This is a genomic window from Streptomyces sp. NPDC049040, assembly GCF_043197715.1.
Lineage (GTDB): Bacteria > Actinomycetota > Actinomycetes > Streptomycetales > Streptomycetaceae > Actinacidiphila.
The window spans coordinates 512,610-570,280 of sequence record NZ_JBICTO010000004.1 but is presented as its reverse complement, the minus strand read 5'-3'; the positions used below and the strand labels follow the sequence as shown (position 1 = coordinate 570,280).

39 protein-coding genes and 1 pseudogene (1 of these 40 only partly in view) are annotated in these 57,671 nt (G+C 69.7%); 14 read left to right on the top strand and 26 right to left on the bottom strand.

The features are described from left to right. Positions 1-277 precede the first annotated feature (277 nt). The 3 genes from ACGFMP_RS14895 to ACGFMP_RS14885 all read left to right on the top strand — a co-directional run bounded on the left by ACGFMP_RS14895 (position 278) and on the right by ACGFMP_RS14885 (position 4,620). Positions 278-1,126, top strand: a complete 849-nt coding sequence (locus ACGFMP_RS14895; RefSeq protein WP_393672668.1) for a universal stress protein — start codon at positions 278-280, stop codon at positions 1,124-1,126. A 309-nt stretch (positions 1,127-1,435) separates the two neighbouring features. After that, on the top strand, positions 1,436-3,826 hold the full coding sequence (locus tag ACGFMP_RS14890) for a glycoside hydrolase family 65 protein (RefSeq protein WP_393672667.1): 2,391 nt from the start codon (positions 1,436-1,438) through the stop codon (positions 3,824-3,826). Positions 3,827-4,086: 260 nt separating this feature from the next. Next, positions 4,087-4,620 carry a DUF2231 domain-containing protein gene (locus ACGFMP_RS14885; RefSeq protein ID WP_393672665.1) on the top strand — a complete coding sequence of 178 codons (534 nt, stop codon included), beginning with the start codon at positions 4,087-4,089 and terminating at the stop codon, positions 4,618-4,620. A 37-nt stretch (positions 4,621-4,657) separates the two neighbouring features. Here the strand turns inward: ACGFMP_RS14885 and ACGFMP_RS14880 are convergent, their stop codons facing one another. Beyond that, positions 4,658-6,112: a sensor histidine kinase gene (locus tag ACGFMP_RS14880; protein WP_393672664.1), complete on the bottom strand. Its 1,455-nt coding sequence runs from the start codon at positions 6,110-6,112 to the stop codon at positions 4,658-4,660. Further along, positions 6,109-6,852 (bottom strand): response regulator transcription factor, encoded by a 744-nt coding sequence (locus ACGFMP_RS14875; protein ID WP_393672663.1) that lies wholly within the window; start codon positions 6,850-6,852, stop codon positions 6,109-6,111. Before ACGFMP_RS14875 ends, ACGFMP_RS14880 begins: the two co-directional genes overlap by 4 nt. Positions 6,853-7,019: 167 nt before the next feature. Here ACGFMP_RS14875 and ACGFMP_RS14870 point away from each other — a divergent pair, with 167 nt between their 5' ends. Genes ACGFMP_RS14870 through ACGFMP_RS14860 form a run of 3 tightly spaced genes read left to right on the top strand, consistent with a single transcriptional unit; the run spans position 7,020 to position 9,638 of the window. After that, positions 7,020-8,387, top strand: coding sequence for a ferric reductase-like transmembrane domain-containing protein (locus tag ACGFMP_RS14870; RefSeq protein WP_393672662.1), 1,368 nt, complete (start codon positions 7,020-7,022; stop codon positions 8,385-8,387). Next, a complete protein-coding gene (locus tag ACGFMP_RS14865; protein WP_393672661.1) occupies positions 8,368-8,871 on the top strand; it encodes an FMN-binding protein in 504 nt (167 codons plus the stop codon). The genes ACGFMP_RS14870 and ACGFMP_RS14865 overlap by 20 nt, the downstream gene beginning before the upstream one ends. Before the next feature lie 44 nt (positions 8,872-8,915). After that, positions 8,916-9,638: an FAD:protein FMN transferase gene (locus ACGFMP_RS14860; RefSeq protein WP_393672831.1), complete on the top strand. Its 723-nt coding sequence runs from the start codon at positions 8,916-8,918 to the stop codon at positions 9,636-9,638. A 460-nt stretch (positions 9,639-10,098) separates the two neighbouring features. Here ACGFMP_RS14860 and ACGFMP_RS14855 read toward each other — a convergent pair whose 3' ends face one another. The 5 genes from ACGFMP_RS14855 to ACGFMP_RS14835 all read right to left on the bottom strand — a co-directional run bounded on the left by ACGFMP_RS14855 (position 10,099) and on the right by ACGFMP_RS14835 (position 17,838). Then, entirely contained in the window at positions 10,099-10,566 is a 468-nt protein-coding gene (locus ACGFMP_RS14855; protein ID WP_393672660.1) for a cyclic nucleotide-binding domain-containing protein, read from the bottom strand. A gap of 184 nt (positions 10,567-10,750) precedes the next feature. Beyond that, on the bottom strand, positions 10,751-11,485 hold the full coding sequence (gene pflA / locus ACGFMP_RS14850; RefSeq protein WP_393672659.1) for a pyruvate formate-lyase-activating protein: 735 nt from the start codon (positions 11,483-11,485) through the stop codon (positions 10,751-10,753). A gap of 32 nt (positions 11,486-11,517) precedes the next feature. Then, positions 11,518-13,782 carry a formate C-acetyltransferase gene (gene pflB, locus ACGFMP_RS14845; RefSeq protein WP_393672658.1) on the bottom strand — a complete coding sequence of 755 codons (2,265 nt, stop codon included), beginning with the start codon at positions 13,780-13,782 and terminating at the stop codon, positions 11,518-11,520. Positions 13,783-13,952: 170 nt separating this feature from the next. Then, positions 13,953-16,679: a bifunctional acetaldehyde-CoA/alcohol dehydrogenase gene (gene adhE, locus ACGFMP_RS14840; protein WP_393672657.1), complete on the bottom strand. Its 2,727-nt coding sequence runs from the start codon at positions 16,677-16,679 to the stop codon at positions 13,953-13,955. 298 nt (positions 16,680-16,977) lie between these two features. Continuing rightward, complete coding sequence (locus ACGFMP_RS14835) at positions 16,978-17,838, bottom strand: universal stress protein (protein ID WP_393672656.1); 861 nt, start codon at positions 17,836-17,838, stop codon at positions 16,978-16,980. 215 nt (positions 17,839-18,053) lie between these two features. Between ACGFMP_RS14835 and ACGFMP_RS14830 the strand changes: the two genes are divergently transcribed. After that, positions 18,054-19,766, top strand: a complete 1,713-nt coding sequence (locus ACGFMP_RS14830) for a GAF domain-containing protein (RefSeq protein ID WP_393672655.1) — start codon at positions 18,054-18,056, stop codon at positions 19,764-19,766. Positions 19,767-19,776: 10 nt separating this feature from the next. On the opposite strand, the gene ACGFMP_RS14825 is transcribed toward ACGFMP_RS14830, so the two are convergent. The 5 genes from ACGFMP_RS14825 to ACGFMP_RS14805 form a co-directional block, all read right to left on the bottom strand. Further along, positions 19,777-20,763 carry an Acg family FMN-binding oxidoreductase gene (locus ACGFMP_RS14825; RefSeq protein ID WP_393672653.1) on the bottom strand — a complete coding sequence of 329 codons (987 nt, stop codon included), beginning with the start codon at positions 20,761-20,763 and terminating at the stop codon, positions 19,777-19,779. Between the two features lie 93 nt (positions 20,764-20,856). Further along, positions 20,857-21,561 (bottom strand): response regulator, encoded by a 705-nt coding sequence (locus ACGFMP_RS14820; RefSeq protein WP_393672651.1) that lies wholly within the window; start codon positions 21,559-21,561, stop codon positions 20,857-20,859. Between the two features lie 221 nt (positions 21,562-21,782). Then, on the bottom strand, positions 21,783-22,502 hold the full coding sequence (locus tag ACGFMP_RS14815; protein WP_393672650.1) for a CBS domain-containing protein: 720 nt from the start codon (positions 22,500-22,502) through the stop codon (positions 21,783-21,785). A 203-nt stretch (positions 22,503-22,705) separates the two neighbouring features. Continuing rightward, entirely contained in the window at positions 22,706-23,257 is a 552-nt protein-coding gene (locus ACGFMP_RS14810) for an FAD-dependent oxidoreductase (RefSeq protein WP_393672649.1), read from the bottom strand. Positions 23,258-23,390: 133 nt separating this feature from the next. Continuing rightward, positions 23,391-23,948 carry a hypothetical protein gene (locus tag ACGFMP_RS14805; protein WP_393672648.1) on the bottom strand — a complete coding sequence of 186 codons (558 nt, stop codon included), beginning with the start codon at positions 23,946-23,948 and terminating at the stop codon, positions 23,391-23,393. Positions 23,949-24,151: 203 nt separating this feature from the next. On the opposite strand from ACGFMP_RS14805, the gene ACGFMP_RS14800 reads away from it, so the two are divergent. From ACGFMP_RS14800 to gap, 4 genes are all read left to right on the top strand, one after another. Further along, positions 24,152-25,009, top strand: a complete 858-nt coding sequence (locus ACGFMP_RS14800; RefSeq protein ID WP_393672647.1) for a universal stress protein — start codon at positions 24,152-24,154, stop codon at positions 25,007-25,009. A 116-nt stretch (positions 25,010-25,125) separates the two neighbouring features. Next, positions 25,126-27,504, top strand: a complete 2,379-nt coding sequence (locus tag ACGFMP_RS14795) for a phosphoketolase (RefSeq protein WP_393672645.1) — start codon at positions 25,126-25,128, stop codon at positions 27,502-27,504. 220 nt (positions 27,505-27,724) lie between these two features. Then, positions 27,725-28,351 (top strand): hypothetical protein, encoded by a 627-nt coding sequence (locus ACGFMP_RS14790; protein WP_393672644.1) that lies wholly within the window; start codon positions 27,725-27,727, stop codon positions 28,349-28,351. Positions 28,352-28,446: 95 nt separating this feature from the next. Then, positions 28,447-29,454 carry a type I glyceraldehyde-3-phosphate dehydrogenase gene (gap, locus tag ACGFMP_RS14785; RefSeq protein WP_393672642.1) on the top strand — a complete coding sequence of 336 codons (1,008 nt, stop codon included), beginning with the start codon at positions 28,447-28,449 and terminating at the stop codon, positions 29,452-29,454. Between the two features lie 193 nt (positions 29,455-29,647). On the opposite strand, the gene ACGFMP_RS14780 is transcribed toward gap, so the two are convergent. The 4 genes and pseudogenes from ACGFMP_RS14780 to ACGFMP_RS14765 all read right to left on the bottom strand — a co-directional run bounded on the left by ACGFMP_RS14780 (position 29,648) and on the right by ACGFMP_RS14765 (position 34,734). Continuing rightward, entirely contained in the window at positions 29,648-29,893 is a 246-nt protein-coding gene (locus ACGFMP_RS14780) for a DUF6480 family protein (RefSeq protein ID WP_393672641.1), read from the bottom strand. Between the two features lie 831 nt (positions 29,894-30,724). After that, positions 30,725-30,955: pseudogene (locus ACGFMP_RS14775) on the bottom strand (fibronectin type III domain-containing protein); the annotation flags it as partial. A 346-nt stretch (positions 30,956-31,301) separates the two neighbouring features. Then, a complete protein-coding gene (locus ACGFMP_RS14770; protein ID WP_393672639.1) occupies positions 31,302-32,795 on the bottom strand; it encodes an arabinofuranosidase catalytic domain-containing protein in 1,494 nt (497 codons plus the stop codon). 145 nt (positions 32,796-32,940) lie between these two features. Then, complete coding sequence (locus tag ACGFMP_RS14765) at positions 32,941-34,734, bottom strand: cellulose binding domain-containing protein (protein ID WP_393672638.1); 1,794 nt, start codon at positions 34,732-34,734, stop codon at positions 32,941-32,943. A gap of 1,101 nt (positions 34,735-35,835) precedes the next feature. On the opposite strand from ACGFMP_RS14765, the gene ACGFMP_RS14760 reads away from it, so the two are divergent. Continuing rightward, a complete protein-coding gene (locus ACGFMP_RS14760) occupies positions 35,836-38,124 on the top strand; it encodes a xyloglucanase (protein ID WP_393672830.1) in 2,289 nt (762 codons plus the stop codon). Between the two features lie 116 nt (positions 38,125-38,240). Here the strand turns inward: ACGFMP_RS14760 and ACGFMP_RS14755 are convergent, their stop codons facing one another. The 9 genes from ACGFMP_RS14755 to ACGFMP_RS14715 form a co-directional block, all read right to left on the bottom strand. After that, entirely contained in the window at positions 38,241-39,671 is a 1,431-nt protein-coding gene (locus tag ACGFMP_RS14755; RefSeq protein ID WP_393672637.1) for a non-reducing end alpha-L-arabinofuranosidase family hydrolase, read from the bottom strand. A 120-nt stretch (positions 39,672-39,791) separates the two neighbouring features. Beyond that, complete coding sequence (locus tag ACGFMP_RS14750; RefSeq protein WP_393672636.1) at positions 39,792-41,714, bottom strand: ricin-type beta-trefoil lectin domain protein; 1,923 nt, start codon at positions 41,712-41,714, stop codon at positions 39,792-39,794. A gap of 908 nt (positions 41,715-42,622) precedes the next feature. Beyond that, positions 42,623-44,077: an arabinofuranosidase catalytic domain-containing protein gene (locus ACGFMP_RS14745; protein ID WP_393672634.1), complete on the bottom strand. Its 1,455-nt coding sequence runs from the start codon at positions 44,075-44,077 to the stop codon at positions 42,623-42,625. Between the two features lie 433 nt (positions 44,078-44,510). Then, positions 44,511-47,195: an RICIN domain-containing protein gene (locus ACGFMP_RS14740; RefSeq protein WP_393672632.1), complete on the bottom strand. Its 2,685-nt coding sequence runs from the start codon at positions 47,193-47,195 to the stop codon at positions 44,511-44,513. Positions 47,196-47,938: 743 nt separating this feature from the next. Next, a complete protein-coding gene (locus ACGFMP_RS14735; RefSeq protein WP_393672631.1) occupies positions 47,939-48,658 on the bottom strand; it encodes a hypothetical protein in 720 nt (239 codons plus the stop codon). A gap of 7 nt (positions 48,659-48,665) precedes the next feature. Beyond that, complete coding sequence (locus ACGFMP_RS14730) at positions 48,666-49,586, bottom strand: carbohydrate ABC transporter permease (protein WP_393672630.1); 921 nt, start codon at positions 49,584-49,586, stop codon at positions 48,666-48,668. Continuing rightward, positions 49,583-50,512 carry a carbohydrate ABC transporter permease gene (locus ACGFMP_RS14725; RefSeq protein WP_393672629.1) on the bottom strand — a complete coding sequence of 310 codons (930 nt, stop codon included), beginning with the start codon at positions 50,510-50,512 and terminating at the stop codon, positions 49,583-49,585. Before ACGFMP_RS14725 ends, ACGFMP_RS14730 begins: the two co-directional genes overlap by 4 nt. Beyond that, positions 50,509-51,768 (bottom strand): extracellular solute-binding protein, encoded by a 1,260-nt coding sequence (locus tag ACGFMP_RS14720; RefSeq protein ID WP_393672628.1) that lies wholly within the window; start codon positions 51,766-51,768, stop codon positions 50,509-50,511. The genes ACGFMP_RS14725 and ACGFMP_RS14720 overlap by 4 nt, the downstream gene beginning before the upstream one ends. Positions 51,769-51,816: 48 nt before the next feature. After that, positions 51,817-52,836, bottom strand: coding sequence for a hydroxyacid dehydrogenase (locus tag ACGFMP_RS14715; RefSeq protein ID WP_393672627.1), 1,020 nt, complete (start codon positions 52,834-52,836; stop codon positions 51,817-51,819). A 173-nt stretch (positions 52,837-53,009) separates the two neighbouring features. Here ACGFMP_RS14715 and ACGFMP_RS14710 point away from each other — a divergent pair, with 173 nt between their 5' ends. Both ACGFMP_RS14710 and ACGFMP_RS14705 read left to right on the top strand, forming a co-directional pair. Further along, positions 53,010-54,167, top strand: coding sequence for a substrate-binding domain-containing protein (locus tag ACGFMP_RS14710; RefSeq protein ID WP_393672626.1), 1,158 nt, complete (start codon positions 53,010-53,012; stop codon positions 54,165-54,167). A gap of 164 nt (positions 54,168-54,331) precedes the next feature. Continuing rightward, the gene (locus ACGFMP_RS14705) at positions 54,332-56,332 is read left to right on the top strand and encodes a DUF2264 domain-containing protein (RefSeq protein WP_393672625.1); all 2,001 of its coding nucleotides are present in this window, start codon (positions 54,332-54,334) and stop codon (positions 56,330-56,332) included. A gap of 428 nt (positions 56,333-56,760) precedes the next feature. Here the strand turns inward: ACGFMP_RS14705 and ACGFMP_RS14700 are convergent, their stop codons facing one another. Further along, a protein-coding gene (locus ACGFMP_RS14700) for an RICIN domain-containing protein (protein WP_393672624.1) crosses the window boundary here: on the bottom strand, positions 56,761-57,671 show its 3' portion. Its footprint extends 550 nt past the window's final position; the window shows 911 of its 1,461 coding nt (coding positions 551-1,461); the start codon falls outside the window, past its right edge; the stop codon is at positions 56,761-56,763.

The window sequence follows — 57,671 nt, the reverse complement described above, 5'->3', positions numbered from 1 at the left end:
CGCAGCCCTCCTGACAGCCTGGGGCTGCGGTACTGCAGTCGCAATCCGGGGCGGGCGACAGGGGGCGCCGCTCCTGGCAGAGCCAGCGGGGCGGCGCCCCCTGAAGCCCGTTCCGTGCCCACGGGCCTGGCCCCGGCGGTGGATCAACAGATCTCTGATTGCCCTGTCGGGCCTCGACGTGGGCCGGTCGGCCGGTGGCCGGGCAGCGCCGGAATGAGGAATGTAGTGAGGGACCCGTGACGGAAGGTGTCGCGGACCGGTGCCGGAGGTGGGCGAGATGACGCGTTACGTGGTTGTGGGGATGGACGGCTCCGATGGGAGCCGGGTGGCGGTGCGCTGGGCGGCGAAAGAAGCTGCGGCGCGGGGGCTGGCGCTGCGGTTGGTCACGGTGGCGCCCTCTGGGCCCTGGCGGGGGCCTTCCGGCCCTGGGCACACTGCGCGGGGGGAGCGGGATGCGAGTCCGGCGAAGACCGGTGCGGCTGCGGTGAAGCAGGCCTATCCGGACCTGGATCTTGGCGCCAGGGAGTTCTCCGGGAAGCCTGCGGAGATTCTGGCCGAGGTCGGGCAGGGCGCCGAGGTACTGGTGGTCGGAACACGGGGGACGGGCGGGTTCGACGGGCTCCGGCTGGGTTCTGTCGCACTCGAGGTGGCGGGCAGGGCGCTTTGCTCCGTGGTCCTCGTGCCGCCGGAGATCTCTGACCGGGAACAGGGTCACGAGCTCGTGGTGGGCGTCGATGCGCGGCACCCCGACGACAATGCCCTGGGCACCGCATTCAGAGAGGCCGGGCTTCGTGGCGCCCGGCTGCGAGCGGTGCACGCCTGGGACCTGCCGTCTCGGGGCCGGACCTTCGGCCGCGCGCTGGAAGAGGACCGGGCGGAGTGGGAGGACCACGAGGTGCAGCTGCTGGACGACGCGCTGCACGGCTGGCGGCAGAAGCATCCGGAGGTGTCCGTGCTGCCCGATGTGCGGTCGTTCGGCGCGGCGGACGCGTTGGTGCGGGCGTCCGCCGGCGCAGAGCTCCTTGTGGTCGGGCGGGGGCCGCGCCACGCGGTCTATCTGGGCGGTGTCACGCACGCCGTGGCGCACCACACCCACTGCCCTTTGATGCTGGCCCATCGCCACTGAACTGCCGCGCCTGCCGGCACAGGACCCTCGCTCCGGCGCCCATCACGAGTGAGGCGCCCGTGGGTGCAGTACACGTGCCTCTGCTGAGCAGCGCCGGCGGGATCGTCACCCGGCGCGGTGCTCCCGGGCAGTCCCCGGGCCTGCCGTCCCGGTCGGGTGTGGCGCCTTTGACGTGGCGGATGCCGAGTGGACCTTGATCGAGCCCTCGGCCGGCGGGGCGGTGGCCCACGACTGAACGGTCCCACGACGTCAGGTTGTGGAAATCCGCCGACGTGGTGCCATGGAAGCAGGGCGCGAAAAGGACGGTCGATGGAGTCGCACTGGACATGGTGCCATGAGGGGTACGACCCGTCGCAGGAGCGGCTGCGCGAGGCGTTGTGCACCCTCGGCAACGGCTGCTTCGCCACCCGTGGGGCGGCATCCGAGGGTCGGAAGGGATCCGTGCACTACCCGGGCACGTACGCCGCCGGCTGCTACAACCGGCTGTCCTCGCCCGTGGCCGGTCGCGACGTCGACAACGAGGACATGGTCAACCTGCCGAACTGGCTGCCACTGCGGGTACGGGCGGCAGGCGGCGGCTGGTTCACCCCGGACGACACCTCCGTGCTCGCGTATGCGCAGGTCCTCGACATGCACCGGGGCACACTGACCCGCCGGATGCGGCTGCGGGACGCAGACGGGCGCGAGATGGAACTGGAGGAGACCAGGCTGGTCCACATGGCCGACCCGCACCTCGCCGCACAGCTGCTGCGCCTGACCCCGCACGGCTGGGACGGGGAAGTGGAGATCGAGGGCGGGCTCGACGGGAACGTGGCAAACGACGGCGTCGAACGCTACCGGGATCTCGACAGCCGCCACCTCGTGGACCTGCGCACCGGGACCGCGGGCGCCGACACCGTCTTCCTGACGTGCCGGACGTCCGCCTCCGGCATCCGTATCGCCATGGCTGCCCGTATCCGCCTGGGCGACGGGCTGCAGTGCGGCCCGGCGAACCTGGCGACGGACGAGGGCACGGCGGTGCGCCGGATGACGCTGGCCGTGGCCAGGGACCGACCGGTGGCGGTGGAGAAGACGGTCGCCCTGCACACCTCCCGCGACCCGGCGATCGCCGACCCCCTGCACGCCGCCCTAGGCCGGGTGGCGCAGGCGTCGGACTTCGCCGGGCTGCTCGCCTCGCACACCGCCGCCTGGGACCGCCTGTGGCGCCGCGCCGAACTCACGGTGCCCGGGGAGGCAGGACACATCCTGCGCCTGCACCTCTTCCACCTGCTGCAGACGCTCTCGCCGCACACGGCGGACCTCGACGTGGGTGTTCCGGCCCGTGGCCTGCACGGGGAGGCGTACAGGGGCCATGTCTTCTGGGACGAGCTGTTCGTGCTGCCGTTCTTGAACCTGCACCTGCCCGAGGTCTCCCGCGCGCTGCTGATGTACCGCCACCGCAGGCTCGAAGCCGCCTGCCGGGCCGCGGCTGCCGAGGGGCGGGCCGGCGCGATGTACCCGTGGCAGAGCGCCAGCGACGGCCGCGAGGAGACGCAGCGGTTTCATCTCAACCCGCGCTCCGGCCGATGGCTGCCCGACCACTCCCACCTTCAGCACCACGTCGGCTCTGCTGTGGCGTACAACATCTGGCAGTACTGGCTGGCCAGCGGGGACACCGCTTTCCTGCACACCGAGGGCGCCGAGATGCTGCTGCAGATCGCCCGCTTCTGGGCGCACAGCGCGGTGTGGGACACCGGGCGCGAGCGGTACCGGATCCTGGGGATCATGGGCCCGGACGAATACCACGACGCGTATCCGGACGCGGCCGAACCCGGCGTCGACGACAACACGTACACCAACGTCACGGCGGCCTGGGTGCTCGCCCGCGCCTTGGAACTTTCCCGGACCATGCCGGCTCCCCGCCGCGACGAACTCTTCGAGCGCCTCGGGCTCGACGACGCGGAGCCGGCACTGTGGGAGGACGTCTCCCGCCGCCTGCGGGTGCCCTTCCACCGCGGGTTCATCAGCCAGTTCGACGGCTACGGGGATCTCACCGAGCTGGACTGGGAGGGCTACCGCGCCCGCTACGGGGACATCCGCCGCCTCGATCGCATCCTGGAGGCCGAGGGCGACAGCGTCAACCGCTACCAGGCCTCGAAGCAGGCCGACGTGCTGATGCTCGGCTACCTCTTCCCGCCCGCCGAACTGGCGTCGCTCTTCCGGCGGTTGGGTTACCGGCTCGACGACGACAGGTGGCTCGCGACCGTGGACCACTACCTCGCCCGCACCAGCCACGGCTCGACCCTCAGTGGACTGGTGCACGGCTGGGTCCTGGCCCGCTCGCGCCGAGCAGACGCCTGGACGTACGTCCGCGAAGCACTGCTCGGCGACGTCGCCGACATCCAAGGCGGCACCACCGGCGAGGGCATCCACCTCGGCGCCATGGGCGGCACCCTCGATCTCGTCCAGCGCGGCCTGACCGGGCTCGAACCCCGCCCGGACACCCTGCGTCTTGACCCGGTCCCGCTGCCGGAGCTCTCCCGCTTCCACCTGTCCGTGCGCTACCGCACCCACTGGGGCGTCGGACTCACCCTGCAGGCCGGCCAGTTGCGCATCACCGTCCCCCACTCCGGCCAGGCACCGATGCCGGTGACCCTGCGCGACCGCAACTTCGCGATCACCCCCGGCAGCGAACTGACCGTCGACCTGCCGCCCGCCTGACGGGCGGCCGTGGTCGTCCTCGCCTGTGTCGGAGTGATAGGCCGCCGGCTGGAGGACGCCCGCCCCCGTCTGCTCGACCTGGACGGACCGCACGGAAGCGGCCGGTCCTGCTGAGACGACGCGTGAGCGGATGGCCCATCCATCTCGCTCAGAAGAAGCTGAGAAGTTGGCGTGGAAGGCTGCGATCCCCCCTTCGGGCGGCACCTCATGTGTCGCCCGAAGGGCTTGCTGAGCACGTCCTCTTCAGTGGAGAAACGCCCATGAGCCTGACGTACATAGACGGTTTGCCAGCGCATGTTCTCTTCGTGCATGCCGTGGTGGTGCTGGTGCCGATGACGGCCCTGGCGGCCGTGGTCTGTGCGGTCCAGCCCCGGTACGCCCGGCGAATGGGCCTGGTGCTGCCGTTGCTGGGTCTGCTGACGTTGGGGCTGGTGCCCGTCACCACGCACGCGGGCGAGTGGTTGGAGTCCCGGGTCGGCAGTGACCCCCTGGTGCGCAGGCACACGGAGTTGGGCGACGGTCTGCTGCCCTGGGCGATCGGTCTGTTCGCGGTGTCGCTCGCGGTGTGGTGGTTGGGACGGCGTCCGGCGGAGCGTGCGGAGCCGGCCACAAGCGGGTCCTGGGCCGGCGCCGCCCGGTGGAAGTCGCCGGCCGTGTTGCGTGTGACGGCCACGGTACTGGCCGTCGTGGTGTCCGTCGGGGCAGTGGTGGACGTCTACAGGATCGGCGAGTCCGGCGCGAAGGCGGCCTGGCACGACAACTACGACAAGTCCGCCACATCTCGTCACGGGTGACGTGCCGCCGGCCCGGCGCCGCCGAACCAATACTGGATCACCCGGAACCCGGACGGTGCCCGGGCAAGGTGATGGTGAACGTCGTCGCACCCGGGCGGCTTCGTACCTCGGCGGTGCCGCCGTGGGCGGCTGCCACCGCGGTGACGATTGCCAGGCCGAGGCCGGCGCCGTGGCCGTGGGGCCCGGGCCGGGTGTGGTCGGCCCGGGCGAAGCGCTCGAAGACGGTGTCACGGATGTCCGCGGGGATGCCGGGGCCGTCGTCCTCGACCACGAGCCGGGTGGTCGCTTCGTCCTGACGGAGCCGGACGGTGACCCGGGTTCCGGGAGGGGTGTGGAGGCGGGCGTTGGCCAGCAGGTTTCCGGTGATCTGCTGGAGCCGCAGGGGGTCTCCGGTCGTCGTGATCGGAGCCTCCGGCAGATCGAGGACCCAGCGATGGCCGGGACCCGCGGCGCGCGCGTCGTCGACGGCGTCCAGAACGAGCCGGGTGAGGTCGACCGGTTCCCGGCCCAGCGGCCGGCCGGCGTCGAGGCGCGCGAGCAGCAGCAGGTCGTCGACCATGCCGCCCATACGCGACGACTCGGCGGTGATCCGTTCCAGGGCGCGCGACACACCGGTCGGCACGGGGCCGGGGTTGAGCTTCGCCAGCTCTGCGTGGCCGCGGATGGAGGCGATGGGGGTGCGCAGCTCATGGCTGGCGTCGGCGGCAAAGCGGCGCAGCCGCTCCTCGCTGGCGTGCCGCTTGCCCAGTGCGCTCTCGACGTGTCCCAGCATCCGGTTGAGGGCGATGCCGACCTGGCCGACCTCGGTGCGCGGATCGACGTCGGGGACCCGGTCGGGAAGCGCCACCTCGCCGCTCGCCAGTGGGAGCGCTGTGACCGAGGCGGCGGTGGCCGCGACCCGGCGCAGCGGCCGCAGCGACCACCGTACCCAGAACGCACCCGCCGCGCCTGCGACCAACAGCGCGCCGCCGAAGACGGCGGCCTCGACTGCGACCAGGCGGGCGACGGCGTCCTCCACGCCGTTCAGCGGCAACCCGGTCACCAGGACGTCACCGTCGTCCCCGGTGACCGCCTTCACCCGGTAGTCGTCCAGGGCCGACAGGTCCAGCCTGTGGCTGTGCCCGTCGACGGGGACTGCGGCGATGGCCGCCTTGTCACCGGTCGTCAGGGCCACGGAGGTGTCGGACCCCGACCGCACGACGCCGGCCGCGGTGACCCTCCCGTGCAGCAGTCGTGCGCCGAAGGTACCGGGCGCCTGCCGGCGGGTGTCCACGTGAGCGTTGTCCGCGTCCGGTTCCCCCGGGCTGCGGTGTTCGAGGCTGGCCGGGAACGTACCGCCGGCCTGGGTGAGCTGCTGGTCCAGACGGTCTGTGAGGAAGGAGCGCAGCGTGACGACGGCCGCGATCCCCACCGCGGCACAACTCAGCGCGAGCAGCACGACCAGGCCGCAGGTCAGCCTGGCCCGCAGGGTGTGCGGCAGCCACCGCCTCACCGCGGCGCGGCCTTCAGCACGTAGCCGGCCCCCCGTACGGTGTGGATCATCGGCTCACGGTCGGCGTCGATCTTGCGGCGCAGGTAGCTGATGTAGAGCTCCACCACGTGGGCCTGGCCGCCGAAGTCGTAGGACCACACATGGTCGAGGATCTGCGGTTTGCTCAGCACCCGGCGCGGGTTGCGCATGAGGTACCGGAGGAGCTCGAACTCCGTCGGTGACAGGTCGATCGCCTCTCCGCCCCGGGTGACCTCCCGGGCGTCCTCGTCGAGAGTGAGATCACCGACCACCAGCAGCGTCGCGTCGTCGCGCGCCCGCGTCATCCCGGCGCGACGCAGCAGGCCGCGCAGCCGGGCCAGCACCTCCTCGAGGCTGAAGGGTTTGGTGACGTAGTCGTCGCCGCCGGCAGAGATGCCGGCGATCCGGTCCTCCACGGAGTCCCGTGCGGTGAGAAAGAGCACGCACACGTCGGGCCGGACCGCCCGCAGGCCCCGCAGCGCCGCCAGCCCGTTGCCGTCGGGCAACATGATGTCGAGGACCACCGCGTCCGGCTGGAAGTCGTCGGCGCGGGCAAGCGCGGTGGCGACGTCACCCGCGGTGCGCACCTGCCAGCCCTCGTAGCTCAGTATCCCGGCGAGCACCTCCGTGAGATCAGGTTCGTCATCGACCACCAGAACCCGCACGGGGGAGCCGTCGGGCCGGGTGAGGGGTGGGGGCTGGGTGCGCGGTGCGGGGTTCATGGTCCTTCCAGCATCCCTCAGCGCCGAAGTCCCCAGCGTTCCGCTTCCTCTGAATCGGCTCTGAGTCTTCTGAACGCGCCGTGGCTTTCCGCCGGGCCCCGGGCTCAGAGCTGATTGAGAGGTTTCCCCCGCACAGTGGCGGTGCAGGGCGAAACGAAAGGACCCCCATGACCACCACATACGGCCGACGCCCGGCGCGGCACGCGGTGGCGCCCCCCAGGCGACGGCTTTCTCCGGCCGCTCCGATCCTCCTGCTCGGATGGATGGGCGCGGCCGCGGTTCTGGCGCTGTGGTGGCAGGACACGGGCGCGGTTGTCGGCACGGCGGACTGGTTGATCGGTGCGGGCCGGATCGCCGGTCTGCTCAGCGGTTACTGCTGCGCGCTGCTGGTCGGCCTGATGGCCCGGGTCCCGGTCCTCGAGCATGGAGTGGGCAGCGACCGGGTGGCGCGCTGGCACGCCTTGCTGGGCCGATACACCGTCTGCCTGCTGACCGTGCACGTCACCTTGATCCTTTGGGGCTACGCGGTCCAGGCCCACACCGGCGTGGTCGGCGAGACGGCGACGGTGGTCCTGACCTACCCCGAGATGCTCAAGGGCACGATCGGTGGGGTGCTGCTGCTCGCTGTCGGAATCGTGTCCGCGCGAGCGGTACGCCGCAAGATTCGCTACGAGATCTGGTACTACCTGCACCTGCTGACCTACCTGGCGGTCTTCCTCGCCTTCTGGCACCAGCTCGCCCTCGGCGCGGACTTCTCGGCCCACCCGCTCGCTCGCGGATTCTGGTACGCGCTCTACGCGTCGGCCGCCGCGGCCGTGCTCTGGTACCGGGTCACGGCGCCTCTGCGACTGAACGTACGGCACCGCCTTCGGGTGGCGCAGGTAGTCCAGGAGGCGCCGGACGTGGTGTCGGTGATCGTGCGCGGACAGCTGCTGCCGGAGCTGGCGGCCCGGCCAGGGCAATTCCTGCGCTGGCGCTTCCTGGCCCCCGGACTGTGGTGGACGGCGAGCCCGTACTCGCTGTCCACAGCCCCCAGGCCCGACCTGCTCCGCCTCACCGTCAAGGCGGTCGGTGGCCACAGCGCGGCGCTGGCCCGGCTGCAACCGGGCACCCGGATCTGGGCCGAGGGGCCGTACGGTGCTCTGACCGCCGACCGAAGGACCCGGCAGAAGGTGCTGCTGCTCGCCGGCGGGATCGGTGTGACACCCCTGCGCGCCCTCTTCGAGTCCCTGCCCGCGCAGCCGGGCGACCTGACGCTGATCTACCGGGCCCGCACCACGGGCGACCTGGCGCTGCGCGGCGAACTGGAGTCGATAGCCCGCTCCCGCGGTGCCCACCTGCATTACCTGCTCAATCGGGCCGACGGCAGCAGACCACTCCTCACCGCCGACCTCCTGCGCGCTGTGCTGCCGGATGTCGCACACCACGACGTCTATCTGTGCGGACCGCCCGGTTGGGCACGTGCCTCCTATGAGGCCCTGCGCTCGGCAGGAGTACCGACCCGCCACATCCACCATGAGTTGTTCGAACTGTGAGACGCCTGTGAACAGTCTTTCCGGCCGTCCTCTGCGGCGTGTCCTGCTCAGCACGCTGGGAACCGTCAGCGGCGTGGTTCTCCTGCTCAGCCTCAAGCCGCACACCCCGGCCGGGGCGGCGGGCGCGGCGGCCGAGCCCACAGCGCCCGTCCCCACCCCGTCCGCCTCCACCACGTCCCCCTCCGCAGGCGCAGGGGGTACGGCGGCGACCCGGACCGTGCAGGGCGACACCGTGCAGACCCGTTACGGCCCTGTGCAGCTCCGGATCACCCTGCACGCAGGCGTGATCACCGCCGTGTCCGTCGTCCAGGTGCCGGACGGCAACCCCCGCGACCGGGAGATCGCCGGCTTCGCGGTCCCCCAGCTCACGCACGAGGCGCTGGCCGCGCAGAGCGCGCAGATCGACACCGTCTCGGGAGCGACCTACACCAGCCAGGGCTACATCCAGTCCTTGCAGAGTGCTCTGGACAAGGCCGGTGTCTGACCGTGGCTGACGCGGGCACCCGGCTGCGCCGGGTCGAGCACACCATGGGCACCGTCTTCTCCTTCGACGTACGCGGCGCCGGCCCCCGCGCGGCCGCGGCCTTCGAAGCCGCAGTGGCGTGGCTGCACCACGTCGACGAGGTCTTCTCCACCTATCGGCCCGAAAGCCAGATCAGCCGACTGGCTGCCGGAAAGCTGGCGCTGTCCGGCTGCTCGCCCGAGGTGTGGGAGGTCCTGCGCCTCTGCGAGGCCGCCGAGCGGCGTAGCGGCGGCTGGTTCAGCGCTGGGTACGCGGGCGGTTTCGACCCCACCGGGCTGGTCAAGGGGTGGGCAGTGGAGCGGGCGGCGGCAATGATCTCCTCGGCCGGCGCCGAGGCGGTGTGCGTCAATGGTGGCGGCGACGTACAGGTGCACGGTGGGCCGTGGCGGATCGGCGTGAGCGACCCGGTGCGCAGGGGCGGACTGGCGACTGTCGTGCACGCCGACGGCGAACTGGCCGTCGCCACCTCCGGCCCCGCCGAACGCGGCTGCCACATCGTCGACCCCGGCACCGGCCGACCCCCGGCCGCCGGGCTGGCCTCCCTCACCGTGCTCTGCCGCGGCCTGACCGACGCCGACGCGTACGCCACCGCCGGGTACGCCATGGGCGACCGCGCCCGTGCCTGGCTGGAGTCCCTACCCGGCACCCGGTCCCTCGCGATCGACACGGACGGCAATTCGTGGACCACGGGCGGAACCGGACCGGACAGCGGACCGGCATGCCGGTGACCCTGTGGGGCTCAGATGTAGGATTTCGCCTCTGAGCTGCGGGTTCATTGTGGTGGCGGCATCCGCACCTGCGATGAACCCGGCCATGCTCCGTGGCGGTACGCATGGTGATCGCCTCCCGGAACGAACGGGACACGATGCACTTCCAGCATCCGCCGTCGCGGCATGCCAGCGGCGACCAAACGCGACCACACCCGGCAGCGCACGGCCTCTGGCCTGCACCGATCCCTTGGCGTGGCGACAAGTGCAGCCCCCGAGTCATGGTCGAGGCGTCGTGCAAGGGTCCAGGCCGCGGCGAGTGGGAGGACGAACAGGAGCCCGAACACCCGCAGGAACGGCCCCCGGTGGATGATGCCGGACGGCCCCGAAACCGAGCCCACCTTGGACGGAGTCATGTGTGCTGTCGATGTGTCTTTTGGATCAGGTATCCCACCCCGGGTGAGATACCTGAGGTGGCTCTTCACCGGGGCAGGCCGCTGCCGTAGGGCCCGTAGAGGTCGAGCAGCCGGGTGCGGGCGTCCTCCAGCCGGTGACCGATGACCTCGGCGCAGGCGAGGACGAAGGCGTAGCCGAACTCGGGGTGTTCCTGGCACAGTCGCCGCACCCCGGCCGCGTCGAACTCGAAGGCGCGTACGTCGGTCACCGCCTGGGCCGACATGTGCCAATGGCGCGGGGGGAACAGCCAGGACCATCCCAGCAGGGATCCTTGGCCGAGCTTTTCGATGGCGGCGGGCGGTTGGCCGGGGACGTGCAGTTCCAGGGAGACGTCGCCGTCGCGGATGATCCAGAACCTGTCGGCCTTGCCTTTCTCCTCGAAGATCCGACGGCCTGCGGGGAACGTCACTTCGCGGGCCAGGGCCATCAGCCGGGCGAGGTGCTCGTCGGGAAGGGCGGCCAACCGCCCGGTCATCGTCATCAGTTTCGTCATGACGGTCTTCTCCTTCATCGGATACGGCGCCCGCCGGCGACCATTCGCCTCGGCTGCGCCGGCCATGTCCCTATCGTCGGGTGGTTCGCACCGGTCCGTCGTGGGCCGAAAGGCCCCTGTGCGGGGCCGGTTGGTTCCCTGTCGGGGGATCGGTCGAAGCGTGCGTGCCGGCTTCCGGCGGCTGTCACAGCGCGCGAAGGCCGTGGCTGCGGAACTGCGCGCTCACCCGGTCCACGAGAGCGGCGTCGGGCACGGGAGTGTCTCGCAGGGGGAAGGGCAGACCGAGGGCGTCGTACTTGGCGGCGCCGAGCTTGTGGAAGGGGAGTACATCGATCTGTTCGACGTTGCCGAGGCCGGCGGTGAAGGCGGCCAGGCCGTCCACTGCGGCCTCGTCGTCCGTCCAGCCGGGCACGAGCACGTAGCGGATGCGGACCGGCACGCCGAGACGGTCGAGGCGGGTGGCGAAGTTCAGGGTCGGGGTGAGAGAGGCGCCGGTGAGTTGCCGGTGGGTCGGTACGTCGAAGGACTTGATGTCGAGCAGGACCAGGCTGGTGTCGGTGAGCAGCTCGTCGGTGGCGCGGGCGCCGAGGAAGCCGGACGTGTCCAGGGCCGTGTGCAGGCCCAGTTGGCGGCAGCGGCGCAGGATCCGGCCGGCGAAGGCGGGCTGCAGCAGCGGTTCACCGCCGGTCAGCGTGACCCCGCCGGCGGCGATGAAGGGGGTGCACCTGCCGATCTCGGTCATGATCTCGTCGACGGTCGTCTGCTGTCCGTCGCGCATGTGCCAGGTGTCGGGGTTGGCGCAGTACAGGCAGCGCAGCGGGCAGCCGCTGAGGAAGAGGACGAACCGGGTCCCAGGGCCGTCAACGCCGGTGGACAGGTCCCAGGAGTGGATGCGGCCCGAGAGCGGCGGGCCGGGCATCGCCCGATCCGCCGTGCGACCGATTTCCGGCTTCACCGGGCACCGTGGAAGGTGCGGCTGATCACGTCGAGTTGCTGCTCCCGGGTCAGGCGGACGAAGTTGACGGCGTAGCCGGAGACGCGGATGGTCAGCTCCGGGTACCTCTCCGGATGGACCATGGCGTCTTCGAGGGTGGTGCGGTCCAGGACGTTGACGTTGAGGTGGAAGCCTCCGGTTGCGGTGTAGGCGTCGAGGATGCCCGCCAGGTCCGCGGCGCGTTCGTCCGGGTCATGGCCGAGCCCTTCGGGGGTGATGGTCGAGGTCAGCGAGATGCCGTCCCTGGCCCGGGCGTAGGGGATCTTGGCGACGGACATGGCGGAGGTGATCATGCCGTGCCGGTCGCGGCCGTTCATCGGGTTGGCGCCTGGGGCGAACGGGGCTCCGGCGGGGCGTCCGTCGGGTGTGGCGCCGGTGTGGTGGCCGTAGACGACGTTGGAGGTGATGGTGAGCACCGACTGGGTGTGCTCGGCCTCCCGGTAGGCCGGGTGGCGGGCAATCTTGTCCATGAACGACTCGACCAGGGCTGTCGCGATGGTGTCGGCGCGGTCGTCGTTGTTGCCGAAGGCCGGCCAGTCACCGTTCGTCTTGTAGTCGACGGCGAGGCCGGTGGCGTCTCTGATGACCTGCACACGGCCATACCTGACGGCCGAGAGGCTGTCCGCGGCCACCGAGAGCCCTGCGATACCGCAGGCCAGAAAGCGGTGCACGGGGTGGTCGTGCAGCGCCATTTCCAGGCGTTCGTAGGCGTACTTGTCGTGCATGTAGTGGATGACGTTGAGGGTGTTGACGTAGGTGGCGGCCAGCCAGTCCAGGGTGCGGTCGTAGGCAACGGACAGCTCGTCGAAGTCGAGGATATCGCCGGTCAGCGGCGGGGCGGCCGGGGCGACCTGCTCGCCCGTCATCTCGTCGCGGCCGCCGTTGATCGCGTAGAGCAGGGCCTTGGCGATGTTGACGCGGGCTCCGAAGAACTGCATCTGCCGGCCTACTGCCATGGCGGAGACGCAGCAGGCGATGGCGGTGTCGTCGCCGGTGCGCGGGCGCATCAGGTCGTCGGACTCGTACTGGATGGCGCTGGTGTCGATGGAGACCTGGGCGCAGAACCGCTTGAAGGGGTCGGGGAGCCGGGAGGACCACAGCACGGTCAGGTTCGGCTCCGGGGCGGGGCCGAGGTTGTACAGGGTCTGCAGGAAGCGGAAGGAGGTGCGGGTGACCAGGGTGCGGCCGTCGGCGCCCATCCCGCCGATGGACTCCGTCACCCAGGTGGGGTCGCCGGAGAACAGTGCGTCGTACTCCGGGGTGCGCAGGAAGCGCACGATCCGTAGCTTGATCACGAAGTCGTCGATCAGCTCCTGGGCGCGGGTCTCGTCGATGACGCCTGCGTCCAGGTCGCGTTGGAGGTAGACGTCCAGGAACGTCGAGGTGCGGCCCAGGGACATCGCGGCGCCGTTCTGCTCCTTCACCGCGGCCAGGTAGCCGAGGTAGAGCCACTGGATCGCCTCGTGCGCCGTGGCGGCCGGGCGGGTCACGTCGCAGCCGTAGGAGGCGGCCATCCTGGCGAGTTCGCCGAGCGCGCGGATCTGCTCGGCCAGTTCCTCCCGGTCGCGGATCACCTCGGCCGTGGACGGTTCCAGGTCGAGCCGGGCGCGCTCGGCGCCCTTGGCCTCGACCAGGAGGGTGGTGCCGTAAAGGGCGACGCGGCGGTAGTCGCCGATGATCCGGCCGCGGCCGTAGGCGTCGGGCAGGCCGGTGATGATGCCCGCTTTGCGAGCGCGGCGCATCTCGGGTGTGTAGGCGTCGAAGACTCCCGCGTTGTGGGTCTTGCGGTAGGTGCCGAAGACCTTGGTGACGGACGGGTCGGGCTCGTAGCCGTAGGCGCGCAGGCCGTTCTCGACCATCCGCAGCCCGCCGCTGGGCATGATGGCTCGTTTCAGCGGTGCGTCCGTCTGCAGCCCGACGATCAATTCGCGCTCGCGGTCGATGTAGCCGGGGGCATGGGAGGTGATGGTGGAGGGGGTGGCGGCGTCGACGTCGAGGATCCCGCGGCGGCGTTCCTCGGGCAGTAGCACGGTGATCTGCGACCATACTGCGAGCGTGCGGTCGGTGGGGCCGGCCAGGAAACCGGGCCCGCCCTCGTAGGGGGTGTAGTTGGCCTGGATGAATTCGCGCACCGCGATGCGCTCGCGCCACCGCTCGCCCCTGAAGCCGGCCCAGGGATCGGCTTGCGCCGTCTGGGGGGTGAGCTCGTTGATTGCTGTCATTGCGGCAGCCCCCTTGTCGTGTCGTCGTCCGGTGTCTTCATGTCGATCGTCGCCGGGTCGGCGGGCGGCTGGCAGGGCCGACCGGTCCCGACACTCCGCCGGTCGGCCCTCGGCGGCTTCTTTGCGCGCCGCAGGACGCTGCGTTCCCGCTCACGCGCAGCCCGGTGTCGTCACTGCTCTCCGTGCGGTTGGGGGACTTTGCGAGTCGTACCCTGCACGACGGCGTGTTCCTCCGGCGGCGACGCGCTGCCGTAGTAGGCGGCGAGCATCAGCTCCCGCATGTCGTCGAGCATCGGCATGCGCGGGTTGGCGGGGGCGCACTGGTCGTCGAACGCGTTGAGCGCCTGCTGCGGCAGCGCGGCCACGAAGTCACTCTCCTTGACGCCCATCACGGCGAACGACGCCTCTATGCGCACGGCGTCCCGCAGCCGCTCGACGGCGGCGGCATACGAAGCGACGGCCTCAGCGGGTGTGGAGGCCGGGAGGTCGAGCATGCGGGCGATGTCCTGGAAGCGCTCCGGGGCACGGTACGTCTCGTACTTGGGCCAGCTGGTGAGCTTGGCCGGCACGGTGCCGTTGTAGCGGATGACGTGCGGCAGCAGTACGGCGTTGGTACGGCCGTGGGTGATGTGGAAGGTCGCGCCCAGGGTGTGGGACATGGCGTGGACGATGCCGAGGAAGGCGTTGCCGAAGGCCATGCCCGCGATGGTGGCGGCGTTGTGCAGCTTCTCCCGGGCCAGCGGGCTGCCGGCACGGTCGTCGACAGCCGCTTCGAGGTGCTCGAAGACGAGTTTGATGGCCTGCAGTGCCAGACCGTCGGTGAAATCGTTGGCATAGACCGAGACGTACGCCTCGGTGGCGTGGGTGAGGGTGTCGAAGCCACTGTCGGCGGCGATGGCTGCCGGCAGTGCGGTGGTCAGGAGCGGGTCGATGATGGCGACGCTGGGGGTCAGTGCGTAGTCGGCGAGCGGGTACTTCTTGCCGCTGGCGGGGTCGGAGATGACGGCGAAGGGGGTGACCTCTGCGCCGGTGCCGGAAGTGGTCGGGATGCAGACCAGCCGTGCCAGCCGGCCGGGAGCGGGGAAGCGGAAGGCGCGTTTGCGGATGTCGGTGAACTTCTGCCGTATGTCGGCGAAGTCGATGTCCGGGTGCTCGTACAGCAGCCACATGACCTTGGCCGCGTCCATCGGGGAGCCACCGCCGAGGGCGATGATCGTGTCGGGCCGGAAGGCGCGCATCGTGGCGGCGCCTTGCTGGACGGAGTCGATGCTCGGCTCGGGTTCGACGTCGTCGATCACCTGGATCGTCACCGGCTGGTCGCGCCGTTGCAGGACCTGGCTGATGCGGTGGACGTAGCCCAGGCGGGTCATGGTCGCGTCGGTGACGACGGTGACGCGGTGGACGTCGGGCATCGAGCCCAGGTAGCGGATGGACTGCGGCTCGAAGTAGATCTTCGGCGGGACCTTGAACCACTGCAGGTTGTTCTGCCGTGTGGTGACGCGCTTGATGTTGAGCAGCTGCGCGGTCGAGACGTTCGCGGACACCGACGTGCCGCCCCATGAACCGCAGCCCAGGGTCAGCGAGGGCAGCAGCCCGTTGTAGATACCGCCGATGGCCCCCTGCGAGGACGGCGCGTTGACGATGATCCGTACGGCCTGCATCCGCTGCCCGTACTCCTCGGCCATGGCCGGATCGCCGGTGTGGATGACCGAACTGTGGCCCTGGCCGTGGAAGGCGATCATGTCGGCGGCGCGCTCGAAGCCCTGCTGCGTGGTCTCGGCCCGCAGTACCGCCAGGACGGGGCACAGCTTCTCGCGGGTGAGCGGTTCGTCGGGTCCGACGTGGCCGGTTTCGACCAGGATGACCGAGGTGTTCGCGGGGACGGAGAAACCGGCCTGGCGGGCGATCCACTGCGGGCTCCGCCCGACGGCGTCGGGGTTGACACGTTGCTCGTGGCCGGCCGGGGCGGGCAGGAAGAGGTAGCTCTCCAGTTGCCGCTTCTCCTCGGCTGTCGCCAAGTGGGTGTGCAGATCGGCGAAGGCGGCCATGGCCTTGTCGTAGATGTCGGTGTCCAGGATGACGGCCTGTTCCGAGGCGCAGATCATGCCGTTGTCGAAGGACTTGGACAGGACGATGTCGTTGACCGCCCGTCGCAGGTCTGCGCTGCGGTGCACATAGGCCGGCACGTTTCCTGCGCCGACGCCGACCGCGGGCTTGCCCGCCGAGTAGGCCGCCTTCACCATCGCGTTGCCCCCGGTGGCGAGGATCAGGGCGATGCCGGGGTGCCGCATCAGCAGACCGGTCGCCCTGAGCGAGGGGCGCTCGATCCACTGGATGCAGTGCTCGGGCGCCCCGGCTGCGACGGCGGCATCACGGACGATCCTGGCCGCTTCGGCGCTGCACCGCTGGGCCGCCGGGTGGAAGGCGAACACCACCGGGTTGCGGGTCTTGAGTGCCAGGAGGGCCTTGAAGATGGTGGTGGAGGTCGGATTGGTCACCGGTGTGACGGCGCACACGACGCCGACGGGTTCGGCGATCTGCACCACCGCGTCGATGTCGTCGCGCGCGACCACGCCCACCGTCTTGAGGTGCGCGAGGCTGTGCACGACGTGTTCGCTGGCGAACATGTTCTTCGCCGCCTTGTCCTCCACGATTCCGCGGCCGGTCTCCTCGACAGCGTGCCGGGCCAGTTCGGTGTGGTGGTCCAGGGCGGCGACGGAGGCCTTGGCGACGATGTGGTCGACGGCGTCCTGGCCGAGGTCGGAGAAGGCGGCCAGGGCCGTGGCGCCCCGCGCCGCAAGGAGGTTGACGGCGCGGACATCCGAATCGTCGTCGGCCTCCGCGTCGGGGCCCGCACCGGCCGGGCTGGTCGCGGATGACTTCGTCAGGTGCGTCATGGGGACCTCGTCTTCGATTCGGAAGGCGCCGGGAGCGTCCGGGGCGTTCTCGGCCCCGCGCGTCCGGGCGCCGCAGTGGCTGCGGGCGCGGCCGGTCATACGATCAGGCTGTCTTGGTGCAGTCGCCCTCGCAGAGTGCCGAACGGCCCCGATGCGGGGGCGACTCGGCTCACGAACGGGCGGCGAACGGACCGGCCGTCCGTCCGTCCGCGGCAAACGGCCACTGCTGTGGCAGAGGCCGACGCGGCTGGGCCGAGGCTGCCGGCGGCGCGGTGCCCTTGATGCGGGCGGAGGCGGCTCAGTGCCGGCGGGCCAGCAGCAGCGGGCAGCGGGTGTGGTGCGCCACGGCATGCACGACACCGCCAAGGTGCCCGGCATTCCGCGCCCCCCGGCCGACGATCAGAAGCTCCGCGTCGGCCGATGCCCGTACCAGCGCGTCCGCCGCACCGAAGAGCCGCACGTCGGGCAGCACGGCCACTTCCGGGCGTTTTCGGCGCCAGTTGCGCAGCGCGTCGTCGAGCAGTTGCACCTCCTGGTCCTCCCACTCCGCCCGGTCCTCCTCCAGCACGCCGAACACCACACCCCGGCAGATCGTCGGAAGGCCCCAGGCGTGTACGGCCCGGAGCCTGGCACCTCGCACGGCAGCCTCCTCGAACGCGACCTCCAGCGCCCCCTCGTCCGGGTGCCGCGCGTCGACGCCCACCACCACCTCGTGCCTTCGCTTGCCGGTGGCAGCCGGCGGCGGCACGAGCACCACCGGGCACGGCGCCCGGTCGGCCACCGCGAGCGCCACGGAACCGAGCCGCAGCCCGTCGAATCCGCCCGCCCCCCGCATTCCGACCACCACCACTTCGGCACCCCGCGCGATGCCGGGGAGCACATCAGCGGGGTCTCCGGCGATCTGCCGGCCGGACAGATCCAGGTCCAGGTCCGGGCCCGGGAAGGCCGCGGCGATGTCACCGAAGACCTCGGCCGGACCGGGCACCGGCTTCCGCCAGCCGGCGGACTCCCACCCGGAAGGCATCCGCGCCGGCTCGGCAGGCACCACCGTGACCATCCGCAGTCCCAGTCCCCGCGTCGCGGCCTCCTCGGCGGCCCACCGCGCCGCCTCCCGACCGTTTTTTGAACCGTCGACTCCCACCACCGCGTATCGCGTCATCACGCCTGCCTCCGGATGTCGGCCCGCGGTGCCGACACCGCGGGCTCCCCTCACACGTTCCTGGGGCCACCGCCTCCCCGCCACGGGCCGGGCGGCCCCCTGTCGGGGTCCGACGGGGTGCCATCCGTCCGGCTACCGCCGCCCTACCGGCCCCTACTACGGTGACCATGGCCACGACTGTTCCGGGCACTGGCCCTTTCCGAACGGAGGACCTGGTGAGCGATCAAGCAGGAGGACTGCCGCGGCTGCAGCTCGATGAGCTGCTGGCAGAACTGCAGGTCCGTATCGACGCGGTGCGCGGTACCCGGGACCGCGTGCACGACCTGCTGGAAGCGGTCCTGTCCGTGGGCGGGGAACTGGACTTGGCCCAGGTGCTGCGGCGGATCGTGGAGTCCGCGGTGTTGCTGGTGGACGCGGAGTACGGCGCTCTCGGCGTCATCGAGGGCACTGGGCTCTCGCAGTTCCTCACCAGTGGGATATCCGCCGAGCAGGCGCAGGCGATCGGTCCGCTGCCCTCCGGCCACGGCATCCTCGGCGAGCTGATCCGCCATCCGGAGCCGCTGCGCCTGACGGAGATCTCCGACCATCCCGCCTCCTACGGCTTCCCGCCCCACCACCCGCCGATGCACTCCTTCCTCGGGGTGCCGATCCGGGTGCGCGACGAGGTGTTCGGGAACATCTACCTCACCGAGAAGCGCGGTGGCGCCGAGTTCGACGGTGAGGACGAGACAGTCCTGCGGACCCTTGCGGTGGCCGCAGGTGTGGCCATCGAGAACGCCCGCCTCTACAAAGCCGCCCGTGCCCGGCAGGAATGGCTGGAGGCCAATGCGCAGATCGTGAGCGACCTGCTGTCAGGGGCGGAGGAGGGCTCGGTACTGCGCGGCCTCGTCGCGCACGCCAGCCGGATCCTGCAAGCCGACCTGGGCGTGATCGCCCTACCAGTCGGGGACAGCACGGATCTGCAGGTGATCATCGCCGTCGGCGTGGACGCCGAGGACCACAGCGGTCTGGTGCTGCCGTCGCAGGGGTCCTTCATGGGTGCCGCGCTGGCGGCCGGGGGCTCCATCTCCACCAGCGAGATCCGCAAGGACCCGCGGGTCACGGTGGGGCCGCCGCGGTGGAAGGGGCTCGGGCCGGTCGTGGCCGTTCCCATGCTGGGTGAGGACAGGGCGCGCGGTGTGCTGCTGCTGGGCCGCGCCGAGCAGGCCCTTCCTTTCACCGAGGACGAGATCGCGCCACTGGCCGCCTTCGCCGGGCAGGCCGCCCTCGCGATGGAGCTGGCCGAGCGCCGCCGGGCCGCCGAGCAGGTGGCGCTGCTGGAGGACCGCGACCGCATCGCCCGCGACCTGCACGACCTGGCCATCCAGCGCCTCTTCGCCACCGGGATGACGTTGCAGAGTTCGCTGCGGTTCATCGAGCACCCCGAGGCGAACGAACGCGTTCTGCGGGCCGTGGACGACCTCGACGAGACGATCAAGATCATCCGCTCGACGATCTTCGGCCTGCGGGCCAAGGAGGCGGATCGCAAACGCCTGAGCCTGCGCGCACGAACCGTCGCCGCCGCGGAGTCGGCGGCCCGCACCCTCGGCTTCACACCCTCCCTGCGGATGGAGGGTCTGATCGACACCGATGTCCCGCAGGCCGTGGCGGAAGACGTGGTCGCCGTGCTGGAGGAAGCGCTGTCCAATGCCGCCCGCCACGCGCAGGCCTCCGCAGTCGAGGTATCGCTGACCGTCTCCGCGGGCCGGCTGGTGCTGACCGTGACGGACAACGGCGTCGGCCTGCCCGAGCAGGGCCGGCGCAGTGGTCTTCGCAACCTCGCCGAGCGGGCTGAGCAGCGGGGCGGTGGCATGACGGCGACGGCCAGGGAGGAGGGCGGTACACGTCTGATGTGGCGGGTGCCCCTCCCGCCCGCGCAGCTCCCGTAGCCGCAGCGCGTCAGCGCTGCGGCCCGCTGTCCAGAACATCGGAAAGGGGGCGGCGGGGGCTCGCGGGACCGTCAGGGCCGTAGCCGAGGCGGATGAGCATCTGGACGTGCCCCGTGCCGCTGCGGGGGTCGCGCAGCGCCCAGCGGATGTCGGGCCATTCCAGGGCCTGGTGGAGCATCGAGGCCCGCACCCGGTGGATCGTGGCGGTCAGCAGGACGTTCTCCAGTGCCTGCCCCGCGCGCAGCCAGTCCGCGCGGCGGTCGTGCCGGGTGGACAGCACCGCGATCACCGGGCGCGCTTCGAACGCCGCGGCCGGCCGGGCGTAAGCAGGCCGCAGCGCTGAGAAGTCGCGCACCGGCAAGTGCCCGCTCGCGTCCCGCGGGCCCAGCACCGCCCCCGGCATGCCGTCCGAGGCCCCGTCCCGCACCCACCGGCGGTTCTCCGCCCGCCGGGCTGGGTCGGTCGCCGTGAACCACTCGGCCTCCGACGTCAGTTGCAGGATCCGCCGGGTCTCGTTCACACCCGGGACGACCAGGTCGGCCCCTTCGGCCACTGCGGCTTCGATGAGTTCGGCCAGCACTTCTGCCGGAAGTGCGCGGCCGGAGAAGGGCACGCGGCTGCTGTGCCGGCGCCACACGGCGTCGTAGAGCTCCTGCCCGTGCCGCGAGCCCCCGGGCAGGGGGCCCGCGAGCCGTACCGACGCCAACAGGTCCGGCTCGGCGGGTCGGGGCAGCAGCCGCACGACCGGCTCCCAGCCGAAGTGCGCCACCGCGATGCGCAGGTTGAGCACCGCCGCACCGACCGACACGTGCAAGGCCCGGCCCAGCGGGTCGGTGTGCCGCAGGGACCGTTCCGTCGCAGCGCGAACTTCGATGGTGGCGGTGTCGGGATCGAGCCGGTAGCGCCAAGGCTGCATGTTGTGGAGCGACGGGGCCGCCACTGCCGCCGCAATGAGCTTTTCCAGAGTCGCCGCGTCCAGTGTGCTGGTGGTGTGCATATCGCTCTCCTCGGGCCGTCCTGGTTCAAGGCTCGCGGCGGCCGGAGGGCGACGGCAGGGGCGGGAGGGCCCGGCGGGTGGGCCGATCGGCCCTCAGCGTCGCCCGTGGCCGGTGTCCGGCGACGGTGCCGCGCTGTTCGAGGCGATCACCGCGGCTTGGACTCTGCGTTCCACGCCGAGTTTCGCGAGCAGGCGCGAGACGTTGTTCTTGACGGTCTTCTCCGACAGGTACAGCTGCTTGCCGATCTGCCGGTTGGTCAGGCCCTCGCCGATCAGGAGGAGGATCTCGCGCTCCCGCGGAGACAGCCCGGCCAGCGCCTCCTGCTCGGGATCCGTGCCGGAGTGGTCGTCGCGCAGGGTGCTCATCAGACGCGCGGTGGTGGCCGGGTCGAGCAGCGACTGGCCCGAGGCGACCGTCCGAACCGCCGAGACCAGGTCGGAGCCCTTGATCTGCTTGAGCACGTAGCCCGCGGCGCCGGCCATGATCGCGTCGAGCAGGGCGTCGTCGTCGTCGAATGACGTCAGCATCAGGCAGGCCAGCGAGGGCATGGCCGAGCGCAGCTCCCGGCACACCGAGATGCCGTCCCCGTCGGGAAGGCGGATGTCCAGCACGGCGACGTCCGGGCGCAATGCCGGGCCGCGGGCCAGCGCGTGACTCGCCGACTCCGCCTCGCCGACCACCTCGATGTCAGGTTCGGCATCCAGCAGATCGTGGACGCCGCGGCGCACCACCTCGTGGTCGTCGACCAGGAAGACCCGAATCGGGGACGTTGCCGAGAACCGCGGCACCTCACTCATGAGCGAACCTTCACCTGTCGTGCGCCGGCCTGGTGCCGTGCTGGGCCTTCGATCATCGCGCGCAGGTCCGCCCGGCGCCAGGGCCGAACGGACCTGTGCACCGGCCGGTCGGCCCACCGGCCCGGAACCCGCCGGTTGCGGTCACGGCCGGTGCTCGGCGGGGACGCGCCGGCGATCGGCCGGGTCCGCCGGCCACCGGCGCCGCACTCAAGGGTGCCGCTTCACAGCTTGTGCAGCCAGGTGTCGGCCACGCCGTGCGTGTTCGAGGAGACCGCCCGCAGATCGGAGTCGTCGAGCCGGCCGGTGAGGCGGTTGTCGACGGCGACGACGCCGTCGATCCTGGCGGTGGCGTTACCGGCGATGGATACCTCACTCGCACGCTCCAGCGTCCCCTCCAGCGTCACCACACCGTCCTGGACCCTCACATCCACCGCCGACGGTGTCAGCCACAAGGTGCCGACCACGACCTCCTGGACGACCTCATCGCGGATGTCGGCGTCAGGACGCAGGAAGACCTGAAGAACGTCGCGCCTGGTGACGATCCCCACGAGCCGGCCCTCTTCGTCGAGGACCGGGAGGCGTTCGACGCGGTGCTCGGCCATGGCGCGGGCGGAGAAGGCGATCGAGTCGTCCGCGTGGACAGTCACCGGCGGGGTGGACATCAGCTGGCCGGCCGTCAGTGCTTCCGCTTTCACGGCCGTGCGCCGGGACGCCGGGCTCAGCAGCAGTCGGCGCCGCGGAGCTGTTGCGGCGTCCCGGGCCTGGCGGGCCATCAGGTCCGACTCCGAGATGACTCCGACCACCTTCTCGTCGTCATCGACGACGGGCACTCCACTGATCCGGTGCTGCGCCAGGAGGGAGGCGACCTGCTTGAACGAGGTCGCCTCCTCGACCCTGATGACGTCGCTCGTCATGACGTTTCCGACCTTGCGGTGCTTCATGGTGTGCCTCCTGTGCGTGTGGGACGGGTGCTCGGCGCGGACGGCGCGAGCCGGGTGGTGGAGCGGGACTCCAGGTGAGCGGTGGGCCGCGTCGGCCCCGTGCCCCCGGTTTGCCGGCTCCACCGTCCCCTGGTTCACGCCGTCACGGCAGGGCTGTGCGGGCCCTCGTCGGCGGGCCGATCGGCCCCGCAGCGGGTCCGCCGTCACCCGGCTGCCGTATTCGCGATGTCGCCGCCCACAGGGCCGCGACCCTCCAGATACCGGATGACCCCACTGACCAGGTGCTCCACCTGGGCCTGGACCGGACGCTCGACCGCCGGCCACCGCCTGGCCCTGCCGGGGACGACGGCGTAGATGTCGGCGCGGCTCGTCGACGGCAGACCATCCGGGGCGATCGTCAGAGGTCGCCCGGCCATGGTGGGCGGCAGCCGGTGCCGCCCGGTGGCCAGCACCAGCACACGGTAGGGAACCGTGGTGCCGTCCGTGAGGCAGACCTCCTTGCGGTCGGTGTCGATCGTGGCGACTTCCGCGAGGCGCCGGCCGATCCCGTCGCGCAGCCGGAGGTTCTCGGGCGGCTGCAGGGACCCGGGGCCGTAGATGCCGAGGGATACGAGCAGGTCGAGTTCCCGGTCGCGGGGATCGGTCCGGTCGATGACAAGGATCCGGTGGCCGGCGGCGCCCGGGGCGTGCCGCAGCCGGTTGGCTGCCAGCGTGCCTGCGGGGCCTCCACCGATGATCACTATCTGATCGTTCATGGGGCTTCCTCTCGTCGGACGGCACGAGCCCGATCCGGCCGGGAGTGCCGCGCAGTGGTCAGGGCGGTTGCAGCAGGGGACCGGATGGCGCAGGGGCTCGTGCCGCCGCCTGCGCCCTGGGCGGGGCGGCCGTTCAGGCGCTGCGGTGGTCCCACCTGGGGCCGACCTGGACCCACTCGGCTTCCCAGCGATCGAGGCGGCGGCGCTCCGAGAAGGCGGCTGCGATCCCGCCGCCGATCAGGGCGCCCGACCAGAGCCCCAGCCCCACGACTGATCCCGTGACGGTCGCCTGGACCAAGCCGGTCGAAGGGGACAGCGGCTTCGCAGTGAGCCTGCCGCGGTCGTCCAGCCAGATCGTGGTCCGCTCGCCGCGCCTGAGCCCGGAACTCACCCGCGCCCTACCCGTACGGGGCTCTCCTGGGGGCACAACCCAGCGCACCGGGGTCCATGACGGGGCCCCGTAGGTGGCGGGGATATCGGCGTCCTCGGTCAGCACCGCTGTCGCGGGGTGGCGGTCGTGCCGCTGTTGCGCGTATCGCGCGTCGATATCCCTGGTGACGGCCAGACCCGTCAGGACGGCGCCCACGGTGGCGGCCGCGCCCAGCGTGAGGAGGGCCCAACCCTCCACCACGTAGGAACTGCGGCGCAGCGGATTGCGCCGAAACCGCCATAGCACCGTGCTGCGCTTCATGGCCGGGTCCCTCCCTGTCGGCTCACAGGCGGACAGCCGCCCGCCGCTTTCAGCATCTCGGGTGAGATCCGCCGCCGCGCAGGGCCGAACGGCCCTGGCCCAGGGGCGAATCGGTCCGTGGACGCGACACGAACGGCCCTGCCGTCGCCCGGGAGCAGGCCCCCAGGATCAGGTCGGATATCCACCGCATGAAAGGAGTGGCCATGAGTCCGCCACGTGTGATCGTCGGGATCGACGGGTCGATGGCGTCCTTCGGCGCCCTGGACGCGGCAGCCACCGAGGCCCGGCTGCGTACCGCGGAGCTTGAAGTGATCACCTGTGTCGACGATCCGGACGAGGCCGGCCCGGTGCTGCGGGCCGCGGCGGCACGGGTCGCCCGGCGCCATCCCGGCCTTTCCGTGACCACGGCCCCGGTCGTCGGCGACCCGGCCGACGTCCTTGCCGAACGGGGCGGCCGCGCGGCCCTCACCGTTGTCGGCAGCCGCGACCTCAGCGGTATCGCCGGACTGCTTCTGCACTCGGTGAGCCGGCGGTTGGCGGCACGGACCGTTACACCGCTGCTCGTCGTGCGGGGCACGCCGCTGCCCTCGCGCCGGCCCAGCGCCGGTGGTGTGCTGCTCGGGCTGGAGAGCGACGGCGACGCGGACGCAGCACTGTTCGCGTTCGAGGAGGCGGAACTGCGCCGGGCGCGACTGGACGTCCTGCACGCCTGGACCTACCGGCAGGCGCCGCCGGATCACCGGGACGACCGCCCCGAACCTGTGCTCGACTCGATCGAGCGCCAGGCCAGGGACAGGGCCGCCCTGACCGGGGGACTCCTCATGCCGCTGCGTCAGACCAGCCCGCACCTCGCGGTGAACAGCCGGACGATACGGTCCACGCCGTGCCGCGCACTGATCGAGGCAACGGCGAAGGCGGACATGGTGGTGATCGGCACCCACCCGCGGCCAGGCAGGTCCGGGACTGAACTGGGCACGGTCACGCTGGCGTTGCTGCGCCATGCGCACTGCCCGGTGGCGATCGTCCCGGTTCTCGCCGCAGGGATCCCGCTGCGCGGGTAGGAGCGGCGAAGCGAGGGACCAGTGGCCCTGGCGAGTACCCGGACGGCCCTGGTCCCAGATGGTGAAGACGGCAGAACGTAGTGCAGGCGCCACCACCGAATCCCCAGGAGATCCTCATGCCCCCCGTCACGGTGACCACCGAGCTCAGCGACCATGAACTGCAGGCCCTCGACGCCCACTGGCGTGCCGCGAACTATCTGGCGGTGGGCCAGATATACCTGATGGCCAACCCGCTGCTGACCGAGCCGCTGCGCCCGGAACACGTCAAGCCGCGGCTGCTGGGCCACTGGGGCACCTCACCCGGGCTGAACCTGGTGCACACCCACCTCAACCGTGTCGTCAAGGCCCGTGACCTGGATGCGATCTGCATATGGGGCCCTGGCCACGGGGGGCCGGCGGTGCTGGCGAACTCCTGGCTGGAGGGCAGCTACTCCGAGACCTATCCGGACGTCAGCCGGGACGCGGAAGGTATGGGCCGGCTGTTCAAGCAGTTCTCCTTCCCCGGCGGCGTCCCCTCGCATGTCGCGCCGGAGACGCCCGGCTCGATCCACGAGGGCGGCGAACTGGGCTACTCCCTCTCGCACGCGTACGGTGCCGCGCTCGACAACCCGGACCTGCTGGTGACCTGCGTGATCGGTGACGGCGAGGCTGAGACCGGGCCGCTGGCCGCGTCCTGGCACTCCAACAAGTTCCTCGACCCGGTCCACGACGGCGCCGTCCTGCCGATCCTGCACCTGAACGGCTACAAGATCGCCAACCCCACCGTCCTGTCACGGCTCCCCGAAGCCGAGCTCGACGAGCTGCTGCGCGGCTACGGCCACGACCCGATCCACGTCACCGGCAACGATCCACTGGCCGTGCACCGCGACATGGCCGCCGCGATGGACACCGCCCTGGACCGCATCGCCGCCTTCCAGGGAGCGGCCCGAGAGCAGGGCGCAACCGAACGGCCGCGCTGGCCGGTGATCGTGCTGCGCACCCCGAAGGGCTGGACCGGTCCCGCCGAGGTCGACGGGCTGCCTGTGGAGGGGACGTGGCGTGCCCACCAGGTGCCACTGTCAGAGGTCCGCAGCAACCCGGCACACCTGCGCCAACTGGAGGAGTGGCTGCGCTCCTACCGCCCCGACGAGCTCTTCGACCAGGCCGGGCACCCCCGTCCGCAGGTGCTGGCGTGCGTCCCCACCGGGGAACACCGACTCGGCGCCAACCCCCACGCCAACGGCGGACTGCTGCTGCGCGACCTGCCGGTCCCCGATCTGGACCGCCTTGCCGTACCCGTCGACAAACCCGGCGTCACTCAGCACGAGCCCACCCGCGTCCTGGGCGAGCTCCTCGAAAAGGTCATGGCCGACACCGCCGGGCGCCGCGACTTCAGGATCGTCGGACCCGACGAGACCGCCTCCAACCGCCTCCAGGCCGTTTACGCCGCGTCGGGCAAGGCCTGGCAGGCACAAACCCTGGAAGTCGACGAGAACCTGGACCCGCACGGCCGCGTGATGGAGATCCTGTCGGAGCACACCTGCCAGGGCTGGCTCGAGGGCTACCTCCTGACCGGCAGGCACGGCCTGTTCTCCTGCTACGAGGCCTTCGTCCACATCATCGACTCCATGGTCAACCAGCACATCAAATGGCTGCGCACCACCCGCACACTGCCGTGGCGCCGCCCCATCGCGTCGCTGAACTACCTGCTGACCTCGCACGTGTGGCGACAGGACCACAACGGCTTCTCCCACCAGGACCCCGGCTTCATCGACCATGTCCTCAACAAAGCCCCCGAAGTCGTCCGCGTCTACCTCCCGCCGGACACCAACACCCTGCTGTCCGTCGCCGACCACGTCCTGAAGTCCAAGGACTACGTCAACGTCGTCGTCGCCGGCAAGCAGCCCACCTTCGACTGGCTGAACCTGGAGCAGGCACGTGCGCACTGCGCCCGCGGCGCCGGCATCTGGGAATGGGCGGGCAACGAGGACGGCCGCACCGCGCCCGACGCGGTCCTCGCCTGCGCCGGCGACGTCCCCACTCAGGAGGTCCTGGCCGCGGCCCAGTTGCTTCGCCGCCACCTGCCGCAACTGGCTGTACGCGTCGTCAATGTCGTCGACCTCGCCCGGCTCATGCCGCACGAGGAGCACCCGCACGGGATGACCGACCCCGAGTACGACGCCCTGTTCACCTCCGACAAGCCGGTGATCCTCGCCTACCACGGCTACCCCTGGCTCATCCACCGCCTCGCCTACCGCCGTACCAACCACGCGCACCTGCACGTCCGCGGATACAAGGAGATCGGCACCACCACGACCCCCTTCGACATGGTCGTCCGCAACGATCTCGACCGCTACCGCCTCGTCATGGACGTCATCGACCGCGTCCCCGGCCTCGCCGTGACCGCTGCCCCCGTACGCCAGCTCATGGAGGACACCCGACTGCGCCACCACGCCTGGATCCGCGAACACGGCACCGACCTGCCCGAGGTCGCCGACTGGACCTGGGAAGGCTGACACAGCACGCTCCCAACACGTCCCGTGGGGCCCGCCAGGCTTGCCTGGCGGGCCCCACGGTGTGCGTCCACCATCGAGCCGCAACAGTCCAAGCCCAACCAGCCTCGCCGGCAGGGCCGTTCGGCCCCGCAGCCCGGGCCCTGTGCCCCCAGCGCCGACACCCCCGCACGCAGGACAGTAATGGCGTACCGAACAGCAACCCACCGATCAGGGAGCCACCATGGCCGTCCACGACCACACCCCCCACCGCACCGGTTTCCACCTGCCCAGCTGGAACAGGGCGTTCGCCGCCGACAGCGTGAGCGACACGGCGACCACCGCCGCAGGCTCCACTGTGGCCGCCAGGTCGCTTGCCGCCGTGCGGATCACGACCGGCTTCATCTTCCTGTGGGCGTTCCTCGACAAGACCTTCGGCTGGCACTACGCCACCGGCTCCGGCAAGGGCTGGATCGACGGCGGCTCGCCCACCAAGGGATTCCTGTCGGGTGTCTCCGCCGGCCCGCTGCAGTCCTTCTTCCACGACATCGCAGGGAAGGGCTGGACCGACACCCTGTTCATGCTCGCCCTGCTCGGCATCGGCGCCGCCCTCATGAGCGGCATCGCCCTGCGCATCACCGCCGTGGCAGGCACCATCTTGATGGCGATGATGTGGGCCGCCGAATGGCCGCCCGCCCAGCACCTGACAGGCGGTGCCCCGAGCATGTCGTCCAACCCGATCGTCGACTACCACCTCATCTACGCCCTCGCGATGATCCTCTTCGCCCTCACCGCCGCCGGCACCACCTGGGGCCTGGGCCGCCTGTGGGCCCGCCTGCCCGTCGTCCGCGACAACCGCTGGCTGCGGTAGCGGCACCCCGCCCGCGCCACGGGGCACCGCCCACCGGGCGGTGCCCCGTCTGTTCCCCCTCCACCAGTACCCACCGCAAAGAGGAAGCGACCACCATGACCGTCCGCATCGGCATCAACGGATTCGGCCGCATCGGCCGCAGTTACCTGCGCGCTCTCCTGGCACGTGACGCATTCGGCATCGAGGTCGTCGCCGTCAACGACATCACCCCGGTCTCCACCCTCGCTCACCTCCTGGAGTACGACTCCACCTACGGCCGGTTCCAGGGCCCCGTCACCCACGACGACCGCAGCTTCACCGTCGCCGGCAATCGCATTGCAGTGACCGCGCACCGCGACCCTGCGGCCCTCGACTGGTCCGAGGACGGCGTCGACATCGTGATCGAGTCCACCGGCCGCCTGCGGACCCGTGACCAGGCCGCCGCTCACCTGAAGGCCGGCGCCAGGAAGGTTCTGCTGTCCGCACCGGGCCAGAACGTCGACGCCACCGTGGTGATGGGTGTCAACCACGCCGAGTACGACCCGGCGCAGCACGACGTCGTCTCCAACGCGTCCTGCACCACGAACTGTGTCGCCCCCATGGTCAAGGTGCTCAACGACCGGTTCGGGATCGACAGCGGCCTGATGACGACCATCCACGGGTACACCAACGACCAGTCCCTGCTGGACGGCCCGCACAAGGACCTGCGACGCGCCAGGTCCGCCGCCCTGAGCATCATCCCGACCAGCACCGGCGCGGCCCGCGCCGTCGGCCTGGTGCTCCCCTCGCTCGCCGGAGCGCTGGACGGCATCGCAGTCCGGGTACCGGTCGAGGACGGCTCCCTCACCGACTTGACCGTCCTGCTGGCCCGCGGCACTTCCACCGAGGAGGTGATCGCCGCCTTCGACGAGGCTGCGGACGGCCCGCTCGCCGGAATCCTGCGCGTCAGCACCGCGCCGATCGTCTCGCGCGACGTGATCGGCGATCCGGCGTCGTGCATCATCGACGCCCCACTGACGCAGGTGCACGACCGCCTGGTGAAGGTTTTCGGCTGGTACGACAACGAATGGGGCTACAGCAACCGGCTGCTCGACCTGACCACACATGTGGCTGCCCGCCTTTAGCCCGCGCGGTGTGTCGGGTGGGGTGCGGACCACCCGGCATCTCGGCGGTACCCGCCGTGGTGCTGGCGCAGTCGGCGGTGGCACGGACCGCCTCCCCCGTGCCGAGAGCATCGGATCTGGAGCAGGCCGGTTTCGCACTACTCGACGCGCCAGCTCCAACCATGCGCGAGCCCGTTTCGTCGGGCCGGGCGGCTCAGATCAGGAGGACTACGGCCCGGCCGATCAGTCCTGCCAGGAACACCGCAACGATGATCATGATGAGAACGACGGGCACGGGCCCCCAGCCGCGACGGAGCGCTTTCCGCTCGGGTGCGTCGAGGCAAGAGACGCCCGACTCTGCCGGCGGAGTCTGACCGGGTCCGGCCTGGGTGTCCCCCGGGACTGCCAGGCCTTCGTCGGGCAGGTGGGGATTGAGGGAAAGGCGCTGGTCGATCGTCATTCAGGTCCTCCAATCAGGGCCGCAAAGGCACCCCTGCCCTTCTTCGGGTACCCCGTGTGTGTCGTACCTGAACAAACCGGCAGCCGATGCGTGGATCGGTTGAAACGGTCTAAATCGAAAGGTGGAGAGCGCCCACCACCGGGGGAGCGGCGAGCGGCAGACTCGGACCACCTCCGCTCGCGCGCATAGCGCGTGCCCCCGTCCTGCCGAAAATCACGTCCGTGCAGGTCACGCGCAATGGTGACACTCGTGGAGGCGGCCGCCGTGACGGCCGTGTCTCCGTTAGCCGAGGCGGGCGATCTGTCCTGGATCTCTGATCGGCGGCGACCGTAACGGGCGGGCGAGGGTGACTCCGGAATGTCCGTCCCTGGCTTGGCGGGGGTGGGGGCAGGCTGGGCTTCGCGGCGGGGTGGGTACTGAGCGTGTCGCCGGGGCGGACGACGGAGTGCAGGGCGGTGTGATGCACGTCGTGGCGGCGCCCGTGGTCGTAGCCGAGTGCACGACCTCGTCCCACCCGGTGGCGTCGCGAAGGACGGCGGTGGTGATGCCCCCGGCCGCGAGGTCCGGTGAACAGGCGGGCGTCGGTCCGGCCGCCGGCGGCGGGCACGCGCCGGGCGACGATCGGGCCGGACCTCCTGGATGAGGGGGACGCGGCGGGCGACCTTGCGCGCCTCCAAGCGAACTCAGCGAAGCAGACGACGGCTGACACGGATGACGGCCGTCAGGGCATATGGGCCGGTTGACCATCTCCCAAGTCGGCGCGACAGGTTCCAGGGCGGTTTCCCTCGGGGGCAGCGGTGTTGTGCAGGTGCCTGTACAGCACCGCTGGCCGCGGGTGGAGCGGTTGCCGGCCGTGTCGCGGGCGTAGATGGCGAAGGTGTAGGCGGTGCCGGCGCTCAGGCCGGTGACGGTGGCCCCGGCCGTGGTGGAGCTCGCGGCGGTGGTCTCGGTGCTGCCGCTGACCTGCACCACGTCGTAGCCGGTCACACCGGTGTTGTCGGTGGCGGCCGCCCACCTCAGGGTGACCGAGGTGGACGTGACCGCGCCTGCGGTGGGGGTGCCGATCGAGCCGGCCTTGTCGCGTAGGAAGGTGACGATCTCGCTCGCCGTCCACCACGTCCAGGTCGACGCGTGGTCGGGCCCGTTCTGGATCGAGATGGTGCGACGACCGCGGCCGCCGCCGCGGCTGCCGCACCGGACGCCGGCAGCGCGAAGGAAAGGACCGGAAGCACCCCCAACGCCACCAGCACAGCCCTCCGGCTCGGGGACTTCGACCCTGCGCTCGTTGATGCGTCCTGCAGTGATGTCACGGCTTGATCCTGGGCTGAGTGGGGGATTCGTGCTTCGGTCCGGGCCGGTAGGGCCGGGCGGTGCGGGGCCCGGACGGGGCCCCGCACGCTTGTTCGTCTCAGGTGCAGGTGAGGGTGGGGGTGCTCGGTGTGCCGTTGGCGAGGAAGCCGAAGGTGGTGGACGCGGACGGTTGCAGGGTGCCGTTGTAGTCGGCGTTCTTGACGCTCACGCTGGATCCGCTGGTGGTCAGGGTGCCGTTCCAGACCTGGGTGATGGTTTGTCCGTTGGCGAGGGTCCAGTGCACGGTCCAGCCGTTGACGGCGGTGCTGCCGGCTGTGACCTTGACCTCGCCCTGGAAGCCGCCGGACCAGGAGTTGGTGGTGCTGTAGGTGGCCGTGCATCCGCTTGAGGTGCCGCCGGTGCTGCCCTGGGTGGACCCGCCGGTGGTCGAACCGGTCGAGGTGCCCCCGGTGGTCGTCCCGGTGCTGGTGCCGCCGGTCGTCGTACCGGTCGAGGTGCCGCCGGTGGTGGTGCCGCCGCTGTTCGATCCGTATCCGGCAGCGGTGATGTTGGCCTGGACGGCGTCCTCGGTGGCGTCGGTCGGGTAACCGGAGGTCATGACGCCTTCGTAGAAGGTGCCCTGGGCGCCCTTGCTGTTGTCGCCGCCGGTGCCGAGGATGATGGCGCCCTGCTTCTTCATCGGGTTGTAGCCGGAGACGTTGGGGCGTACCCCGTCGTAGAAGGTCGACAGGTTCCCCGATTGTGCGTTGCCGCCGCGGATGGCCCAGCGGTTCTGCTTGCCCTTGATGATGGCGGTGGTGTAGCGGTAGTTGATGGTCGGGTCGCCGGAGTTGAGGTGCTGGTTGACGCCGGAGAACAGGCCGTTCTCCAGGTCGGCCATGATCCACGGGCCGTTGCCGGAGCCGTAGCCCCAGACCTTGATGTTGCCGAAGTAGATGGCTTCCATCGTGCCGTTGCCGTCGTCGCGGCTGTCGGTCTCGGCGTTGCCGTAGTCGAAGCAGCAGCCGCCGTTGTAGTGGGTGCCGTCGAAGATCGCGTACATGCCCTCCGGGTTGTCACCGGTGGCGATGCCGTTGGTGTGGTTGTTGCGGTAGCCGGTGCCGGGGGCGACGAAGACGCCGTACGCCTTGTGGCCGTTCAAGATCGTCGGTGCGGCGGTGGCGTTGGCGAGGTTGTCGGGGCCGCCGGCCGCACTGCCGGCTGGCGCCTGGGTGAGGTTGTTGTTCCGCCCGGACTGGTCGTAGATCACGGTGATCACGCACGAGGTTCCGGAGCAGAAGGAGTCCTGTGCGGCCGCGTCGGCGTATCCGCCGGCGCTCTGGACGCCGATGTCGCGGGTGCTGTTGTCCGAGGATCGCCGTACCTGGTAAAGCGAGCCGCTGTAGGACGAGTACAGCGCCCGGGTCGTGCTGTGCGCCGCAACGCAGGGGGTGCCACCCGACGCGTAGATGTCGCAGGGTTGTGTGCCGGCCGCCTGCGAGGTGGTCGTGCCGCTGACGAGCAGTCCGGCCACGAGGGCCACGGCTGCGCATGCGGCGAGTGCCCATCGTCTGGCGTGGTGGGAGAGCCAGGTGGTTGCTGATGACGACATCAGCGTCCTCCTTGGAAGTAGGTGTGGGGAGTTGCCGCACGGAGCGGCCCTTGCCGGACATGGCCGGTCGAGGTGATGGGTGGCTCCGCGACGGGCGCCGAGAGCTGCTGGGTACCGGCTGTGAGCGCTCACATATCGGTACACCTCAGGGGGTGGTGCAGGTGAGGGTGGGGGTGGTCGGTGTGCCGTTGGCGAGGAAGCCGAAGGTGGTGGACGCGGATGGTTGCAGGGTGCCGTTGTAGTCGGCGTTCTTGACGCTCACGCTGGATCCGCTGGTGGTCAGGGTGCCGTTCCAGACCTGGGTGATGGTTTGTCCGTTGGCGAGGGTCCAGTGCACGGTCCAGCCGTTGACGGCGGTGCTGCCGGCTGTGACCTTGACCTCGCCCTGGAATCCGCCGGACCAGGAGTTGGTGGTGCTGTAGGTGGCGGTGCATCCGCTTGAGGTGCCGCCGGTGCTGCCCTGGGTGGACCCGCCGGTGGTCGTACCGGTCGAGGTGCCCCCGGTGGTCGTCCCGGTGCTGGTGCCGCCGGTCGTCGTACCGGTCGAGGTGCCGCCGGTTGTGGTGCCGCCGGTGGTCGTCCCTCCGGTGGCGGGGTGCAGTTGCACGACGACGATCGAGTAGGCCGGCACGGTCTGGGATGCGGCGGTGCCCGTGGTCGCGGAGGTGATCGCGGTGGCGTTCTTGGCGTACGTGTACACCGTGGGTGTGGACGAGGACGGTGTGAAGCCGCTGTAGGACAGGGACACGGTGGCGGCGTTGCCGGGGTCCTTGTTGATGAGCATGACGTCGACGTCGCCGTTCGACCGCTTCACCGCGTGTGCCGTCAGGAGCGAAGCCGAGCTGCCCGTCTGGACGAGTGCGTCGCCGGGTGAGCCCAGCTTGGTGATCATCTGGGTGCCGTAGTAGGGGGCGAACGGGGTGTTGAGTGCCGGTTCGCAGGAGGCGCCGCTGGACAGTATTCCGCCGTCGTTGTAGTCGGTGGCGCCCTCGACGGTGGTGATTTTGCTGCAGTCGGTGCCGTTGTGCATGTCCCACCAGTCGAGGGTGAAGGCGCCGTTCTCCATCCAGGTGAGGTATTCGTCCGGGGCGAACAGGCCGCTGGGGGAGGTGTCCGAGGCGTAGTTGCCGTTGGCTTCGGTGACGGCGATGCCCACGTTGGCCGCGTTGGAGCCGGTGTACTGCTTGATCAGTGAGTGCAGTGTGCTCGCCATGCCCGGGATCTCGGCGTGCGGCCTGCCGAGCAGGTCGGGTGCGCTGGTGGCGTTGGGGTAGTGGTGCACGATGACGAAGTCGATCTTCGAGCCGGCGATGGACAGCACGGTGTGGTTCCAGTCCTGGGTGTCGCCGGGCCCGGTGATCCCGTCCGGCCAGCTCCCGGGTGTGGTCAGTACCGCCCCGATCTTGACGCTCGGGTCCACGGCCTTCATGGCGGAGGCGTATTGCAGCAGGTTGGTCGCGTAGGTCGTGGCACTGTGGCTGGAGTGCTTGTCCGCCTCCCAGCTGGAGCCGTATTCGCCGTTGCCGTAGACCTCGTTCCCGATCTCCCAGTACTTCGCCCCGTAGCCCTTGGTGACGTTGGCGTACCGCACCCAGTCGGCGGCTTCCTGGGGGGTGCCCGAGCCATAGTCGGCGATGATGATGGGTTGGGCGCCGGCGGCCTTGACCGTGCCCATATAGGTGTCGAAGTCGGTGTTGGGGGCGACGTATCCGCCCTCGGTGGTGTTGGTCTGCCAGTGGTAGATGTCGCCGTACGAGCCACCCGGGTAGCGCACGGTCTTGATGCCTGCGGCGCTGAGCAGTCCAGGGATGGCGGAGCCGTTCATGTTTCCGTCGTAGACCGCGACGTTGGTGCCGACGCCGGTGGTCGGTATGGTCGCGAGCTTCGTGCCGGCGTTGACCGAGATCGTCGCGGTGACGGCGGCCGAGGCGTCGGGCATCGTCCCCAGGCTTGCGCCCAGGAGGGCGATGAGCCCGACAACGGCCAGCAGTACGGGATGGTGACGGAAAATGCGCGCGGATCTGCGCACGGGTCCCTCCGGATATCGATTCGGTGGCGCTTCGAAAAGGCGGCCGAGCCGGGCACGGACTCCTGCGTCCGGTCCCATGAGGCCGTCATCGGTTGCCTTCGGAGGAAAGGCGATGTCGGAGCACTGGCTGTTCGCAAGCATTCGCTCGTCAGCGCAGACCGCACACCGCACAGCGCGGAGCGGCAGATGCGGTGGCAGCAGCTGCCGTCGGCTGCGCCGTGGCAGCCGGGAGCAAGCGCATGGTCCGGCTCCGCGGCGAGGTGGCGGCGGCCGAGATCGTGCACTTGCCGTGTCGGTGATCGGCCCGGCAGAGTCCAGACGCGGTGACGGCGAGAACGAGTGACGGTGAAAGGCGGTTCACGGCGAGCCGAGCCGGTCGACACAGCGGCGGTTCTGCCGGACATCACTGTCATCGGTGACGCGTGGAAGGAGGGTGGCTTCCGTGCGTGCTCTCAGCCGGGGACGTGCGAGGCCGGCTCGCACGGTGGCACCGTCGGCGAAGGTTCCACCGGCGGACGCGGGCCGCCTGGATATCGCGTGGTGCGAGGTCTGGGCGGGCGCGGGTCTCGGGTGTTCACGCGGGTACTCCTTGCAGTGGGGGGTGGGCAAGGGCGGCGCGAGGGCGGGTGTTAGCGCTAACACGACGCCGCATATCTCTGCCTGCGGTGAACGGGTCAGCTCCAACGACGGCACTTTGCACCCCGGGGCGCATGGTGTCAAGCCTTGCCGCCGCAGGCCCCTCAAGTCGCCCCGCGAGCCCGCTCCCGAGTGGTTCGGGACGCGGAGATCTCTTGGGGTGCGGCTCCGTGGGCCACGGGAGGCCTCCGGCGACAGGGGTCTTGTCGAATCGTTTGCGACTCACTACCGTCCCTATGGGAGCGCTCCCACGGGCGGCCGTCGCAGGCGATCCTCGCCGGAGACGGACTGACACGTGTCTGCCGCAGGTCCGACCTGGGCCCGAATCTGGAGGAGGAGCCCGTGGCAGGTGCAGGTGTCAGCCGCAGGAGTCTGATGGCGGCGATGCTGAGCGTTCCCGCGACGGCGGCGGTCTGGGCGCCGCGGGCTGCCGCGGCCGCGCCGGGCCGGCACCCGTCGACCGCGGACCCGTACACGTTCAGGAACGTCACCATCGGCGGCACCGGCTTCGTGACGGGGATCGTCTTCAGCCAGGCCCAGAAAGGCCTGGCCTACACGCGTACCGACGTGGGCGGCATGTACCGCTGGAATGCCGCGACCGGTACGTGGCAGCCCCTGCTGGACTGGGTGGACTGGGACCACTGGGGCTACATGGGGGTGGCGGGCATCGCCGCCAGCCCGTCCGACCCGGCCAGGGTGTGGGCCGCGGTGGGTATGTACACCAACGGCGTCGACCCCGACAACGGCGCCGTTTTACGTTCGTGCGACAAGGGGGCCACCTGGCAGGCCGCGGTCCTTCCGTTCACCCTGGGCGGCAACATGAACGGCCGCGGCATGGGCGAGCGGATCGCGGCGGACCCGAACAACGATCGCGTCCTGTATCTGGGGGCGCCCACCGGGCACGGCCTGTGGCGCAGCACCGACGGCGGCGAGACGTGGGGACAGGTGACGGCATTCCCCAACACCGGTGACGACCCGAAGACCTCCGGTACCACTGAGGACCCGGGCCTGGTATGGGTGGCATTCGACAAGTCCACCGGCCGCCCGGGAAGGACCACCAAGACCATCTACGTCGGCGTCGCCGACAGGGACGATCCCGTGTACCGCAGCACCGACGGCGGTACCACCTGGGCGCCGCTGCCCGGCGCACCGACGGGATACCTGCCACACAGGGGTGTCGTCGATCCGGACAACCACCTGCTGTACATCGCCACCAGCGACGACATCGGCCCGTTCGGCGGCGGCAAAGGCGACGTGTGGAAGTTCGATGCCACCACTGGCGAGTGGGCCCAGATCAGTCCGATCCCGTCCTCCAGCGGCGACGACTACTTCGGCTACTCCGGCCTGACCATCGACCGGCATCAGCCCGGCACGATCATGGTGGGCACGCAGGTCTCCTGGTGGCCGGACGGGATCATCTTCCGCAGCACGGATTTCGGGGCGACCTGGACCCGCAGCTGGGACTGGGACGGCTACCCCAATCGCAAACTGCGCTACGACTTCGACATCACCTCCACGCCCTGGTACACCATGGGGACCCGATCCGAGCCGCCGATCCTGGTTCCCAAGATCGGCCAGGCACTCTCGGCAATGGAGATCGACCCGTTCGACTCCGACCACCTGCTCTTCAACGGCGGCCCCGGTATCGCGGGTACCGGCAACCTGACCGCCTGGGACACCGGCGGCACCATCGAGATCACCCCCGTCGTCGCGGGCCTGGAGGAGGGTGCGGTCCAGGGGTTGATCAAGCCGCCGGGAGGCGCACTGGTCAGCGCGATGGGCGACGTGGGCGGCTTCCGCCACGACTCCCTCACCGCAGCGCCGAAGACGGTCTTCACCTCGCCGATCTTCAGCACCACCACGAGCATCGACTACGCGGAACTCAACCCACGGACCGTCGTGCGAGCGGGATACCTCAACGACCCCGGCGGCACGAGCCATGCGGCGTTCTCCACCGACGGCGGCGCGACCTGGTTCCAGGGGGCGGAACCCAGCGGGGTGACCTCCGGCGGCACCATCGCCGCAGCGGCCGACGGCAGCCGCTTCGTGTGGGCGCCGGGCGACTCGGGCAGGCCGGTGGTCCACGCCACCGGCTTCGGGACCTCCTGGACCGACGCGACCGGAGTGCCGGCCAACGCGATCGTCGCCTCCGACCGGGTGAACCCCCTGACCTTCTACGCCTACTCCAACGGCACCTTCTACGTCAGCACCGACGGCGGAGCCGGCTTCACCGCCTCCGCAGCGGCCGGCCTCCCGGCCACGAACTGGGGAGTGCGCTTCAAGGCCGTACCCGGGCATGAAGGCGACATCTGGCTGGCCGGCGGCGCCTCCTGGACCTCCTACGGACTGTGGCGCTCGACCGACTCCGGCGCCACCTTCACCCAGGTGTCCAGCGTGCAGCAGGCAGACAACATCGGCTTCGGCAAGGCCGCCCCCGGCCGGAGCTACCCGGCGCTGTACGCGGCCGCGACTGTCCACGGCCGGCGAGGCCTGTTCCGCTCCGACGACACCGGGAAAAGCTGGGTACGCGTCAACGACGACCGCCACCAGTACGGCGGCCTCCCGGAGGTGCTCACCGGAGACCCGGACACCTATGGCCGGGTGTACTTCACCGGCTACGGCCGCGGCATCATCTACGGTGACCCGGCCGGCGGCCACCACTGAAGCCCGGGCCGGCGACCTGGCCGCCAGCGACCGGTGGCACCGACCCGCCGCGCCTCCGGCCTGGGCCGCGACACGTTGTCGCGGCGCAGGCCGGAGGCATGCGGGAGTACCGGTGATCAGCGTTGCAGGGTGAGGAGACCAGGACGCCAGGGGAGTTGGTTGTAGTCGCCGCTCGAACCCTTGGCCATGCCCTGGTAGAGGAACTGGAGGTTGCAGGGGTCGATGGTCATGGTCTGGTCGGAGTTGCTGCGGACGAGGTCACCGTGGCTGATGTCGTTGGTCCAGGTCGCGCCGCTGTTGGCCTTGCCCGCGAAGGGGTTGCTCTCGCTGGCGGCCTGCGGGGTCCACGAGCCGCTGAGGCTGGTGGCGGTGAACGACCGGAAGTAGCGGCCGTTGGCGCCCATCGCCTCGACGATCATGAGGTACTGGTTCTGGCCCTGGACCTTGTAGACCTGCACGGCCTCGAACAGGTTGGCCTGGGAGTCGCTCATGACAGTGGTGTAGTTCGAGCCGAAGCTGCCGGGGAAGTTGCCGATCGGCATGCTCGCCCGGTAGATGCTGCCGTTGTCGCCGGCGAAGAACAGGTACATGTTCTGGCCGTCACCGATCAGGGTCTGGTCGATCGGACCGGAGTTGGGGATGCTGCCGGTGAAGAGCGTCTGGGCGGAGGACCAGCCGTTGGGGTTGGTCGGGTCGCTCGACGTGCGGTAGAAGAAGGGCGACGCACCCCACTGGGAAGCCAGCACCCAGATGTTCTTGGGCGCGAAGTAGAACAATGTCGGCGCCACAGAGGACTGGCTCATCCCGGTCTGCCCGGTCGAAGCCATGTCCGACCAGTTGGTGAAGGGGCTGAACATCATCGAGCCGTAGCCCGACCCGTTGACGTCCGACGCGTAGACCAGGTGCTTGCCGTTGTATACCACATTGGTGAAGTCCTTCACCGACACCCACCCGTTGGCCGGCTGCGCCAGCGCACCGGTCGAGGACCACCGGTAGGAGGACGGAAGGGAGCACGTGCCACCGGTCGGCGGTGGCGTCGTCCCGGACCCGGACAGGCCGGTCCACTGCTGGTTGCTGCCGCCGTTGCAGGTCCAGATCTCCACCGCCGTGCTGTTGGCCGTGCCGGCGCCCGTCACGTCGAGGCAGAGCCCGGACTGCACCCCGACGATCGTCCCGTCGGAGTTCACCCGCCACTGCTGGTTGCTGCCGCCGTTGCAGGTCCAGATCTCCACCCGGGTGCCGGGCGCGGTGGCCTTGCCCGTCACGTCCAGGCACTTGCCGCCGTACACGGTCAGCTGGTTACCGGACGTCAGCGTCCACTGCTGGTTGGTCCCGCCCGAGCAGTCGTAGATCTGCAGATACGTACCGTCGGTCTGGCTGGAGTTCGGCACGTCCAGGCAACGGCCGGAACCGGCACCGCGCAGGGCGCCGCTGCCGGCCGCCTGAGCCGGGCCGGCGACGAGCATCGCCGCCACCACCGCCAAAGCCGCAACCGCAGCAGCCAGCGCCGCGGACAGCTGCCCGCGGCTCACACCCATTCTTCGCATGAGAATCTCCCGATGTACGGTCAGTGATGTCGAACGGACGGGATTTCGCCGCCTGATGCCGGCCGGCCCGGCACGCCGAAGCGGGCCCCGGCCCCGCCGGGGCCCGCTTCGGGTCGTGGGTCAGTTCAGGCTCCACCGCTGGTTGGAGCCGCCGTTGCAGGTCCAGAGGTCGAGCTTGGTGCCGTTGGCGGTTCCGGCGCCGTAGGCGTCGAGGCACAGGCCCGACTGGGCACCGGTGATGGTGCCGTTGGAGTTGATGTTCCATTGCTGGTTGGTCTGGCCGTTGCAGTCCCAGATGACGACCGCGGTGCCGGGGCTGGTGCCCTGCCCCGAGGCGTCGAGGCATTTGTTGCCGTAGACCGACAGCGCCTTGCCGGAGGTGTGGGTCCATTTCTGGTTGGACCCTCCGTTGCAGTCCCACAACTGCAACTGGGTCCCGTTCGTGGTGGACTTGCCGTTGACGTCGACGCACCTGCCGGATGACGCGGACGTGATCGTCCCACTCGAAGCGGAACCGGCCGGCCGGCGGAACAGGCCGAACTCGGCGATGGACGGCGTGGCCCGGGAGCCGGTGATGCGCAGGCGCACCTGGGTCGTGGTGGTGGGGGACGCCAGGCGGATGAGTTTCTTCTGGCCGATCGTGGTGTCGGAGGCGACCTGGTTCCAGGAGCTGCCGTTCCACGCGTCCACGGCGTAGGACTTCACGTGCTGGCCGGTGTTCAGATCCTCCTGTACCGAGATGACGTCGAAGGTCCGTGATGACGGCAGGGTGAACACCAGTGCGCCGGTGCTGCCGGTTGACTGCCAGGAGGTGTTCAGGTTCCCGTCCAGCGCCAGGCCCGGGGTGTGGCCCGTGGCGTTCGCGGTCCCGCTGTCGTTCGCCACACCGGCTCCGGCAGCCAGGTTGGTGGCGAACGTCGAGGAGATCGCGGTCCCGTACTGGGACAGGGCGGTCACTGCCGGGGCGTCGATGAGGCCCTGCTGGTCGGGGCCGATGTCCAGCAGCTGGTTGCAGTTGCGCCCAACCGATCCGTAATAGAGGTCCTCCAACTCGGCCTCGCCCCGCAGGGGATCGCCTGGATGCCAGAACCAGTTGTGGTTCGCCGACAGCGTGGTGTTGCACTCCGCCGGAGACCAGCGCAGCAGGTTCCATGCGCTCGTGCCGTCCGATTTGCGCTGGGACAGCAGGGAGTCGCTGCCCAGGTCGGAGGCGGCGTAGCCGCCGGGCGGGTCGATGATGGTATCGGCTGCGGTCGCCGCATTACCGGTGAAGGGGACGACGGACCACTCCGACGTGCGGGCGTAGCCGTTCTCGTTGCCGACCCAGCGCACGTCCGGCCCGCCGTCGTTCTCGATGACCGCGTTGGGCTGCAGCGTGCGGACGATCTTGATCCAGTCGCTGAAGTTGTAGGGCTGGGAGCGGCCGGTCGGGTTGGCGTTGTCCCACCACAGCTCGTCGACGCTGCCGTAGCGGGAAAGGAGTTCGTACAGCGTGTTCTCGTAGTAGGTGTTGTAGTCGTCGGAGTTGAAGTGGAAGCTGACCCCGTTGACGATCTCCGAGGAGTCGGAGGGGATGGTCACTGCCTTGGTCGCACTGCCGTTGGCGTACCGGCCGCCGGAGAGGTTCTCGTGGATGTCGGCCGGTGAGAGGTACAGGCCGACCTTCAGCCCGTACTTGTGCATCGACGCGGTGAAGTTCTTGATCACGTCCCCCTGGCCGCCGAGCCACGAGGACGACGCGACGCCGAACGACGAGTACGCGGAAGGGAACAGCAGGAAGCCGTCGTGGTGCTTGGCGGTGAGGATCGCCTCCTTGAACCCGCCGGCCTTCAACGAGGCGGCCCACTGGTCGGTGTTGAGCCCGGTGGGCTGGAAGATGCTCGGGTTCTCCGTGCCGGTTCCCCACTCCCGGCCGTCGAAGGTGTTGACGCCGAAATGGAGGAAGGCGGTCTCCTCCAGCCGCTCCCAAGCCAGCTGGCGTGACGACGGCACCACGTTGGCGGCGTTCGCGATGATCGTGGCGGCCGAGTCCGACGACGCCACGGGTATCACTTCGGCCGGGGTCGCCGCGCCCGCGCCACCCGCGCCGAACAAGGTGAGTACAACGAGGCTGAGCGTGGCAAGGGCAGTCAGCGCCCCTCTGGGGACGATGCGCCTTTCCGGCGCGGTTCTGTACCTGCCTGAGGTATGCATCGCGATCCTCTCTGCGCTGGGCGAAGCTGCCGCCGTGTGCGGCGGTTGCTTTTGCGGCTCCCCTGGCGCGGGTGAGCTGCGGAATAAGCCCTTACATCACTGCTTGGTGGATTACGTGGTGGTTCCTGTTTCTGACCACGTTGTCGTTGCGGTCGAGCCGCTCCACGTGGAAGGAGAGCGTGACGCGAGCTGCGGCGGACACCCGAGCACGCAGGCACAGCTGTCGACCGGTGGGCCTGTCGAGCCGGTCCGGGCGTCGCCTCCCATGGGTGGGGGAGGGCGTTTCCACGGCAGAGGGTGCTTTTCGATCCTGCCGGACTGTTAGCGCTCACCTTCCTTGCCGCGGGTCCCGTTCTGCGACAAGAGGTGCGCACGGGGCACCAGATACACAAAATGGCCCCAGCCTATGGGTCGTGTCAAGAGGTGGCACGCGAATCGATTCGCCCCATGCTTCTCAGCTGCCGACGGCAAGAAACCAGGTCCTTTTTCCTCACCGTTTCGACGTGGAACGGCATCTGAACGCCGACCTGCGTCCCGCCCGCGGACGGCTGGATCGCGTCGCGTTCGGGGATCAGGTGCGGCATGAGAGCCGCGGGGCGGCCCGCCGTTCCACAACGACGACGTCGCCCATGACTTCGACTCAGGAGCTGCCCGCAGACCGAGGTCCGTCCCCGGAGCGAGGGTTCGCCCAAGGGCCCGGACCTCCGTCCGGGACTCTCGCCGGTTCGCCGCGCACGGGCCGAACCGGCGGGCAGCGGTCAGCTGCGTGTGCTCCACTGCTGGTTCGACTGACCGTTGCAGGACCAGAGGATGATCTTCGTGCCGTTGGCCGTGCTCGCGCCGTTGGCGTCAAGGCACAGCCCCGACTGCACACCCGTCACGCTGCCGTTGGTACCGATGTTCCACTGCTGGTTTGTCCCGCCGTTGCAGTCCCAGATGACCACCTGGGTGCCGTTTGCCGTGCCCTGTCCTGAAGCGTCCAGGCACTTGTTGCCGTACACCTGCAGCTGCTTGGCCGAGGTGTAGGTGAACCGCTGGTTGGTGCCGCTCCCGCAGTCCCATATCTGCGCCTGGGTGCCGTTGGCGGTGCTGGAGTTCGGCACGTCGAGGCAGCGGCCTGACTGGGCGCCCACGATCTGGACGCCTTGCTGCGGGGTGCCGCTGCCGGCCGGTGCGTAGCCTGCTGCGGTGATGTTGGCCTGTACGGCCGCTTCCGTGGACTCCGACGGGTAGCCGGAAGTCATGACGCCTTCGAAGAAGGTGCCCTGCCCGGAGGTGCTGTTGTCGCCGCCGGTGCCGAGCACGATGGCGCCCTCCTTCTTCATCGGGTTGTAGCCGCTGGGGCGCTTCCCGTCGAAGTAGGTGGTCAGGCCGCCGGACTGCGCGTCGCCGCCCCGGATCGCCCAGTGGTTCGGCTCGCCTTTGACGATGGCGGTGTCGAAGCGGTGGCTGATCGGCGCGAGGTTGTTGTAGCCGGCGTTGACCCCGGAGAAGAGTCCCCATTCCAGGTCGCCCATGATCCAGGGGCCGGCTCCGGCGCCGTAGCCCCACTGCTTGTCGGCGCCGAAGTAGACCGTCTCCATGATGGCGGGGGAGTCGGCCTGGCCGTCGGTCTGGGCGTTGCCGTAGTCGAAGCAGCACCACTGGTTGTAGTGCGTGCCGTCGACGACCGCGTAGATGCCCTCGGGCTGGTCGCCGGTGGCGATGCCGCTGGTGTGGTTGTTGCGGTAGCCGGTGCCGGGGGCGATGTAGACGCCGTACGCCTTCTGGCCGCCGATGGTGATCGGGGCCGCCTTCGCGTCGGCGAGGTTGTCGTACCCGCCGGCGGCGGGACCGGGCCAGTACCCGGTTGCCTGCCCGAGGCGGTTGTTGCGGCCTGACTGGTCGTAGATGATCGTGATGACGCAGGACGTGTTGGCGCAGAACGAGTCCTGGGTGGCGGCGTTGACGACTCCGCCCGCGCTCTGGACGCCGATGTCGCGGGTGGTGTTGTCCGATGCTCGTCTGACCTGGTACAGGGGGCCGTTGTAGGAGGCGTACAGCGCCCGGGTGGTGCTGTGCGCCGCCACGCACGGTGTCCCGCCCGTGGCGTAGATGTCACACGGCTGCGAAGCGGCGGCCTGGGCTGTTGTGCCGCCGCCGACCAGACAGGCGGCTGCGACCAGCGCGCTTGCCCCGGCTGCGAGCGTCCTTCTCAGGGTCCAGAAAAGCATCGTTCCCTCTTCTCTTGGTGTGGGGGAGGTCGTGATCGGACGATGACGACGCGGAAGACGAGATCAGCTAACTGTTAGCGCTAACATCATTATCGAATCGGTTCGCGCTTGCCAGTCAGGGAGTCAATTCATCGGCGGTCCTGGTGTCAAGAGCGTGGACCGAATCCCTCGGAGATCCGGGCGGCGTCGGCGACCAGGCCGGTGCACCTGCCGTCGGCGGTCCCGGCCGACGACACTGTGGCTGCCGAAGATGCCATCCGCACAGGTCAGTAGGCGTTTTCGGGTGATCTTGCAGCGTCGCTGGTCGCAGGGTGCGAAGGGGGTCGCGGCGGGCCGTTACGTTGAATCAGCCCTGTGTGCCCCCCGGGATGTCCGCATGCCCGTATGTGCCGCCACGGGGAGGTGGCGGCACATACGACAGGCACCCCGTCGCTCAGGCCGGTGTCAGCTGCCATTGCTGGTTGGCGCCGTTGTTGGCGGTCCACTGCACGACGGCGGCTCCGTCGTTGGTTGCCTGGCCGCTCACGTCGGCCGCCAGGCCGCTGTCATGGCTGACGATGGTGTAGTACCCGTCGCCGGTGGGTCGCACGAACCACTGCTGGTTGGTGCCGCCGTTCGCCGCCCACTGCTGCAGTTGCAGGCCGGCGGTGGCGGAACCGCCGTTGACGTCGAGCACCTTGCCGGTGGGGTTGTAGCGCAGGGTGAAGGCGCTGCCCGAGGCGCCGAGAGTCCAGTTCCCGCCGCCGGTCTGCTGGACGGCCTTGGCGCCGTCGGCGGTGGAGTTGCCGGCGATGGCCAGTGGTTTGCCGCTGTTGCGGTTGACGATCCGGTAGGTGCCTGGCGAGGGACTCGTGGAGCTGCCCAAGGTGAAGTACTCGACCGCGTCGCTGAACACGGTCGTCCCGGCTTTGCTGGTGGACAGGACGAGGTAGACCCGTGAGCCGCTGGACGGCGCGGTGAACGACACGGTCTGCGTCGCCTTCGAGCCGAGCGGGACGGTGAGGGTGGTGTTCCCGGAGGCGATCACCGCGCCGGTGGCGCTGTCGAGGTGGGCGCTCCAGGCGAAGCCCACGGCGGTGCCGGTGAAGCCGTCGTTGAACACCGAGATCGTACGGTTCACCGTGCTGTTGGCGGCGTATCCGGGGACCGCCTGCGGGAGCGGGAAGGTGCCGTTGGAGTCCGACACGCCGGAGGCCGACCAGTAGGGCAGGTCGACTGCGGCCACGGGGTTGAACGCGGCCTGGATGCGCTGGATCTGCGGATTGCTCCACGGGTCGGAGAGGTTGTCAGCGCCGTAGACGGGATGGCCCCCCTCTTCGGGGGTGAAGTCGGTCGTGCGGACGCCGGGTATGACGCCCGCCCAGCCGGACAGCAGGGTGTAGGGGCGCAAGTCGCTGGCGTCCTTGCCGCGCTTGGCCACCATCGTGGTGGCGAACCACTCGAACCCCAGCTTGGTGTTGCACTTCGGCCAGATGTACTCGCCCTCGCCGTCGGGTCGGCCGGACACCGACACGACCTTCTCGCCGTAGGTGCCGAAACCGTCCAAGTAGTGACCGAAGACATCGAAGTTGGCGTACGTCATATTGGGGTAGGGGTTGGCCGGAGCTCCGACCCATGCGTCGACGCTGACCGGCCGGGTGCCGTCGTTGCCGTTCATCGCCGCGTACAGGTCCTTCTCGAACTGCTCCGAGTCCATACCGCTGCTGCCGGGCTCGTTGCTCTGGCTCCAGCGGATCACGGCGGGGTGGTTGCGGTCGCGCAGGGTCAGCGCGCGGGCGTGGTCGACCATGTTGTCGTGCCCGGCGACGAAGTCCTGAAGGCTGTTGGAGCCGCGGATGCCGGTCTCATCGATGATCATCAGACCCATCTCGTCGGCCACGTCGAGCATGTAGGGGCTGGCCGGTTCCTGATGAATGCGGACCACGTTGTAGTTCAGCCGCTGGTAGTTGTCGACCGCCTGCGGCCAGCCGCCGTTGCCCGAGGAGGGCGCGAGGAAGCCGGGCAGGGTGTCGTAGGCGTCGCCCTTGCCGCCGTTGTTGACGCGGTCGAAGTCCGCGCCCTGGAGGTTGTCGCCGCGGAAGTTCACCCGCACACCATTGAGGTAGTAGTACTCGCCGTTCTGGCTGCTCTCCCGGAATCCGAATCGGTAGGTCGCGTCGCTGGTGCGGCCCTCGTCGGTCGCCGCGTGGACCGTCAGGCGGTGCAACTGCGCCCGATACCCCTGCCGGTAGGGAACGTTGGGCCACCAGTACGAGGAGGAGCCCAGGTTCCACGCCACCGGCCCGACCGTCAGCTTGACGGTGGAGTGGGCGGCCACCGCGACCGTCTTGCTCGGCAGCGCCGGATAGCTGAACGACGTGCCGTTGTCCGAGGCGAGCGAACCGGTCAGCGTCACCGTCCGCGCGGCGCCGGAGGTGTTGGTCACCGACGCGTCGTAGGTGAGGGTCTGATCGGCCACGGACGTGCGGATGAACGTGTCGCTGACGTACACCGCCGGATACACGCGCAGGAACGCCGAACGGAAGATCCCCTGCGGCACGGCCTCGGCCCAGTCGGCCGCGTCGGGCACCAGATACCTGCCGTTCGCGGGGTTCTTCAGAGCGCCCCTGCCCTTCACATCGACCGTGATGGTGTGCGTGGTACCCGGTGCCGCGTACGCGCTGATGTCGAAGTTCGACGGCGTGAAGGCGGTGGTCCTGGTCGCCACCGTCCGCCCGTCGACCGACAGGGTCGCCTGGTGGTTCACCGCGCCGAACTCGACCCACGTCGACTGTGGCTGCCCGGAGTCCGGCACGGTTATCGTGCGGGAGTACACCGCCTCGTTCACATCGGTGAAGCCCTGCTTGTACCAGCCGCCGCCGGGCACGGTGATCGATGTCGCCGACCGGCCCGCCGGGGTGAAGCCCCAGGTGCCAGCCAGATCGACCGACGCGATGGCGGCGTTGCCCGCGGTGACGCCGTCGGTGCCGGAGGCCGGCAAGACGGCGGCCGGCGTGGCTCGAGGGGTGGTCGCCGTGGCCGGCTGTGTTCCCACAGCCCCGGTCAGCAGCGCCACGACCGCCACGGACCACAGGGCCAGGCGCCGACGGCGCGGCGGCTGTACGTGTTGTCGCTTCACACGATCCTCCTTGTAGACGGACCCGGCACGGGCAGGTGGTGAACCGGCCGGGAGGCACTGAAGCCGTAAGGCGGGGAGCCACCCGCCGGGTTGGCCTTGTCCCACCACAACTCGCCGACGACCAGGGGGAAGGGGCCGCCCGGGCCGCCCAACCCCTCGGCTAGCCTGACAGGCACCCACTGTGTTAGCGCTAACACACCTGAATAGTCGGAGATATGGCGTCACTGAAGGGACAGATATTTCAGATACAAAAACCTGCCCTGCACCTCTTGCGGTGTCAAGCCTCGCGACACGAACCGATTCACCCGGTCATCGGTGAGACCTCCCGTCCCAACCCTTGCCCTGGGTGTCGCTGTGCTCGCGTCGGCGCCAGAAGCAGAGGTCCCCGCGCCGGCGGCCGGTGCGCGAGGCCGGCGCCGGAACAGGTACGTACCGCACACTCCTTGAGGTGGCGTCGACGGATGTGTCAGTCTCATTTCGCCCCTTCTGCCGGGGCATTGCCCCCGTTGGCCGACTGCGCACACCTGGACCTCTCAGATCGAATGTGAGCGCTCACCGCTCCCGGGGCTACGCGCGCTCTGGAGTTGCAGCGCCCCGCGCCGGTCGGCACTCTGTGCCGGCTCCTGGAAAAACAAGCGCGCAGCTGCACCACACTGCGCCCCGTGTCACCGGGACGGGGGCGCTCTCATGCCCGGCACCGTGGGAGGAGGCCACCTGGACTCTTTCGTCTGCCCGTGCCGCTGTCACGCCGACGGGCTTTCCCGGGTGGCCGTGTCCTCCGTCATGGCGTGGTAATTGCGCCACAGGACGAAGAGCGTGCAGCCGGGAAGCACGGCGAGGCCCGTGAGCGGCGCCTGGTTGACCAATGCGGCGGTGGCCAGGAGCAGCGCGAGGTTCATCAAGGCGAGCGGCCAGCGGCGCAGCAGCGTGTACGGGACCGCGAGATAGTCGCGCGGGCGCAGCGGGCTGATTGCCGGGCTCGCGGCGACATGCGCCATGGCCAGGACGCCGGAGTTCGCGGCGAGTACAGCCACGACGGCGAGTGCCGGGCTGACCGCGAGCCCGAGCTCGGTGTGCCGCAGAGCGAACGCGTCGGTGCCGCAGGCTGCGGCTAGCAGGGTGAAGGGTGTCCACAGTGCGAGAGCACGAGCGGCGTGCCGGCGGTAGGCGCGCGGCAGGTCGAGCAGCGGTGCGGGTTCCCCGCTCCCGCACTGCTCGAGATAGCTGAAGGCGGCGGCCAGGGCCGGTCCGGCGCACAGTGACACGACGGTGAACGGCAGGGGGTGCCGCCACGGATGGCGGGTGGCGGCGAGTGAAGCGAGCAGGGGCAGGCAGGCGACGGCCAGACCCGCGTTCACCACCAGGATGCGGTGGACGTGGGACCAGATCAGTTCCCACGAGCTGAAGGCGACATTGAGCCGGGGCCCGCGCGAGGTGGTTGGTGCGCTACCCGTAACGGTCATGTCGGGGTCACCCCTTCGTTCCGGTGGTGGCGATGCCGCGCACGAAGTAGCGCTGGCCGAGCAGGAAGATGACCAGGATGGGGACGACCGAGATGACCGATCCCGCCATGATCATGGCGTACTGCGCGTCGTACTGGCCGATGAACGAGCGCAGCCCGATCTGGACCGTCCACAGGTTGTTGTCCGTGAGGTAGATGAACGGCCCCATGTAGTCGTTCCAGGTGTTGACGAAGGTGAGCAGGGCGAGGCTGGCCAGCGCGGGCTTCGACAGCGGCAGCATGATGCGGGCCCAGATCGCGTACTCGCTCAAGCCGTCGAGCCGTGCGGCCTCGCTGATCTCGTCGGGGATCGTGAGGTAGAACTGCCGCATGAGGAAGACCCCGAAGGCCCCGAACGCCTGGATGAGGATCAGTGACCAGCGGGTGTTCACCAGGCCGAGCTTCTGCATGATGATGTACTGCGGGACCATGTATGCCTGCCAGGGCACGGCGATGGTGGCGATGTAGCCCATGAAGAACGCGTCCCGGCCGGGGAAGCGCAGCTTGGCGAAGCCGTAGGCGGCGAAGCTGCCGGTCAGCACCTGGAGGAAGGTGATGACCACGCTGAGCAGCAGACTGTTCCCCAGATAGGTGGCGAGCGGGATCTGCTTCCAGATGTCGGTGAAGTTGTTCCAGCGGTAGCTGCGCGGGATCCACCGGATCGGCACGGTGAAGACCTGGCGGTCGTTCTTGACCGAGGAGATCGCCATCCATGCGAAGGGCAGCAGGATCGCGGCGGCGAGCACGATCAGCAGCACGTACATCAGGGAGCGGCCGACCAGTTGGAGCGCGCGGTGGCGGGACACCAACGACGACTGTGCGGACGGTCGCCGCGGCGTGGGGGACAGGCCGGGGTTGCTGGCTTCTTTGCGGAGCGCTGTGGTGTTCATCGTTCGCTCCTGCGCTGGAACTGGAACTGGACCATGGTGATGATCAGGCAGATGGCGAAGAGAGCCAATGAGATGGCGGAGGCGTAGCCGAACCGGCCGTGCGTGATGCCCTCGCGGAAGACCAGCTGGGACAGCACCAGCGTGGACCGTCCGGGACCGCCCTCGGTCATGACCTGCACGAGGTCGAACACCTTGAAGCTCGCGATGGTCAACATGACCAGCACGAAGAAGGTGGTCGGGCGCAGTCCGGGCAGGGTGATGTGCCAGAAGCGGCTCCACGGTCCGGCGCCGTCCATGCGTGCCGCCTCGTAGAGCTCGGCGGGGATCGTCTGCAGCCCGGCCAGGAAGAGCACCATGTAGTAGCCCATGTCGCGCCAGACGCTGGTGAGGATCAGCGCGGGCAGCGCCCAGTCCGTCGAAGAGGTCCAACCCGGCGGGTGGGACCAGCCGAGGTGCTTGAGGAACTGGTCCACCGGGCCCACGTCCGGGCTGAGCAGCATGTTCCACACGACGGCGACGGCGACGAGGGAGGTGACGTAGGGGAAGAAGAACGCCGTGCGCAGCAGGCCGATGCCGCGCAGCTTCTGATTGAGCAGTACTGCGAGGCCGAGTGACACACCCAGGGTCAGCGGGATGTGTCCAGCGGCGTACCAGCAGGTGTTCTGCAGGGCGGTCCAGAAGTTGTCGTCGTGCCGCAGACGCCGGAAGTTGGCCAGGCCGATCCACTTCGGAGTGGAGTAGGAGTCCCAGTCGGTGAAGGCGACGGCGAAGGTGCCGATCACCGGTACCAGGGTCAGCGCGGCGAAGCCGAGGAAGTTCGGCAGGATGAAGCTCCAGCCCGTCAGCGCCGTCCGCCGCCGGCGGCGCCTGGCCGCACGGGTGTACTCAGCGGACGGCGCCACCGGGGCCTTGACGACGGCACTCACTGGACCTCCGACTTCACGCGGTTGCCCATCTCCTTGATGCCGGCGTCGACGGACTTGTCCCCCGTCATGACCAGTTCGTGCTCCTCGGTGAGGATCTGGTCGATGTCGGAGGACTTGTCACTCACCGGCATCTCGAGTTGCACCTTGCCCGGTTGCATGGCCTTCCGGGTCAACGCGTCGTCGGGCATACCCGCGACGCCGAAGAACGCCTTGGTGACGCTGGCGTTGGTGTATGAGGGGACGATCCCGATGTTGGCGACAGCCGCGGCACCCTCGGGGCCGGACGCCCACTCGACGAACTTCTTGGCGGCGTCGGCGTTGCGCGCGTGCTTGTTGACCGCGAACGCGGTCGGCGAGCCGAAGGTGGTGTTCTTGCCGTCTGCCGCGATCTGCGGGATTGGGGCCATGCCCCAGTCGACCGGGTTCTTACCCTGCGCCTTCTCGGCGAGGAGTGCCGCCGCCCACCAGGTGCCCATGGGGACGATGGCGGCCTTGCCGGTGGTGAACTGCGCGTCATAGGTGACGTTCTGGCTCTTCGCCGTCGCGAAGGGCAGGGTGGCACCACCCTTCTGGATGTCCAGGGCGATGCTGTACTGATCCTTCATCCAGGAGTAGTCGCCGCTGAGGAGGTCGCCGCCGGTCTGCGCGGAGGCAACGGCCTGCACCACCGAGCGCCAGGTGTGCAGATAGGTGCCGTAGACCTTGGAACTGCCGGAGCCTGTGGTGAGTTTCTTCGACAGCGCGTCGAACTGCTGCCAGGTCAGGTGGGAGAGGTCCGAGTCGCCGACCAGCTTCTTGTTGTAGAACAGCACCCAGAAGTCCTGCCGGTACGGCAGCGCGTAGTACTGGCCCTTGAGGTCGAAGTCCGACAGGCCCGCATAGGACGCCTTGTCCAGCTTGTTGACGTCGTCAGTGATCGGGAGCAGTTGGCCGCGGGTGGCGTAGCGGGCGTAGTCGGTGACGTTCTTCATGGTCAGCACGTCGGTCTTGTCGCCGCCTGCCAACATGGTGGTGACCTTGTCGGGATAGTCCGCGGCCAGGATGTCGACCGGCTGCACATCGATCTTCGGGTTCTTCGCCTCGAAGCCGTCGATGAGCGCCTTGAACTCCGGGGTCGTCTGATAGTTCCACAGCGCGATCTTCACGACGGTCCGGCCGTCGGACGTGGTGCCCGAGCCACTGCTGCTACAGCCGGCGGCGCCGAAGAGCGCCAGGACTATCGCTACGGGAAACGCTCTGGCATAGGTCTTCTTCATGGGTGCGGCTCCTCAAACTGGTGGTGTCGGAGATTCAAGATCAGACGCTCAGGCACTCAGGCCCAGCGACCAGCTGTCGGCGGTGACCTCAGCGGTCAACGGCTGGTGATTCGTCCAGCGTTCGAGTTCGTCGAGGGTGTGATCGGTCAGCCGGCTGATCTCCGTGCCGAGCGAGCCCGCGATGTGGGGGGTGATCATGACGCGGGCCAGCCGGCGCAGCGGGTGGTCGAGCGGCAGCGGCTCGGGGTCGGTGACGTCGAGGATGGCGAACAGCCGCCCGGACTCGCACTCGGCGGCAAGCGCGGCCGAATCGATCAGGCTGCCACGAGCGGTGTTGATCACCGTTGCGTGGTCCGGCAGAAGACTCAGCTGCTCCGCGCCGATCAGGTGGAGCGTCTCCTTCAATTCCGGAGCGTGCAGAGACAGTACGTCCGCCTGCGGCAGCAGGTCGTCCAGCGTCACCAGGGTCGCGCCGGCGGCGGCCACCTCCTCGGCGTCGGCATACGGGTCCGCGACAAGGCAGTTCACCGCGTCCATTAGACCGAGCAGCTCAACGACCCTCCTGCCGACGCGGGAGAAGCCCACGACACCGATGGTCCTGCCGAAGTTCGACAGGTCGCCATAGCCCGTCACGCTGCCCCAGCCGCCGTAGGCACGCTCCTGGTCCGAGGAGAGGAACGGGGCCTTCTTGCCGGCGAAGATGATGGCCGCGAGAGCGTATTCGGCCACCGGTATGGCGTTGGCGTCCGCCGCGCTGGTGACCCGGATCCCCCGTCTCCACACGTCCTCCCCGACCAGGCCGCGAACGCTGCCCGCACTGTGCAGCACCGCTTGGAGCTTCGGCGCGGCGGCAAGGCGCGACGGCGTCAGGTTCGGCGCTCCCCACGAGGTGATGAGGACCTCCACCTCAGCCAGTCGGCGTCGTGCCTCGGGCGTGTCCAGGTCGTCAGTCCACACGGGGTCGCCGAGGGCCACGAGGCTGGCGAGCCGGGCGAGCCGGGCGCGGTCGAAGTGTGCCTCGAAACTCGACCTGCTCATCACGACCAACGCGTGGTGCTCGGGCTGCATGGCGTGGTGGTCCTTCCCCTCAAGCGGGTGCTACACCGATGTTGCGGACACGTTCCAATCAGAACGTGTTGAGACAGGGATAGTGGGAGACGCCCGTGTTCACCAGGATCTGAACGTCAACGCAACTGTTCGTTCATAATCGAACATCACGAAGGAAAAGCGGGAGGCCCACGATGGTCGACGACCGGCTCTTCGCTCCGCAGCGCCGCGAGCGACTGATGATCGAATTGCGCCGGCGCGGCGCGGTCCGCGTCAGGGAACTGGCCGAGTCTCTCGGCGTCAGCGAGTTGACCATCCGGCGCGACATCGCCGCGCTGGCCGGCCGGGGCCTGCTGACCCGGGTGCACGGAGGTGCCACCCTGCCCACCAATCTCGGTTCCACGCCGGTGCTCCATCGGAGACCGCGGCTCGGCGCGGCCTCCTTGACCATCGGAATGGTGGTGCCCTCGCTGGATTTCTACTGGCCGCTGGTCGTCAGCGGTGCCCGTACCGCCGCCGCAGCCCTGGGCGTGAACCTCCAACTGCGCGGCTCCAGCTACGACCAGGCCGAAGACCGGCGGCAGATCGGCCGCCTGATCGCAGCTCAGCAAGTTCAGGGACTTCTGCTGGCTCCGAACCTGGACGGGGAGGAAGCCGACGAGATGATCGACTGGATCGGGAACCTCCAGATTCCGGCCATTCTCGTCGAGCGCCAGACCGCGGACTGGACACCGACACCGAGGCAGCTGGAGTGGGTACGCAGTGACCACGCGCTCGGGCTGGAGCTGGCTGTGCGGCACTTGTACGAGCACGGGCACCGCAGGTTCGGGCTCGTGCTGTCCAAGGGCAGCCCGACCTCGGCGCACCTGGCCGTCGGCTGGAGGCGCGCGTGCGCGAGACTCGGAATCTCCGACGAACTGCTGGTGAAGGAGAGCGTCGCACTCAACGTGCCGGGGCACCGGCAGATCATCGAAGGCATACTTGAGCGCGGAAGACGGGCCAAGATCACTGCGCTGATCGTTCACAGCGACCCGGACGCCATCTCGATGGCCCAGTACCTGACCGAGCAGGGTGTCCGCATCCCCAAGGACATGGCGATGGTCAGCTATGACGACGAGGTCGCGCAGCTCGCAGAGCCGGCCATGACCTCCGTCCGTCCCCCCAAGGCCAGGGTCGGGAGGCTGGCCGTGGAGATGTTGGTCTCCCAGTTGGTGGAGGGGAGGCGGCGTCCGCCGCAAAGGGTGCTCGTCCTGCCGGAGCTCATCATCCGCAACTCGTCGGGCGTGCCGCGGGGCGGCCCATGGGAGCCTCCGTTCCCGGAGACGGCTGGTGGCGCCTGCTTCCCGGAGTGATCGGCCTGATCGAGACGGTCCGGATGTGTTCGTTTGTGAGTGAACCATGCGTGCGTGATTGACCGCACGAGCGGTCCCCGGGTTGAGTGATCAACGGATGCGGTCGCCGACCGTCCTCCATCCTCGACGCTTCGACCCTTCGACCAGGAATCAGGAAGACCGTGATGACCCCTGCCCTGCCGCTGGAGGACCGTCGGCTCTCCCCGTACACGGGTTGGACCAGGGAGCACTGGGCTGCCGTCGCCGACCGCATGCTGGATGCCGTGGCGCCCTATCGATCTCCCCAGTGCGCCTTCGTCGACCTGCCGGGAAAGCCGAGCAGCAGCGGGGTCCGCTCCGACGGCCTTGAGGGCTTCGCCCGCACCCTGCTCCTGGCGGGATTCCGCACGGCGGGAGAGGCCGGAGCCGGGCAGGACCTCCTGGAACCGTACGCCAGGGGACTGGCCGCGGGCACCGATCCGCGGTCCGCGGAGGCATGGCCCCGCCCGGACCGACTCGGCCAGGCGAAAGTCGAGGCCGCGTCCATCGCGCTGGTGCTGCAACTCACCCGCCCCTGGTTGTGGGACCGGCTCGACCAGCAGGTGCAGGAACGCACCGTGGACTGGTTGGCCGGTGTCATCGGGCAGCCCTACCCGCCGATCAACTGGGTGTGGTTCCGGATCGTCGTCGAGTCGTTCCTGCGTGAGGTGGGGGGACCGTGGAGTGTCGCCGACATCGAGGAAGACCTCGCCGTCCACGCGTCGCTACGCCGGTCCGACGGCTGGTTGAGCGACGGCCAGGAACGTGCCTACGACCACTACACCGGCTGGGCCCTGCACCTGTATCCGCTGATGTGGGCCCACCTGTTCGACGTGCGCGGGAGCTTGTGCCCTGAATCCCTGCACCACCAGTGGCGCGGGGACCTCGGCCGATACCTCGACGACGCCGTGCGGCTGATCGGGGCCGACGGCTCTCCCCTGATGCAGGGACGCAGCCTCACTTACCGGTTCGCGGCAGCCGGCCCCCTGTGGGTGGCAGCCGTCACCGGCGCGGGGACGCCGTCCCCCGGCCTGATACGGCGGGCCGCCAGCGGGATGCTGCGGCACTTCACCGACTCCGGCTCACTCGAACCCGACGGTCTGCTCCAGCTGGGCTGGACGCGGCCGTGGCCGCAGATCGCCCAGTCCTACTCCGGGCCCGGCTCCCCCTACTGGGCGGCCAAGGGCATGCTCGGGCTGATACTGCCGGCGGACCACCCGGCGTGGCGGCAGCCCGAACAACCTCTCCCCGTCGAGGAGGGCGACATCGCCCGCGTCATCTCCGCGCCGGGCTGGCTGGTAAGCGCCCGCAAGGACCACGGCATCGCGCTGGTGGTGAACCACGGCACCGACCACGCCGTGGCCGGGGCCACAGGCGGCGACAGCCCGCTGTACGCGCGCTTGGGATACTCCACCGCCACGCTCCCGGCGCTGACCGGGCCGAGCACGACGGACCCGCTGGACAACAGCGTGGTGGTGCTTGACGCGACGGGGCGGGCCACCCACCGCAGCGGCTTCGAGACCCTGTTCGTCCGGGAGTTGCCGGGCGGCGTACTGGCCGGTGCCTCGCGCGGCCGGGTCCGCTGGATCGACACATCCCAGGACGGCACCCCTGACCACGGCTCGGGCCGCACCGGCCCGGTCGTCGAGGGCCCCGTCGTGACGGTCGCGTCCGTCATGCACGAGGGGCTGGAGATCCGGCTGACACGGCTTGACGACATCGACAGCCGCTCCGCGGCGTGGCGCGGGATCAGGCTCGGTGGCTGGCCGGTGGCCGACGAGGAGGTACCTTCCGCCGGAGGCCGGAACGGCGCAGCTCGCACCTGGGACACAGTGAACGCCGAAGCCTGTACAGGCCGACTGCTCAGCCGGGTCACCGGACTGCGCGGATTCACCAGTGGCGGTACGGCAATGGAACAGGGCACCGGTCCGCTGGCCCGGTGGACCGCTGTTCCATGGCTTGCCGCCGAGCCCGTGCCTGTCGGCGAAGTACTGGCCGCATCAGTGTTCCTCGGCCCGAAGGGCGATGACGTGACGAACCCGGAAGTGCTGGTGGAGGCGATCGGCGACGGTTCACACCAGGTGACCGTCCGATGGTCCGACGGTCAGCGCACGGATCTCACGCTCCCCGCACCACCCGGCCAGTGAGCCGCCGCCAGGAAGCCTCGCCGTGACCGTCGAATCCTCGTCCCCACCCTCTTCGCAGTTCTCCCTGCGCCGGCGGCTGAGCGCCTTGCACGACGCCGGCGGCAGCGCACTCGTCGACGCGCCGGACTCCTGTACGAGGCGGACACCGGTACCCGCCGCCGAGTCCCGGACGGTCCGGGCCGGTGCCGATCCCGCCACGCGCGCCGCACTCCTGGCGGAGGCGGCAGGCGGACACGCGCGTGGCTGTGCCTTGAACGCGGCGCAGCAGCCTGATCAGCGCGGGCTCGTGCCCCGCGCCGCGGCGAGTCCTCCGGGCTGGCGCGCAGACCCCACCATCCGCGCTCAGCCCGGAAGGCGCCTGGTCCTCGGGAACCGTGACCGTCGCCACCGTTACCCCTACCGACCTCCCGGAGCCACTGCAACCGAGGTCACCCGGCGGCGGTGATTCGCCACTGCTGGTTGGTGCTGCCGGAGTTGCTGTACTGCCCCAAAACTGACCCGCTGCCCGTACGGCCCATGCCGTCCAGGTAGAGGCCTGTGCCGCGGTTCTTGATCAGGACCGTGTTGGCATCGGTCAGCACCGACCACTGCTGGTTGTTGCTGTTGGTGTCGGAGTACTGGCCGACCGCCGAGCCGTTGGCGGTGCGGCCCTGGCCGTCGAGGTACAGGCCGGTCGCGCGGTTCTTGATCCGCACGTAGTTGCCGTCGTTCTCGATGCTCCACTGTTCCTCCGTGCGGCTGCCGGCGTCCGACCACTGGTCGGCGCTGGACCCGTTGGCGCCGGCGCCGGCGCCGTCGACGTACAGGCCGGTGGCGGCATTGCCGATCCTGACGTAGGTGCCGCCGCCGTCTCCGTCGCCCCACGCGTAATGCAGCCGGGTCAGCCCCGAGGGGTTGACCAGTGACAGCCTGGTGGCCGAGCCGGTGCCGGACCTGGTGGTCAGGCTGTACCAGTCGCCGTCCCGCAGGCCAGGCCAGTACACGCTGCCCATGCCGAGCTTGCGCAGTTCGCTGCTGACGCCGCGGACGTAGTCGGCGAAGAACGACCCGCTGGGGATGCTGTAGTCGATCGCGTTGTACTGGACGCCGTTCTTGCTGCCCGGGCCCATCGGGCCGCCCCACTCGGTGGCTATCGTGCGGTCGGCGTAGTTGCCGATGTAGCCGGCGATGTGGTTCGCCCACTCCGTCTCGTCCTCGTAACCGGCGAAGAACGAGTAGTCATGGACGGCAAGCATCGTGCCGTTCAGCCGACTGTCGCCGCCGACCGCCGCGACGTTCTGGGCGTCGCCCGCTCCGTCGAGGATGACCCGCGCGCGCGGCACGCCGGAGTACCTGGCCA

Excerpts from the sequence above, each read along its gene's own strand:
- ACGFMP_RS14895 (WP_393672668.1), top strand. The coding sequence starts at position 278 with ATGACGCGTTACGTGGTTGTGGGGATGGACGGCTCCGATGGGAGCCGG.
- ACGFMP_RS14890 (WP_393672667.1), top strand. The coding sequence starts at position 1,436 with ATGGAGTCGCACTGGACATGGTGCCATGAGGGGTACGACCCGTCGCAG.
- ACGFMP_RS14885 (WP_393672665.1), top strand. The coding sequence starts at position 4,087 with ATGAGCCTGACGTACATAGACGGTTTGCCAGCGCATGTTCTCTTCGTG.
- ACGFMP_RS14875 (WP_393672663.1), bottom strand. The coding sequence starts at position 6,852 with ATGAACCCCGCACCGCGCACCCAGCCCCCACCCCTCACCCGGCCCGAC.
- ACGFMP_RS14870 (WP_393672662.1), top strand. The coding sequence starts at position 7,020 with ATGACCACCACATACGGCCGACGCCCGGCGCGGCACGCGGTGGCGCCC.
- ACGFMP_RS14865 (WP_393672661.1), top strand. The coding sequence starts at position 8,368 with ATGAGTTGTTCGAACTGTGAGACGCCTGTGAACAGTCTTTCCGGCCGT.
- ACGFMP_RS14860 (WP_393672831.1), top strand. The coding sequence starts at position 8,916 with ATGGGCACCGTCTTCTCCTTCGACGTACGCGGCGCCGGCCCCCGCGCG.
- ACGFMP_RS14855 (WP_393672660.1), bottom strand. The coding sequence starts at position 10,566 with ATGACGAAACTGATGACGATGACCGGGCGGTTGGCCGCCCTTCCCGAC.
- pflA (WP_393672659.1), bottom strand. The coding sequence starts at position 11,485 with ATGCCCGGCCCGCCGCTCTCGGGCCGCATCCACTCCTGGGACCTGTCC.
- pflB (WP_393672658.1), bottom strand. The coding sequence starts at position 13,782 with ATGACAGCAATCAACGAGCTCACCCCCCAGACGGCGCAAGCCGATCCC.
- adhE (WP_393672657.1), bottom strand. The coding sequence starts at position 16,679 with ATGACGCACCTGACGAAGTCATCCGCGACCAGCCCGGCCGGTGCGGGC.
- ACGFMP_RS14835 (WP_393672656.1), bottom strand. The coding sequence starts at position 17,838 with ATGACGCGATACGCGGTGGTGGGAGTCGACGGTTCAAAAAACGGTCGG.
- ACGFMP_RS14825 (WP_393672653.1), bottom strand. The coding sequence starts at position 20,763 with ATGCACACCACCAGCACACTGGACGCGGCGACTCTGGAAAAGCTCATT.
- ACGFMP_RS14820 (WP_393672651.1), bottom strand. The coding sequence starts at position 21,561 with ATGAGTGAGGTGCCGCGGTTCTCGGCAACGTCCCCGATTCGGGTCTTC.
- ACGFMP_RS14815 (WP_393672650.1), bottom strand. The coding sequence starts at position 22,502 with ATGAAGCACCGCAAGGTCGGAAACGTCATGACGAGCGACGTCATCAGG.
- ACGFMP_RS14810 (WP_393672649.1), bottom strand. The coding sequence starts at position 23,257 with ATGAACGATCAGATAGTGATCATCGGTGGAGGCCCCGCAGGCACGCTG.
- ACGFMP_RS14805 (WP_393672648.1), bottom strand. The coding sequence starts at position 23,948 with ATGAAGCGCAGCACGGTGCTATGGCGGTTTCGGCGCAATCCGCTGCGC.
- ACGFMP_RS14800 (WP_393672647.1), top strand. The coding sequence starts at position 24,152 with ATGAGTCCGCCACGTGTGATCGTCGGGATCGACGGGTCGATGGCGTCC.
- ACGFMP_RS14795 (WP_393672645.1), top strand. The coding sequence starts at position 25,126 with ATGCCCCCCGTCACGGTGACCACCGAGCTCAGCGACCATGAACTGCAG.
- ACGFMP_RS14790 (WP_393672644.1), top strand. The coding sequence starts at position 27,725 with ATGGCCGTCCACGACCACACCCCCCACCGCACCGGTTTCCACCTGCCC.
- gap (WP_393672642.1), top strand. The coding sequence starts at position 28,447 with ATGACCGTCCGCATCGGCATCAACGGATTCGGCCGCATCGGCCGCAGT.
- ACGFMP_RS14780 (WP_393672641.1), bottom strand. The coding sequence starts at position 29,893 with ATGACGATCGACCAGCGCCTTTCCCTCAATCCCCACCTGCCCGACGAA.
- ACGFMP_RS14770 (WP_393672639.1), bottom strand. The coding sequence starts at position 32,795 with ATGTCGTCATCAGCAACCACCTGGCTCTCCCACCACGCCAGACGATGG.
- ACGFMP_RS14765 (WP_393672638.1), bottom strand. The coding sequence starts at position 34,734 with ATGCCCGACGCCTCGGCCGCCGTCACCGCGACGATCTCGGTCAACGCC.
- ACGFMP_RS14760 (WP_393672830.1), top strand. The coding sequence starts at position 35,836 with ATGGCGGCGATGCTGAGCGTTCCCGCGACGGCGGCGGTCTGGGCGCCG.
- ACGFMP_RS14755 (WP_393672637.1), bottom strand. The coding sequence starts at position 39,671 with ATGCGAAGAATGGGTGTGAGCCGCGGGCAGCTGTCCGCGGCGCTGGCT.
- ACGFMP_RS14745 (WP_393672634.1), bottom strand. The coding sequence starts at position 44,077 with ATGCTTTTCTGGACCCTGAGAAGGACGCTCGCAGCCGGGGCAAGCGCG.
- ACGFMP_RS14735 (WP_393672631.1), bottom strand. The coding sequence starts at position 48,658 with ATGACCGTTACGGGTAGCGCACCAACCACCTCGCGCGGGCCCCGGCTC.
- ACGFMP_RS14730 (WP_393672630.1), bottom strand. The coding sequence starts at position 49,586 with ATGAACACCACAGCGCTCCGCAAAGAAGCCAGCAACCCCGGCCTGTCC.
- ACGFMP_RS14720 (WP_393672628.1), bottom strand. The coding sequence starts at position 51,768 with ATGAAGAAGACCTATGCCAGAGCGTTTCCCGTAGCGATAGTCCTGGCG.
- ACGFMP_RS14715 (WP_393672627.1), bottom strand. The coding sequence starts at position 52,836 with ATGCAGCCCGAGCACCACGCGTTGGTCGTGATGAGCAGGTCGAGTTTC.
- ACGFMP_RS14710 (WP_393672626.1), top strand. The coding sequence starts at position 53,010 with ATGGTCGACGACCGGCTCTTCGCTCCGCAGCGCCGCGAGCGACTGATG.
- ACGFMP_RS14705 (WP_393672625.1), top strand. The coding sequence starts at position 54,332 with ATGACCCCTGCCCTGCCGCTGGAGGACCGTCGGCTCTCCCCGTACACG.